Source organism: Gilliamella mensalis (assembly GCF_900103085.1).
In the GTDB taxonomy this organism is placed as follows: domain Bacteria; phylum Pseudomonadota; class Gammaproteobacteria; order Enterobacterales; family Orbaceae; genus Gilliamella; species Gilliamella mensalis.
Window position 1 is genome coordinate 1 of the sequence record NZ_FMWR01000001.1, and the last position, 57671, is coordinate 57671.

The 57671-nt window shown below is 34.5% G+C and carries 54 protein-coding genes and 2 pseudogenes (1 of these 56 running past the window's edge); 20 read left to right on the forward strand and 36 right to left on the reverse strand.

Features of this window, described 5'->3' with window-relative positions:
• From BQ5209_RS10670 to BQ5209_RS00020, 4 genes and pseudogenes are all read left to right on the forward strand, one after another.
• Nucleotides 1–239: pseudogene (locus BQ5209_RS10670) on the forward strand (DMT family transporter); the annotation flags it as partial.
• Nucleotides 240–369: 130 nt separating this feature from the next.
• The gene (locus tag BQ5209_RS00010; RefSeq protein WP_085246535.1) at nucleotides 370–654 is read left to right on the forward strand and encodes a hypothetical protein; all 285 of its coding nucleotides are present in this window, start codon (nucleotides 370–372) and stop codon (nucleotides 652–654) included.
• 116 nt (nucleotides 655–770) lie between these two features.
• The gene (locus tag BQ5209_RS10945) at nucleotides 771–977 is read left to right on the forward strand and encodes a tautomerase family protein (RefSeq protein ID WP_370737814.1); all 207 of its coding nucleotides are present in this window, start codon (nucleotides 771–773) and stop codon (nucleotides 975–977) included.
• Between the two features lie 124 nt (nucleotides 978–1101).
• Nucleotides 1102–2022, forward strand: a complete 921-nt coding sequence (locus tag BQ5209_RS00020) for a LysR family transcriptional regulator (protein ID WP_085246537.1) — start codon at nucleotides 1102–1104, stop codon at nucleotides 2020–2022.
• 224 nt (nucleotides 2023–2246) lie between these two features.
• On the opposite strand, the gene BQ5209_RS00025 is transcribed toward BQ5209_RS00020, so the two are convergent.
• The 3 genes from BQ5209_RS00025 to BQ5209_RS00035 form a co-directional block, all read right to left on the reverse strand.
• Complete coding sequence (locus BQ5209_RS00025) at nucleotides 2247–2540, reverse strand: type II toxin-antitoxin system RelE/ParE family toxin (protein WP_167370280.1); 294 nt, start codon at nucleotides 2538–2540, stop codon at nucleotides 2247–2249.
• Between the two features lie 2 nt (nucleotides 2541–2542).
• On the reverse strand, nucleotides 2543–2770 hold the full coding sequence (locus BQ5209_RS00030) for a type II toxin-antitoxin system prevent-host-death family antitoxin (protein ID WP_167370281.1): 228 nt from the start codon (nucleotides 2768–2770) through the stop codon (nucleotides 2543–2545).
• A 1983-nt stretch (nucleotides 2771–4753) separates the two neighbouring features.
• Nucleotides 4754–5047, reverse strand: a complete 294-nt coding sequence (locus tag BQ5209_RS00035) for an ArsR/SmtB family transcription factor (RefSeq protein ID WP_085246540.1) — start codon at nucleotides 5045–5047, stop codon at nucleotides 4754–4756.
• A 194-nt stretch (nucleotides 5048–5241) separates the two neighbouring features.
• Here BQ5209_RS00035 and BQ5209_RS00040 point away from each other — a divergent pair, with 194 nt between their 5' ends.
• Both BQ5209_RS00040 and BQ5209_RS00045 read left to right on the forward strand, forming a co-directional pair.
• Nucleotides 5242–5586: an AfsA-related hotdog domain-containing protein gene (locus BQ5209_RS00040; RefSeq protein WP_085246541.1), complete on the forward strand. Its 345-nt coding sequence runs from the start codon at nucleotides 5242–5244 to the stop codon at nucleotides 5584–5586.
• Between the two features lie 160 nt (nucleotides 5587–5746).
• Nucleotides 5747–7276: an MFS transporter gene (locus tag BQ5209_RS00045; protein ID WP_085246542.1), complete on the forward strand. Its 1530-nt coding sequence runs from the start codon at nucleotides 5747–5749 to the stop codon at nucleotides 7274–7276.
• 128 nt (nucleotides 7277–7404) lie between these two features.
• On the opposite strand, the gene BQ5209_RS00050 is transcribed toward BQ5209_RS00045, so the two are convergent.
• The 5 genes from BQ5209_RS00050 to BQ5209_RS10955 all read right to left on the reverse strand — a co-directional run bounded on the left by BQ5209_RS00050 (nucleotide 7405) and on the right by BQ5209_RS10955 (nucleotide 9864).
• Nucleotides 7405–7593 (reverse strand): hypothetical protein, encoded by a 189-nt coding sequence (locus BQ5209_RS00050; protein WP_143421810.1) that lies wholly within the window; start codon nucleotides 7591–7593, stop codon nucleotides 7405–7407.
• A gap of 362 nt (nucleotides 7594–7955) precedes the next feature.
• Nucleotides 7956–8501 (reverse strand): RNA polymerase sigma factor, encoded by a 546-nt coding sequence (locus BQ5209_RS00055; protein ID WP_085246544.1) that lies wholly within the window; start codon nucleotides 8499–8501, stop codon nucleotides 7956–7958.
• Between the two features lie 232 nt (nucleotides 8502–8733).
• A complete protein-coding gene (locus BQ5209_RS00060) occupies nucleotides 8734–8946 on the reverse strand; it encodes a hypothetical protein (RefSeq protein WP_085246545.1) in 213 nt (70 codons plus the stop codon).
• Nucleotides 8947–9170: 224 nt separating this feature from the next.
• Nucleotides 9171–9413, reverse strand: coding sequence for a hypothetical protein (locus BQ5209_RS00065; protein WP_085246546.1), 243 nt, complete (start codon nucleotides 9411–9413; stop codon nucleotides 9171–9173).
• 247 nt (nucleotides 9414–9660) lie between these two features.
• Nucleotides 9661–9864 (reverse strand): YgaP family membrane protein, encoded by a 204-nt coding sequence (locus BQ5209_RS10955; RefSeq protein ID WP_085246547.1) that lies wholly within the window; start codon nucleotides 9862–9864, stop codon nucleotides 9661–9663.
• 587 nt (nucleotides 9865–10451) lie between these two features.
• Between BQ5209_RS10955 and BQ5209_RS10860 the strand changes: the two are divergent.
• Nucleotides 10452–10679 (forward strand): annotated as a pseudogene (locus BQ5209_RS10860) (integrase core domain-containing protein).
• Between the two features lie 78 nt (nucleotides 10680–10757).
• Here the strand turns inward: BQ5209_RS10860 and BQ5209_RS00085 are convergent.
• Entirely contained in the window at nucleotides 10758–11138 is a 381-nt protein-coding gene (locus tag BQ5209_RS00085) for a VOC family protein (RefSeq protein ID WP_085246549.1), read from the reverse strand.
• Between the two features lie 127 nt (nucleotides 11139–11265).
• Between BQ5209_RS00085 and BQ5209_RS00090 the strand changes: the two genes are divergently transcribed.
• Complete coding sequence (locus tag BQ5209_RS00090; protein ID WP_085246550.1) at nucleotides 11266–12237, forward strand: helix-turn-helix transcriptional regulator; 972 nt, start codon at nucleotides 11266–11268, stop codon at nucleotides 12235–12237.
• Between the two features lie 311 nt (nucleotides 12238–12548).
• Here the strand turns inward: BQ5209_RS00090 and BQ5209_RS00095 are convergent, their stop codons facing one another.
• From BQ5209_RS00095 to guaA, 10 genes are all read right to left on the reverse strand, one after another.
• Nucleotides 12549–13532, reverse strand: coding sequence for an AEC family transporter (locus BQ5209_RS00095; protein WP_085246551.1), 984 nt, complete (start codon nucleotides 13530–13532; stop codon nucleotides 12549–12551).
• A 909-nt stretch (nucleotides 13533–14441) separates the two neighbouring features.
• Nucleotides 14442–15572, reverse strand: a complete 1131-nt coding sequence (locus tag BQ5209_RS00100; RefSeq protein WP_085246552.1) for an ABC transporter permease — start codon at nucleotides 15570–15572, stop codon at nucleotides 14442–14444.
• A 5-nt stretch (nucleotides 15573–15577) separates the two neighbouring features.
• Nucleotides 15578–18376 (reverse strand): ribosome-associated ATPase/putative transporter RbbA, encoded by a 2799-nt coding sequence (rbbA, locus tag BQ5209_RS00105; protein WP_085246553.1) that lies wholly within the window; start codon nucleotides 18374–18376, stop codon nucleotides 15578–15580.
• A 13-nt stretch (nucleotides 18377–18389) separates the two neighbouring features.
• Complete coding sequence (locus BQ5209_RS00110; protein WP_085246554.1) at nucleotides 18390–19463, reverse strand: HlyD family secretion protein; 1074 nt, start codon at nucleotides 19461–19463, stop codon at nucleotides 18390–18392.
• 115 nt (nucleotides 19464–19578) lie between these two features.
• On the reverse strand, nucleotides 19579–19812 hold the full coding sequence (locus BQ5209_RS00115) for a hypothetical protein (protein WP_085246555.1): 234 nt from the start codon (nucleotides 19810–19812) through the stop codon (nucleotides 19579–19581).
• Between the two features lie 115 nt (nucleotides 19813–19927).
• Entirely contained in the window at nucleotides 19928–20194 is a 267-nt protein-coding gene (locus BQ5209_RS10960; RefSeq protein WP_085246596.1) for a YkgJ family cysteine cluster protein, read from the reverse strand.
• Nucleotides 20191–21762: a cobalamin adenosyltransferase gene (locus BQ5209_RS00125; RefSeq protein ID WP_085246556.1), complete on the reverse strand. Its 1572-nt coding sequence runs from the start codon at nucleotides 21760–21762 to the stop codon at nucleotides 20191–20193. The genes BQ5209_RS10960 and BQ5209_RS00125 overlap by 4 nt, the downstream gene beginning before the upstream one ends.
• A gap of 62 nt (nucleotides 21763–21824) precedes the next feature.
• Nucleotides 21825–22895 carry a chemotaxis protein gene (locus BQ5209_RS00130; RefSeq protein WP_085246557.1) on the reverse strand — a complete coding sequence of 357 codons (1071 nt, stop codon included), beginning with the start codon at nucleotides 22893–22895 and terminating at the stop codon, nucleotides 21825–21827.
• A gap of 61 nt (nucleotides 22896–22956) precedes the next feature.
• Complete coding sequence (locus BQ5209_RS00135) at nucleotides 22957–23328, reverse strand: WCX domain-containing protein (RefSeq protein WP_442345839.1); 372 nt, start codon at nucleotides 23326–23328, stop codon at nucleotides 22957–22959.
• Nucleotides 23329–24178: 850 nt separating this feature from the next.
• Nucleotides 24179–25762 carry a glutamine-hydrolyzing GMP synthase gene (gene guaA / locus BQ5209_RS00140; protein WP_085246559.1) on the reverse strand — a complete coding sequence of 528 codons (1584 nt, stop codon included), beginning with the start codon at nucleotides 25760–25762 and terminating at the stop codon, nucleotides 24179–24181.
• 256 nt (nucleotides 25763–26018) lie between these two features.
• Here guaA and BQ5209_RS00145 point away from each other — a divergent pair, with 256 nt between their 5' ends.
• On the forward strand, nucleotides 26019–26450 hold the full coding sequence (locus BQ5209_RS00145) for an SRPBCC family protein (RefSeq protein WP_085246560.1): 432 nt from the start codon (nucleotides 26019–26021) through the stop codon (nucleotides 26448–26450).
• A gap of 3 nt (nucleotides 26451–26453) precedes the next feature.
• Nucleotides 26454–26921 carry a MarR family winged helix-turn-helix transcriptional regulator gene (locus BQ5209_RS00150; RefSeq protein ID WP_085246561.1) on the forward strand — a complete coding sequence of 156 codons (468 nt, stop codon included), beginning with the start codon at nucleotides 26454–26456 and terminating at the stop codon, nucleotides 26919–26921.
• 223 nt (nucleotides 26922–27144) lie between these two features.
• On the opposite strand, the gene pta is transcribed toward BQ5209_RS00150, so the two are convergent.
• Together pta and BQ5209_RS00160 are read right to left on the reverse strand one after the other, a co-directional pair.
• Entirely contained in the window at nucleotides 27145–29295 is a 2151-nt protein-coding gene (gene pta / locus BQ5209_RS00155; protein ID WP_085246562.1) for a phosphate acetyltransferase, read from the reverse strand.
• Nucleotides 29296–29361: 66 nt separating this feature from the next.
• Nucleotides 29362–30567, reverse strand: a complete 1206-nt coding sequence (locus BQ5209_RS00160; protein WP_085246563.1) for an acetate kinase — start codon at nucleotides 30565–30567, stop codon at nucleotides 29362–29364.
• A 194-nt stretch (nucleotides 30568–30761) separates the two neighbouring features.
• On the opposite strand from BQ5209_RS00160, the gene yfbV reads away from it, so the two are divergent.
• The 3 genes from yfbV to cysK all read left to right on the forward strand — a co-directional run bounded on the left by yfbV (nucleotide 30762) and on the right by cysK (nucleotide 33018).
• Nucleotides 30762–31223 (forward strand): terminus macrodomain insulation protein YfbV, encoded by a 462-nt coding sequence (gene yfbV / locus BQ5209_RS00165; RefSeq protein ID WP_167370282.1) that lies wholly within the window; start codon nucleotides 30762–30764, stop codon nucleotides 31221–31223.
• A gap of 5 nt (nucleotides 31224–31228) precedes the next feature.
• Nucleotides 31229–31738 carry a primosomal replication protein PriC gene (gene priC, locus BQ5209_RS00170; RefSeq protein WP_085246565.1) on the forward strand — a complete coding sequence of 170 codons (510 nt, stop codon included), beginning with the start codon at nucleotides 31229–31231 and terminating at the stop codon, nucleotides 31736–31738.
• Nucleotides 31739–32052: 314 nt separating this feature from the next.
• A complete protein-coding gene (cysK, locus tag BQ5209_RS00175; RefSeq protein WP_085246566.1) occupies nucleotides 32053–33018 on the forward strand; it encodes a cysteine synthase A in 966 nt (321 codons plus the stop codon).
• Nucleotides 33019–33139: 121 nt separating this feature from the next.
• On the opposite strand, the gene ruvB is transcribed toward cysK, so the two are convergent.
• From ruvB to BQ5209_RS00205, 6 genes are all read right to left on the reverse strand, one after another.
• Complete coding sequence (ruvB, locus tag BQ5209_RS00180; RefSeq protein ID WP_085246567.1) at nucleotides 33140–34144, reverse strand: Holliday junction branch migration DNA helicase RuvB; 1005 nt, start codon at nucleotides 34142–34144, stop codon at nucleotides 33140–33142.
• Nucleotides 34145–34157: 13 nt separating this feature from the next.
• The gene (ruvA, locus tag BQ5209_RS00185) at nucleotides 34158–34766 is read right to left on the reverse strand and encodes a Holliday junction branch migration protein RuvA (protein ID WP_085246568.1); all 609 of its coding nucleotides are present in this window, start codon (nucleotides 34764–34766) and stop codon (nucleotides 34158–34160) included.
• Nucleotides 34767–34947: 181 nt separating this feature from the next.
• Nucleotides 34948–35286: a YbaB/EbfC family nucleoid-associated protein gene (locus tag BQ5209_RS00190; protein WP_085246569.1), complete on the reverse strand. Its 339-nt coding sequence runs from the start codon at nucleotides 35284–35286 to the stop codon at nucleotides 34948–34950.
• Between the two features lie 31 nt (nucleotides 35287–35317).
• A complete protein-coding gene (gene dnaX / locus BQ5209_RS00195; RefSeq protein WP_085246597.1) occupies nucleotides 35318–37483 on the reverse strand; it encodes a DNA polymerase III subunit gamma/tau in 2166 nt (721 codons plus the stop codon).
• A gap of 422 nt (nucleotides 37484–37905) precedes the next feature.
• Entirely contained in the window at nucleotides 37906–38361 is a 456-nt protein-coding gene (locus BQ5209_RS00200) for a DNA polymerase III subunit chi (RefSeq protein WP_085246570.1), read from the reverse strand.
• Between the two features lie 16 nt (nucleotides 38362–38377).
• Complete coding sequence (locus tag BQ5209_RS00205) at nucleotides 38378–39859, reverse strand: leucyl aminopeptidase (RefSeq protein ID WP_085246571.1); 1482 nt, start codon at nucleotides 39857–39859, stop codon at nucleotides 38378–38380.
• A 137-nt stretch (nucleotides 39860–39996) separates the two neighbouring features.
• On the opposite strand from BQ5209_RS00205, the gene lptF reads away from it, so the two are divergent.
• Entirely contained in the window at nucleotides 39997–41100 is a 1104-nt protein-coding gene (gene lptF, locus BQ5209_RS00210) for an LPS export ABC transporter permease LptF (protein WP_085246572.1), read from the forward strand.
• 10 nt (nucleotides 41101–41110) lie between these two features.
• Nucleotides 41111–42175 (forward strand): LPS export ABC transporter permease LptG, encoded by a 1065-nt coding sequence (lptG, locus tag BQ5209_RS00215; protein WP_085246573.1) that lies wholly within the window; start codon nucleotides 41111–41113, stop codon nucleotides 42173–42175.
• Between the two features lie 88 nt (nucleotides 42176–42263).
• Here the strand turns inward: lptG and msrB are convergent, their stop codons facing one another.
• Genes msrB through msrA form a run of 3 tightly spaced genes read right to left on the reverse strand, consistent with a single transcriptional unit; the run spans nucleotide 42264 to nucleotide 43824 of the window.
• Nucleotides 42264–42704 (reverse strand): peptide-methionine (R)-S-oxide reductase MsrB, encoded by a 441-nt coding sequence (gene msrB / locus BQ5209_RS00220; RefSeq protein ID WP_208609895.1) that lies wholly within the window; start codon nucleotides 42702–42704, stop codon nucleotides 42264–42266.
• Nucleotides 42705–42747: 43 nt separating this feature from the next.
• A complete protein-coding gene (locus tag BQ5209_RS00225) occupies nucleotides 42748–43275 on the reverse strand; it encodes a cytochrome b (protein ID WP_085246574.1) in 528 nt (175 codons plus the stop codon).
• 15 nt (nucleotides 43276–43290) lie between these two features.
• Entirely contained in the window at nucleotides 43291–43824 is a 534-nt protein-coding gene (msrA, locus tag BQ5209_RS00230; protein ID WP_085246575.1) for a peptide-methionine (S)-S-oxide reductase MsrA, read from the reverse strand.
• 125 nt (nucleotides 43825–43949) lie between these two features.
• On the opposite strand from msrA, the gene BQ5209_RS00235 reads away from it, so the two are divergent.
• On the forward strand, nucleotides 43950–44222 hold the full coding sequence (locus tag BQ5209_RS00235) for a DksA/TraR family C4-type zinc finger protein (RefSeq protein WP_085246576.1): 273 nt from the start codon (nucleotides 43950–43952) through the stop codon (nucleotides 44220–44222).
• Nucleotides 44223–44284: 62 nt separating this feature from the next.
• Here the strand turns inward: BQ5209_RS00235 and BQ5209_RS00240 are convergent, their stop codons facing one another.
• The 3 genes from BQ5209_RS00240 to hcp form a co-directional block, all read right to left on the reverse strand.
• Nucleotides 44285–44935: a DUF421 domain-containing protein gene (locus BQ5209_RS00240; RefSeq protein ID WP_085246577.1), complete on the reverse strand. Its 651-nt coding sequence runs from the start codon at nucleotides 44933–44935 to the stop codon at nucleotides 44285–44287.
• Nucleotides 44936–45820: 885 nt separating this feature from the next.
• Nucleotides 45821–46237 carry a nitric oxide-sensing transcriptional repressor NsrR gene (gene nsrR / locus BQ5209_RS00245; RefSeq protein WP_085246578.1) on the reverse strand — a complete coding sequence of 139 codons (417 nt, stop codon included), beginning with the start codon at nucleotides 46235–46237 and terminating at the stop codon, nucleotides 45821–45823.
• Between the two features lie 169 nt (nucleotides 46238–46406).
• Entirely contained in the window at nucleotides 46407–48077 is a 1671-nt protein-coding gene (hcp, locus tag BQ5209_RS00250) for a hydroxylamine reductase (RefSeq protein ID WP_085246579.1), read from the reverse strand.
• Between the two features lie 684 nt (nucleotides 48078–48761).
• Between hcp and BQ5209_RS00255 the strand changes: the two genes are divergently transcribed.
• Both BQ5209_RS00255 and BQ5209_RS00260 read left to right on the forward strand, forming a co-directional pair.
• Nucleotides 48762–49256, forward strand: coding sequence for a GNAT family N-acetyltransferase (locus BQ5209_RS00255; RefSeq protein ID WP_085246580.1), 495 nt, complete (start codon nucleotides 48762–48764; stop codon nucleotides 49254–49256).
• Between the two features lie 44 nt (nucleotides 49257–49300).
• Nucleotides 49301–50032 carry a rhomboid family intramembrane serine protease gene (locus BQ5209_RS00260; RefSeq protein ID WP_085246581.1) on the forward strand — a complete coding sequence of 244 codons (732 nt, stop codon included), beginning with the start codon at nucleotides 49301–49303 and terminating at the stop codon, nucleotides 50030–50032.
• A gap of 58 nt (nucleotides 50033–50090) precedes the next feature.
• Here the strand turns inward: BQ5209_RS00260 and lolE are convergent, their stop codons facing one another.
• Genes lolE through lolC form a run of 3 tightly spaced genes read right to left on the reverse strand, consistent with a single transcriptional unit; the run spans nucleotide 50091 to nucleotide 53242 of the window.
• Complete coding sequence (gene lolE, locus BQ5209_RS00265) at nucleotides 50091–51329, reverse strand: lipoprotein-releasing ABC transporter permease subunit LolE (RefSeq protein WP_085246582.1); 1239 nt, start codon at nucleotides 51327–51329, stop codon at nucleotides 50091–50093.
• Nucleotide 51330: 1 nt separating this feature from the next.
• On the reverse strand, nucleotides 51331–52047 hold the full coding sequence (gene lolD, locus BQ5209_RS00270; RefSeq protein ID WP_085246583.1) for a lipoprotein-releasing ABC transporter ATP-binding protein LolD: 717 nt from the start codon (nucleotides 52045–52047) through the stop codon (nucleotides 51331–51333).
• Nucleotides 52040–53242, reverse strand: a complete 1203-nt coding sequence (lolC, locus tag BQ5209_RS00275; protein WP_085246599.1) for a lipoprotein-releasing ABC transporter permease subunit LolC — start codon at nucleotides 53240–53242, stop codon at nucleotides 52040–52042. The genes lolD and lolC overlap by 8 nt, the downstream gene beginning before the upstream one ends.
• A gap of 158 nt (nucleotides 53243–53400) precedes the next feature.
• Here lolC and mfd point away from each other — a divergent pair, with 158 nt between their 5' ends.
• Nucleotides 53401–56859, forward strand: a complete 3459-nt coding sequence (gene mfd / locus BQ5209_RS00280) for a transcription-repair coupling factor (protein WP_085246584.1) — start codon at nucleotides 53401–53403, stop codon at nucleotides 56857–56859.
• Nucleotides 56860–56895: 36 nt separating this feature from the next.
• On the forward strand, nucleotides 56896–57671 hold the 5' portion of the coding sequence (locus BQ5209_RS00285; protein WP_085246585.1) for a YdgA family protein. It continues 493 nt past the right edge of the window; 776 of the gene's 1269 nt are visible here — the first part of the coding sequence; its start codon is at nucleotides 56896–56898; the stop codon falls past the right edge of the window.

Genomic DNA, 57671 nt, shown 5'->3' on the forward strand with positions numbered 1-57671 from the left:
TTGATATTTTTGTGCTTGTTACCACAACATTAGTAATCATTACTTGGAATGCTGGTATCAATGGTCTTGGTGCTATCAATGGTATTCTTTTTGTAAATTTAGTACCTGTCATTTCTTTTATTATTTGCATCTATCAAGGCCATACCATTTCATATACCGAAATTATAGGAGCGATAATCACTATTATTGCACTAATTCTTAATAATATTTTCATGAGATCAATTAAAAATAAGAAATAAAAAACCCACTTAATAAAATTAATAAATTCATTAACTTTAAAACAAGGAACACTTCGATGAAAAATATATTATTTGTTGTTACTTCTATTCATCATATTGCTGAGATAGATCGTAATACAGGGTTAGAGAGATGCAAAAATATGAAACATTTACATCTGACGAGATATGTATAGCTGATTTAGTACTATACAAGAATTATATGCTTAGAAACACAGATGCCATGAATGAGTTTTCATTTATTGTAGGTCAATTTCAAGATATTGAAAGACAACTTAAAGAACAATATAAATTGATGTTTACGGTGGCTTTGAGCTTAAAACACCATCTGGTAGATCATATACACCTCATAGAAAAGCATCAAATTAATAACCCAGTTTATCAAGAGCAACAATTATTTTTTATTTTAAAAAAATAGTATAAGGAATTACATATGCCATTAATCGATATTTATTATACAAATAACAATTTTGAATCTAAAAGAAAAATCATCGCCGATACTGTATATAGCTCACTCCCGAGCAACTTTGGGATATTAGTTATAGCAATAACTTTATTTTTATCAAAATTACAATGAATAAGGGGCGAACACAGCAAAGTAAATTACAATTGTATTACAAAATAGCGGAACAAATATCTCAGCAACTAGATATATCTATAGATGATGTCGCTATTTGCTTAATAGAGAATGAGCCTGTAAATTGGTCTTTTGGTGGCGGAAAGATGCAATTTGTAGCATAAGCTATTGTATTTACATTCTTTGTAATTCATTATGTTGGTTACAAGGAAGTTTTTCTTGTGATCAATTAATCCAAATTATAAAATATTCCGATAGTAGCTATTTTTCGTAAATCAAGGCAATTCGATGAAAAAACAGTTTAAAACTATGCATATCGCTAGCCTTGAGTTATTTTTAGTAGCAGCAGAAAATGAGAATTTTTCAGTTACTGCTGAATACTTAAATATTACTCCCGCTGCTGTTAGTCGTTCTATTAAGAGACTTGAAGAAAGAATCGGATTTGATTTGTTTTCACGTAGTACACGCCAAGTCAAACTGACTCAGGAAGGGCGTATCTATTATAAAAAATGCTCTGAAATACTAGATATGCTAATTAATGCTGGACACTCTATCAAAACTGAAAAAAATACAATAGAGGGTAAATTAAAAATAAGCGTACCAGAGACCTTTTTTAACTATAAAATATCTCCTTATCTAGCTAATTTTTCCGAAGAATATCCTAATTTAAAACTTGATTTTCATGTAACTAATAGAAATATTGACTTCGTTGCTGAAGAATATGATCTCTCAGTTAGGCTAATACAAGAAAATACAAGACTAGAAGCATTTCTAATTAAAAAAAATTTGTTTGTCGCTACAACTGGATTATATGCTAGCCCAAATTATCTTACAAAAAATGGCATGATTGTTTGTCCAGATGAGCTAATAAATCATAAATGTATCAATTTTAGCTCTAGTCAAAATAATAAACGATTTCAATGGGCATTTTTGAATAAAAATATATGTAAAGACAATATTGAAAATAGCCAAATACAAATCTTTGATAGTATTCAAGCGACTAAATTTTTAGCCTTAAACGATGGTGGTATAGTTCAACTTTTTAGTTTCTCTGTACAAGAAGAGTTAAAGAGAAAAGAATTAGTTGAAATTTTGTCTGAGTATAATAAAGGAAATACTTGGGAGTTTTGTTTTCTTTATCCTTCAACATATAAAAATTCAATGAAACTTAAAGTATTTATCGATTATTTTACTAAAAAAATTAGTTGATAATACAGGCTTTTTATATAATCGCATATATTCTACTATTTGCAAAAAAGGCGAATTAACCTATCAAAATTTTTTCTTACCTATTGCGCTTATTGTGATTGTATACATATTTTACTGGATTTAATCGAAGTACCTCAGCGTTTTAAAAAACGGTAATAAAGATAACAGATAAATTGAGTTTAACAAAATATTTTAAAATAGCGGACGCTGCTTAACTGTATTGATTATTTTTGTAATATCGGATCATTACTAGGTAAACAAGATTTATGTAACACGGTCAAAACGATCATTTTCTTGTTGTCTTGAATAAAATAAATAATATGACTTTGACTGGGAAAATAGCAAATATCCTTTTCATATTGCATGGCAATACTTGGCGACTGAACAAGCAAAGAGATAGCTTTATGCAAATTGGAAATATACTCTTTTGCTTTCTCTTGGCTCCAATTTTTTATGGAATACTCATAAATATGTTTTAGCTGTTTGGCTGCATGTTGAGTAATTTTGATTGGTAGCACGATTAGTCCTTTAACAGATTCTTAAAGAAGGTATCGGCATCAATTGCTCTACCCTCTTCAATATCTTTTAAGCCTAGCTTGATTTGTGCATCAACATGGTTCTTTTTCATCGTTTCAAATAGCTGATATTCATCCATCGATATCATCACTAACACGGGCTTACCGTTTTTAGTGACAGTCACAGGTGAAGCTTGTGCACTAAGCACAGCTTCACCAAATCGGCTTTTCACCCCATAGGCGGTTAGAACTTTAGTGGGTATTTTATTTCTCCTTTCTAGCTAAAATAGCTATTTTGTCTAAATTTTACCTGTTTTAAAAATTATAACAATAGTTACTTTATGGTATTAATTCGAAAATCTTAAAAAGATAGACTTATCTGAGATATTGTTTTTTACTCTGTATCTGTTATTATTTCACAGCGTTATAAATTTAGTACACTTTTTAGTACACCAAATTATATAGCGTAAATAATATGCATTAATAACAGCAGGTTACATATAAAGTTCGAGTCTCGTTTCCCGCTCCAATATAAAATCGGTCTTAGTCCATTAGAATTTATAAAACAAGTTATATCAATGTTTAAATGTGATTTTACTTTCCAAGATAGAACAGAGTAATTCAGTGATACTCAAAAAATTAGCCCACAATTCATACTAAACAATTTCTAAGTTTTTGGGGATGTAATAATTTAGCAATAAGAAAACGCCGAGTTGTTTACACTTCATGATTCAAATAATCCTTTAAAAACGCATAAGGCGTTTTTCCTGCAATCGCTTTATGCGGTTTAACGGTATTATAATAGTTAATAGATCGCTTAAGTTTTGTTGCCTATCTTTTGAATTGCTAAATATTGGCTGATGATGCCACATCGCAATTCAAAGTTCGTATCACTCTTTCCGCTTTGCCAGTCGTTTGTGAGCAGGCTGGTTTGGTAACTTTTTGATTGATATTATAGTTTATTACCTGTTTTAACAAATAGGTGTTTACTTATGCCTTGACATTCACGTCCATTATCGGAATAAATACATTAAATAGTATATTATTCTTCATCAATAAAATTTATTAACTCATTAAATTTAAAATAATTTCACGTTGAAACGGTATAGACTCCTGAATATTTTTAACAAAAATTGTGCTTTTTTTAATAAAGAAATACCTTGTTTTATTGCTAACTATGTTATAACTATAAGAAATTTAAAGATTAATTGGTAGAATAAAAAAAGCGCCATATTCTCTATTTTATTTTTAATATTAATTTAATAAAAACAATGTTTTATAAAATAATTGTTATGTTAAGAATAATTAAAAAAGTTGGTAGAAATTTAAACTAAAATATTTTAATTATAAAACAAAATGTTATAATTGGTCTGTTCCCTATGCACATAGGGATAAACCGCACCTGTGACGATTTCCTTAGCTTTATCAGGACTGTTCCCTATGCACATAGGGATAAACCGCACGAATGATGTTGAAGCAACTTCTTTGGAATTAATATTTAGAGTATAAATAATGGAATGGCAACACATTTTCAAACAAAAAATGAAGGGGGTAAATGTTTTTTTAATTCGACGGGAGGCAAGTAGCCTAACGAAGAATGTAATCGTTTCTGATTATACCAATAGGCATAAGTCGAAAAAGCGCGTTATAACTCAGCTGTTGAGTTGAAACGTTGGCCTTTTACAAACTCGGTTTTAATTGTTTTAAATGTCGCTTCCGCTACTGCATTGTCATAAGGACACCCTTTCTTGCTTAATGAATGCGTGATATTAAATGTCTTAAAACACGCCTCTAACAACCGATTATCAAACTCTTACCCTCGGTCTGAATGAAATAAATTCAATCTCGATAATGGTTGTTTAATTTGACTTAATGCCGACATGACAAGCTCTGCCGTTTTATGTTTACCAACATGATAACCGACAATCTGCCTATCGGATCAATTCACTAAAACACATAAATAATTCCAACGTTGGTTAACTCGAATATAGGTTAAATCCGCGACAACAATTTGCTTTTTATCACCCACATCAAATTGCCGTTGTAAGTGATTTTCTGCGGCTGTTTCATTAACTCCGGTATATTGACCGATAACTGACTAAACTCAGTAATCACCCCATACAAGGTGCGCTTATCAGTCACGGTGGGTAAGTCACTTAATGAGCGGATAGCGGAAGTGAATTTAATCTTTTTTTAAATATTAGAGAAAATACTTCCTACAATTTTTCAGAGGGTTTCCATTTAGTAGAAATCAGCTCAAGTAAGCCTGGAAAATCTTTTTCAATTTCTTTTCTTCTTAAAGTTGCCAGAGAGCAATTCCCCCGATCTACCTGAGATATGAGTCCAGCCTCTCTTAAAATTTTGAAATGATGTGAACGAGTAGCTTTTGTTAATTGCAACCCAAATGATGTGCAATGCCTCTCAGCTCCAGGGGCATCTTGTATTAAACTTTGAATAATCCATAAACGAGCTGGATCACTTAATGCTTTAAATATTTTAATTAAATTCATTTTTTCTCATAAGTTCTTTTTCTTATTTAAATGCTTAAAAAATTGACATTTAGATAAAAATGTAATATTAATAGAAGGTTCGATAAATTTCAAACCTTGTGTGTAAGTAAAATACAACCCGCTGAGCATACTACAAGATTATCAATAAAACATAAACTATTTAGTTTATTACTTACAATAATAAGGGAATAAATATGAATCTCGCCTCTGTTGACAAAAAAAACTCTATCCTCTTAGAAAATTGTCAAACAATTAAAAAACAACTAGTTCATAGAATAGCTATCAATGAAGTATTTCTCACTGACATGAAGCAATTGTCTAACAATAGCTACGTTATTGCTGCTCAACTACCAAGAACTCACATGTACTTTAATGATGTAGAAAATGGATATTATGATGCAACTCTATTGTTAGAAGTATTCCGTCAAGTATCAATTTGTATTACTCATCATTTTTATAACATACCTTACTCAACTAAATTTATTTTTAGCTTGGATACGGGATGCAAAACTGTATGGGACAAGAGTTCGCTAGATTAGAAATTTGTACCGTTATTAAAATACTACTCACATTGTAGCCCGATTTGAGCTTAGACCAAAAATTTATTAAAGATATATCATGGGATGAGGGAATTGTTTTAAGACGCCCTAACACATTACCTGTCGCGAGTTGTAAAATATTTAACTAGAGAACTTACAAATGAATAAAAAAATTGACAATCCCAAAACAGCCATTGTATTAATATCCATATTGCTTGCTGTATTTGTAGTACCAACATCTATCTCAGGAACCGCGATTGCACTACCATTTATAGGTGCTGATCTCTCTGCTAATTTAACTGCACTACAATGGGTTGTTAATAGTTTTAATTTAACCTTTGCTTGTTTTACTTTGTTATGGGGATCATTCGCAGATAATTTTGGTCATAAAAAATCATTTATAGTAGGTGCAACTATCTATACGGTTGCTTCCTTATTATCCGCTATGTCCATTACTCCTTTAATGCTTGATATAGCTCGAGGTTTGGCCGGTGTGGGTGGTGCTGCTATATTCTCATGTGGAAGTGCCATACTAATCAAAACTTTTGATGGAGAGAAGAGAACTAAAGCATTCGCATTTTTTGGAACAACAGCGGGCATAGGTATTACATTTGGCCCAACAATATCAGGTTTTTTGTTAGACTTATTCAACTGGCGAGCTATTTTTATATTACATACCGCTGTCTTGGCTGTAGTAATACTAATGACACCAACTATAACAAAAGATAATCTTACTAGACTTCAACATCCATTTGATAAAATTGGGTCAATAATTTTCACCATAGCTTTGTTTCTATTAATGTTTTCAATTAGTGAAAGTGCCCAATGGGGATGGTTAAATATAAAAACATTAATATTGTTGGGTGTAAGCTTTCTTTCGGGTGTTATATTTGTAATGTATGAAAAATCGATCACTAATCCAGTGTTAAATCTAACGCTATTAAAAAATAAAAAATATGTAGGTTTGATTCTCGTTCCTGTTGTTGCTAGTTTCAGCTTTGTTACTTTACTTACCTATTATCCAAGTTATTTAATTGGCGTTATGCAGTTCAGCCCTTCTTATGCTGGCATTATCATGATCACATTAACTGTTCCCGTATTATTCTGCCCTTTACTGGCAGGAAAAATTGTTTCATCTGGAGTCTCCGCAATATCTATTATATTTGTTAGCCTTATTTTAATGATTTTTGGCGGAATTTTATTATTTTTAGTTGGTGGTGTTGATGGACCGCTATACCTAATCGGTTTTGCATTATTTATGATCGGTGCTGGAATGGGACTAACAGCAGGACTTGTTGATGGACTAGCGTTAAGCTGTGTTGAACCTCATCATACAGGTATGGCAGCTGGCTTATTGAATACATTACGTTTAGGTAGTGAAGCCATAGCAGTTGTATTATATGGTTCATTATTAACAGCTAATCTTAATGGTATTTTACCAGATTTATTAATAAAATATAATTCATCAATCGATGTAATAGAAGACTGGATAAATTCAGTAGCTAGTGGAAATCTCACCGCGCCACTATCTAATGTTGCTACAAATATTCAGCCAATTATGCTTAATGATATCATTACGAGTTATCATAGTGCCTTCAATTTTACATTAGCTATATTAACTATTATTAGTACAATAATCTGCTTGTTTAGCATATTGTTGTTGAAGAGGAAGAATGTTCCCATTAATTAAGGAATCTTCTTTAGAATTAGTATCAATGATGATAATGACAGTGTAAATACCCCAAACTTAGTACAAGATTCAAGTAGAAAATAATACTACTTGTTTTAGTGTTTTATATTCAATCGGCGTCATATTATTTAATGCTTCATAAGGTCTTTCGGTGTTATAACTGGATAACCATGATATTCAGCCAGTTTATCTAAGTAACGAGTAATTCTCCCTGCCGGTAAGCTTACTGCAATATCAATGCCTAGCGCCTCACGATTAAAGTCATCGAGGACATTGAATGTCCTAAAGCGACGTTGATTACCACTACTGTCACTCATAAAATCCATTGACCAACATTCACCTTGTTTATTGGGTACTAATAACCTTTCCGGGCATCGTGGAGGAATGCGCTGTTTACGCTTTACCCTTACTTTTGAAGTTTGTATATCAACGAGAAAACAATAGGGTTGACCATTTAACCCAGACCCAGGAATAAAAATTTTGTGCGAAATGTTATCTGGTACAAAACTAATACTAGGAGCTATATAAGTTTCTTTAGTAACTTTGACTAACCTACTGATTTAGTCGCCTATATTTTTATTCCTCGATAAGTAGTATTATCTAGTTTAATATTCATAGTGTTCATTAGTAATCCTATAAAATTATAAAAACTATAAATCCTGACACTTAAATATTATATTCAGGAAAAATGGCCACTAAGTTCCAATTTTTTCCGTACAATATTTCTAGCTCTATGAAGTCTACTTTTCACTGCTTCAATGCTTAGTCCAAGAATATCGGCCACCTCTGGAGCTGTTAATTCATTAATATCTCTTAGAATTAAGACAGTTCGATAAGTGCCCGGAAGAGAAATTATTGCTCTACTCAAGTCAATTTTTAAGACTGATTGTTCTGAGCTACTAATATAATTAGCTTCATATAATTGTTCTACCTCATTTGGAGCCATATGAAAATTTTTTTTATTTGACCTAAAAATTCGATAACATTCTCGTTCGATGATACGAAACAACCATGATGACAATGCAGAGATTGTACGTAAGACCTCTATTTTTTTATATAAAATCCAAAGAGCAACCTGCACTGCATCTTCAGCATCCTCAGCATTAGAACAAACTTTTCTTGAAAAACGATTTAGATCTGGTTGACATATTTCAAGTAATTTTAGTAAAGCTACTTGGTCACCAGAACGAGCCAATACGATAAGATTTTCATCAATTTTATTCATAAACACTCCTTATTTATCTACATAGAAGAGATTTAATTCTATAAAAAGGATTCAAATATTTTATATTTTTTTAAATAGAATATAAAAATCTGTAATATTTAAGTGTTAAAAATATGATAACTATAAGATATATATCAATAACTAGTAATTATATCTATTATATAATGCCATCAATTTTTTACTATCGAAAGTAGGTAATAACATCATAATTCTTTATGAAGAATAACCTCTCTCATAAAATATGACAACGATTGTAACTATCCCCTAAAATAGCTAATAAATCGCCTTTTCTTACTTTATGATTATCAAGTACTAGAACATCAGTTATAATTTCAGGTACTCTAGTGGGCACAATACTTACATTCCCATGAACATAAGCATTATTTGTCTCTTCGAAAAAATAACCATGCCAAACCATTCGAACTAGTACAATACAACCAATCATAAATCCCACACCCAAAATATATTTCTTCAAATTTTTACGAATATTATTTGAAGATAATTTTTTTCATCTTCTTGCGACATCTTATCTAACCTCTATCACCATGTTATGGCTTTCATTCTTCTAGATAAACATAGGGTGCATAGTTCTGTTTTAAGAGCTATTAGAACTAGTAAATTTCGGGTCAAAACTATGCAATCTACGACCACCTCACATATGCATATAAACTATTTATCTTTTTTTGCGCATGGTTCACAAGTTTTACCTGAACTATAAATAGTAAGAATGAGACCTATAACCCAGCAAGCAGGGCATCCTCGCAATACCACAAATCCGCAAATAGCAGAAACCCCCCCTAACACTACAGTTAACAGAGTACCTTGAATAAACAAATAGATGGCTAGACCTAAAAAAACAAATCCTAGACACCCTCGTAACAAATGAACTACAACAGAAGAACTTTTAAACATATTTTCGCCTCCAAAGTTATTATGTTTAGTATGCAATTTAATCGAAGAAAATGGTTTTCCATTCACATTTAAATGTAAGTTGCAAACCTGCTTACATAAAGTGCATATAAAACTAAAAAAGAATTCAAAAAAAATTCATTTAATTTTAATGAATTTAAGTGCAATAAATCTGAGTACAGTCTTTAGCTTCCTTGAAGTAAATAGTTTTTATGAGTACCGAACTTCAAGGAAAACTACAATTAATGATTTAATCTATTTTTCTTTTCGCGATAAAACACATAAGGCAAAAACCCGTAACGCCAGTACAAGCTAAAACACATCCTACTGCTATGGCTATCCACATAACTAAATTAGTTGGTGCAAAAAGAAAACCCAAGCAAGCAATACACGTGCCAATAAAAACTCTACATACACGTTCAAAACTAGGGACATTTTTTTTAAAATTCATCATCTACCTCTCTTTTTTATGGTTAAAGATTAATCTCACTAATAAAGAGCTAGCCAAATTAAAAAAGGATTCAAAAAATTTTCATTTAAATTTAGTATCAATGATTTTAGATTTAATAAATTTGAGTGCAGCCCTTAATTACGGTTTGCTGATATTTAAAGTGCATAGTGGATTAGACAAAAAGATGAGTATATGTTGTTACAAATAAAACATTAAACAAAATTATTATTAGCTTAGCATTAACATACTGATTAACTAGACAGTTCTTAGATGTTTTATAAATTAACGAATAGGTATTTTCTCCAAGAAAGTTATACAAATTAACAATTAATCCCCCTTATTTCCCCTAATTGGATATTATTTAATTTAATATATTACATATAATAAAATAAACTGTGTTTGAGTATATACAATATGATATATAACAATAAGAAACGAAGAACTTTAATGTAAATACCCCAAACTTAGTACAAGATTCAAGTAAAAAATAATCCTGCTTGTCTTAGGGTTTTATACTCAACAAAATACGAGTAGATAATGGACAGGAATTTACTGGAAGAGTCTTTTCCAACGGGGCAAAATCACACGGTATCACTCTTGATTATATTGAGCCCAGTAGCCCATATCAAAATGATTACATTGAACGATTTAACCGGACTTATTGAACTGAAGTGTTAGATTTGTATCTTTTTAACAACCTAGAGCAAGCAAGGTGAATGACCGAAGAATGGCTAACCAGTTATAACACCGAAAGACCTCATGAAGCACTAAATAATATGACACCGATTGAGTATAAAACACTAAAACAAGCAGCATGATTTTCTACGTCTATTTTGTACTAACTATGGGGTATTTACAAATAAAAGCCCATTGTTTTAATTTCTTCATATAATGTTTTATTCAAACTTTGAAGTGTCGGTAGCACAAACCCGAAGACGATGACCATCGGGATCATTTCCTACAAATGTGTATCCGAAATCGAGCATTTGGGGTTCAAGTTCAATTTTGACGTTTAGTTTCTTCCATGTCGAATAAATCTCATCTACATCATTTTTTGTTACATCACTAAATGACAACTCAAAACCACCATAATGATTGGGTGCCTTTGGAGTTATTTCATCAGCCCCTTGTAGCCCCAAAATAAAATTATCATTCAATAAAAATACAGCGAAACCAGGATAAGTTTCAACAGGTGGGCGTCCTAGTATTTTTGTGTAAAATTCTGTACTAGTATCGACATCTTTGACATAAACAATAACGCTATTAGGTTTAAACATTTTTTGTTTCCTTTTGGTGATAAAATTTAATTTACTTAATTTTGGTTATCTATATTATGATGTAGCATTGCTGACAACTGTATGTCATATTTAAAATTTAATATAAATTATTTTGTAAACATAAAGCATGAAAATTAATCGTATAATTACTATCATCATGGTATTGCTTCAAAGAGAAAAAATAAGCGGTAAAGAATTAGCAGAAAAATTAAATGTATCATTGCGGACTATTTATCGAGATATACAAGTTATTGAGGGAGCTGGTATACCCATTATTACGTATCAAGGAAGTGCTGGTGGAATAAGTATTTTAAAAAATTATAAAATTAGTAAAGGTTTATTCACTAAAGAAGATGTCATTGTATTATTAAAAGGCCTGAACTTATTATCCTCACCAATTTTAAATGAAGATGAAAATGTGAGAACGCTAGAAAAGATCAAAAGTCTTTTATCAAAACACGATCTCGATCAAGTAAGAAATGATCTAAGCCAACTAACTGTTGATTTATCGCCTTGGCTTTCTAAACAGAATATTAATAATAAAATATCGATCATCAAGGAGGCAATAAATAAACAATTGCGTTTATCTTGTGAGTATATAAAACTGAAAAATAAACAAGATTCTCGTCTAATTGAATCATATAAACTCGTTTTCAAAGAAAAAGAGTGGTACTTGCAGGCTTTTTGTTTAAGTAGAAATGATTTTCGGCTATTTAAACTGTCTAAAATGTCTAACATAAAAATAACGAATACCAAATTTATAAAACAAACCACGCCTGATGCACTTTCTTCATTCGAAAAAGACATGGAAAAAAGAGTCTTTAAAATAAAATTATTAATAGATAATTCCATTTTAGAACGTATTTTAGATTACTGCGATGAACAAGATCTTCATAAATTAAACGATAAACAATATATTGTGGATTTTAACTTTATTGACGATGATTATAGTTATGGTATTTTGATGAGTTTTGGGCATCAATGTATTTGTTTAGAGCCTGAATATGTTCGTAAAGAAATGATTGAAAGAACGAAAAAGCTAATTAACTCTTATAAAAAAAACGACAATTTATTTCTTTCAAATTATTATCTTAAATAATTTGCTATGTTCTTAGTGCTATCAATAGTACTTAAAGTGTTCATTTATGATTTTACTAATAAAATCAGTTGATAACATTGGTGTTTTATACAATCATCCCCCACCATTACAAAAAAAACCAATAAAATCAATGCCTTTTTCTGACCGATTTTTTATAAGAAATAAGGCTGTATTTTGTTATAACAATAGGATAGGTTTATTCTGAGGTTGTATTGCAATTAAGGGAAAGTCGCTTACAAGAAATGTGTAATAAGTAATAAAATGCCCTCATTTAAAACTAAACGAGGGCATCAATACCTAGTTTTTATTTATTAAGCAACACCAGGAATGGTGAAATCCATAATAAGTAATAAAGTTGGTAAAATAAAGATAGATAGGACCGTTGATGCAAAGAAAATGCTTGATGCTTGTTCTTGCTCAACATTCCAATTATAAGCCAAAATAACTGCTGTTGATGCCGTTGGCATTGCCAATAGGAATACTAGCTCTTCAGCCTCCATCCCTGTGATACCAAATAAATATACGGCAATAAGTGCAACAATTGGCGTAATAAAACTTTTCAATACAATATTGACCATTAATGGTTTAGATAATTTCAATTTAACCCCATGAATACCAACACCGACCGCAATAAGCGAAATAAAGTTACAGGCATTTGACATAATATCAAAAGTGTTAAATACAAAATGAGGTAACCATTGAGTTCCATCGGTGACACTAACAATTAGCCCTAAAATCACAGCTAAAAACATCGGTTTCATGAGCGAGTTTTTTACTGCACTAAAGATCATATCGCCGGTGACTTTACCGCCAGATAATTTAGTATCACAGAGTTCTAATAAGAAGATTGTCATTGGAATCAATGATAATGCGACAACAAAATTAGCAATCGCGACCGAAATGGTAGATGCTGCCCCAAGCATCAACGTTAAAAAAGGCACCCCCATTCCGCCCATATTGGGAAAGCAGCAAAGCATTGCATTCATTGCTGTTGATTTTAACTCTTTATGCAAAATGTATTTATTGGTTAAAAAGCAAATTATCCATAAAAATGACATAGTGCAGAAAAAGGCAATCATCCAAATACCATTAAATATTTGCGACGGTTTAGCATGAGAAGTATGCACAAAAAGCAATGCAGGAAAGACAAAGTTTGATACCAGTCCAGATAATAATTTTTTAGAATCCTTCGAAAAAATTCCTTGTTGTACACAGAACCAACCAAGAAAAATTAACAAAAAAACCGGAAGACAAGAACTAACAACTTGTCCAACTGCTGACCAGATTAGATTCATTTTTTTAAAACTCCTAAAATAATATTACTTAAAAGACAAATTCGGTAATGGCCGGTAACTTCAGATTAGAGATTATATTTATATACCTAGCTAAAATAAGTGATTACAAAATCGCATATATTTTATTACATGCAAAACAGCGTTCTTTTTGTTGTAAATTGTTATTATTAAATGCTATTTCACATTTAGTATGCTTAATAAAAGACATTATTAATGTAGGAACCTTTTGTTATATTTCAATGAAAATATAGTAACTTGAAAGCATTATACTGATTCTTATAGACCTTGTGTCAACCAAGATCTTTCGACTGTCTTAAAAAAACAAAAAAACACGAAAATTTGGCTCGATATTTACTAAAAATAGCAATTTATTTCTTTAAAAAACAACAAATAAGTAAAAAAAAATAACAAATGTTAAAGTATGGTAAAAATTAATATTGCACTAAAATTCTTTAAATAACAGTTTTCGTCATATTTTATTTGCTATAAAAACTACTAAAATCAAATTTAATTAATTGATTTAATTTTTTTATATCAAATTACTGCTATAAAGATATTTTGCTGATATTTATATAATGAAGATAAAAAGAGAAAACAATATATAAAAATTTGCTTATTAATAGTCAATTAATAATTAACATAATGTAAATCATTTATGCCACATTGTAAAATGTGTAATCCCATTTAAACTAATTTTAGCTTAAAAAGCTTATTTAGCTTTTTATTTTTATCGATAAACACCATTTTGCCCAAATAGTAATTAAGCGCTATTATTCAATAGCTAGAATAGAGTTTCTTTTTTCATTATAAATGGGTAAGCGGTGTTGTGCCAATATTTACAAGAACAATTAATAGTTGTTGTTGGCTAAAAAATCGCATCATACACTGATGTACCAAATTATATAAATGCTATGATCCCATATTCACAATTGAACTACGAAAACGCCTTAAAGCAATTAAAAAGAAAACGGTACCAATTGCCAATAACCATGCAAACGAAGTCCAGACCACACTTAAGCCAGCACCTCGATACAATATTGCCTGTCCTAATTCAACAAAATGCGTTGTTGGGGCAAACATCATAATATTCTGCACAATTTCAGGCATACTTTCGCGCGGAGTACTCCCCCCTGATAGCATTTGTAATGGTAACAAAATTAAAATAAGTAACATTGCGAATTGCGCAGTAGATTTTGCTACGGTTGCCATAAAGATACCAAGTGACGTTGTCACAAAAAGATGTAGCGCTGCACCAATCAAAAATAAAGCTACCGAACCTGCAATTGGTACATTTAGCCAACTATGAACAACAAGTAACAACGCTACCCAAGTTGATATTAATACCACAAGTCCCATTGACCATACTTTGGATATCATAATTTCAAAAGGGGTAACAGGCATGGCAAGAAGATGGTCAATCGTACCATGTTCACGCTCTTTCATTAAAGCAGCACCAGTTAAGATAATAGATAATGTTGTCACAATATTGATAATTTCCATGACCGAACCAAACCAAGATCGCGTTAAATTAGGGTTAAAAGCAGTATGCACTTGTATATTAACTGGCAAATTTGTTACCTTACTGTAACGGTTGACATATTCAGTCACTTCACCAGTAATAATTTGTGTTATATAACCATTTCCGACAAACGCTTGCCCCATCCTTGTTGCATCAATATTGAGTTGAATTTCTGGATTTTGATTATTTAGCACATCACGCTGAAAATTAGGCGGAATATTTAAAGCAAACGTATAATTATCTGTATCCATGCCACGATCGACATCATCCATTGAATATAATTTAACAGGAGTATTAAACATTGGCGGATAAAAGGCTGTAATAATTTGTCTTGATAAGGGTGAGTTATCTTCGTCAACAACGGCAATCGAGGCATGATGTAACGAGTCAGAAGTTGCCGTTGCAGCAATATAAATATCAAAGGTAAAGCAATAGGCAATTAATAGCAACATGATAGGATCACGCAATAACCCCCATAACTCTTTAATCCCTAAGCGATAAATATTAATTAAACTTTGCATAATATCTATCCCTCTTGCTTTTTAAGGAGAAAAATACTGGCACCCAATACAATAGGGATTGTGATCAATAAAGCAAATATTGAATTATGCAGATCGATAAAACCAAGCGCTTTATTAAACACACCACGAGCAATAATTAGCATATGCGTTGTTGGATAAACCTCGCCAATATAACGGCCACCGCCTTCTAGAGATGCGACAGGGTTGAGCAATCCTGAAAATTGAATTGCTGGTAACATTGTCCCTACGCAAGTTAAAAAGATAACGGCAATTTGGCTACGGGTGACAGTCGAAGCCAACAAGCCAAAACCCGTTGAAATAATGCAGTAAGCAAATGCTGCTAGGCACAAAGTAAACAAGCTTCCTTTTACAGGCACAGCAAAAATGGTGATTGCCATAAATAACAATAATAAAAAGCTAAACATAGAAATAATGATATAAGGTACTTGTTTGCCTAGCAAAAATTCAGCTTTAGTTACTGGTGTTACATATAAATTAATAATCGAACCCATCTCTTTTTCACGCACGACCGATAAAGCTGCCAGCATTGATGGAATCATTAATAATAAAATAGGTATTACCGCCGGTACCATGGAAGGTAAGCTTTTAATATCAGGATTATAACGATATCTTGTTTCTATATTTGCCAAGCTAGTTGAGGATTTTCCTGTTACTTCTTTTACTTTTTCACTTAACCAAGCAAGATGCATGCCTTGCACATAGCCTTTGATTGTTTCGGCACGTAACGGCATTGCCCCATCAATCCAAATAGCAATATCAACAGGATCGCCTCGTTGTATGTCACGACCAAAATTTGGTGGAATTTCAATCGCTAAAGCAATGTCATTACTGCGCAACCGCGCATCCATATCGTTATAATCAGTGATAGGTGCCCTTTCAATAAAATAACGTTTAGAGCCCGACAAATTTAGAGTATAATTTTGGCTGATTACACTTTGATCGCGATCAAGCACAGCAAAACGCAGATCTTCAACATCCATCGTAATGCCATATCCCATAACCAACATTAAAATTGCTGAGCCTAATAATGCTAATAATGCTCGCAAAGGATCACGAGATAATTCAAGAGTCTCACGCCATAGACAACCTATCATACGGGTAAAATTAAATCCTTGAAGGTGATGATTTGGTAGTGTTTTTGTTGCTTGATTGAGTATTTCTTTTGGCGGTTCAACAGAGCGTTCTTCTGCATTACTATCATCAGCCCCTGCATCAACAAGATAACGAATAAAGGCCACCTCTAATGTTTTAGCATTTTTGGAGCTGATAATGTTATCTGGCGTATCACTTGCTAATACTTTACCCGCATGCATTAATGAAATTCGATCGCATCTTGCGGCCTCATTCATAAAGTGAGTTGTGATAAATACCGTTACTTTATCTTTTCTAGAAAGTTCGATAATTAAACGCCAAAAATCATCGCGAGCAATGGGGTCAACGCCTGATGTTGGTTCATCAAGGATAAGAATTTGCGGATTATGCACAACGGCAACTGACAATGAAAGCCGTTGCTTTACCCCTAAAGGTAAACTATCGGGCAGATTTTGTGCGTCTTGTTCTAAACCAAAACGTTTCAGTAATTCTTCAACGCGAGCGGAAATTTTACTTTCTTCAATACCAAACAGACGCGCATGTAGAACTAAATTTTGTTTGACTGTTAACTCACTATATAAAGAAAATGCTTGAGACATATATCCTAAATGACGCCTAACATTAATATCACTGGCATCAACCGGTTTACCAAATAACCATGCCTCACCTGATGAAATCGGTAATAAACCCGTTAACATTTTCATGGTGGTTGATTTACCACAGCCATTTGAGCCTAAAAAACCAAATATTTCACCTTGTTTAATTGAAAAATTAACATGATCAACTGCAATAAAATTACCAAACTGTTTAGTTAAATCTTTTGCTTCTATGGCTGTTTGCAAATCTTTATTAAGATCTAAAGGTGGAATTTCGACAGTTTGATAACCTTGTCTAGCGCTTTCTGGCATGAGCTGAATAAATGCATCATCTAAATTATTTTTTCCTGTTTTAGCTAGTAATGATTTTGGTGTGCCAGTTTCAAGAATTTTACCGCCATACATCGCAACCAACCAATCAAAGTTTTGGGCTTCATCCATGTAGGCAGTTGCCACAACCACACTCATTTGTGGTCGTTGTATACGAATTTTATTAATTAACTGCCAAAATTGGGCTCTTGAGAGCGGATCGACCCCCGTTGTGGGTTCATCAAGAATTAACAAATCAGGATCGTGGATTAACGCCGAACATAAGCTAACTTTTTGTTTCATACCACCGGACAGTCGCCCTGCTGGTCTAGATAAAAATGGATATAATCCAGTACTACGCGTTAATTCATCAATACGGCAACGACGCTCAGCCGCATCATTACCAAACAAACGAGCAAAAAATTGCAAATTTTCTTCAACAGATAAAGTAGGATAAAGATTTTTGCCTAATCCTTGCGGCATATAGGCAATACGTGTACAGACGTTTTTGCGGTGTGATTTGTCTTTCATATCACCATCTAAAACATACACTAAGCCTTCTTGAATAACATGTGCACCAGCAATCAGCGATAATAAACTCGATTTTCCCACACCATCAGGCCCAATAAAACCCACCATGCATCGCGGTGGAATGGCTAAACTAATATTATTGAGCGCACAGTTTTTTTTGTAATACAGTGTGACATTACTTACTTTTGCCACTGCATCATCAATGGATTTAGCTTGGTTTAATAAAACTAAATTCTTATTGTCTGAATCTGACATCTGCTATCTCCAATTATTCGGTTGGACATTTTGCAATATCAGATAAGCCAGCTGGCCATGGCGTTTTAGGATCAAGTTTAACCCAAGCCACGCCAGGTAAACCTGTTTTAACTTGAGTAATATAACATTTTAATAATTCAGGGCTTAATTGTGCTTTAACTCTAAACATCAATTTTTGACGTTCATCTTTTGTTTCAACGGTTTTTGGCGTAAATTGGGCAACGCTTGAAACAAACGAAATTTTAGCTGAAATCGCTTTATCTGGTAACGCATCTAAAATAAGTCTGACTTCATCACCAATAGCCACCTTACCCGCGACAGTTTCAGGTAAAAAGAAAGTTAAATAAACATCATACAAATTAACTAAATTTAGTACTTTACCGCCCGACGGCAAAACTTCACCTAACTGAGCAATGCGATATTGAATACGACCATCAACAGGCGCTATTAAAGTACTATCATCGATATCAGCTTGAATTTGCCTTATATTAGCGCTGGCAACATTAATAGCAGCTTTAGCACTATCAACACCAGCCTGAGCAACAGCAATGGCAGCATCTGCCGCTGTAACTTGAGATTTTGCTGAATCTAACGCTGCTTTAGCACTATTAAATTTAGCGGTATCATCATCAAATTGTTGGATGGACAATGCACCTTTCTGATAAAGCGCAGTAGTTCTCTGTAAATGTTTAGATGCAATATCTAAGTCACTTTCACGTTGACTTACGTCGGCTTGAGCGGCGACTTTATCGCTCATTTTTAATTCAACTTGTGATTGAGCACTAGCCTCATTACTGATTGCTTGCCCATATTGCGCTTGTGCTTCGTTTAATTGTGCCTGTAAGGTGTCAGTCTGCATAACCACAAGTGGTTGGCCAGCTTTAACAAAATCGCCTTCATCAACATTAATTTTTTCAATTCTACCAGCTAATTTAGCTGAAATATTAATTTCGGTTGCTTCAATGCGTCCATTACCACTAGCAAAATTCGAACCATATCCATCTGTCTTCAATTGTTGCCATAAAATAAAAATAATAGCAATAATAACAACTGCAATAACAATCCATTTCCTGCTTATATTTTTCATATAACACCTTATTTTTTAAAATTCATAAGTAATCTCAACGAAATGACAAATCGTGATAGGCTATTAGATAGCATTGATTAAATAGTATCAGATGTTTATGGCAAATAAAATCTGTTCACAAAATAAACGCAATAAAAGCTAAAATAGCAAATTTAGGCAAGGTGGATTTATGTTTAAAGTGTAAGAAATGATTACTTTCTTTATAATAACTAGAAAAAATACTGTAAACAACTCGAGTAATTCCTACAGCTAAACAAATAAAAAGAATATAATAATTCCAGAGTGTGCCTAGGATGTTACTGCATTGTTTTAAAAATACTAGATCTGAATCATCTCTATAAATAGCCATTAATACTCTCCTTATTAATTATTGATAATCACAACACTATAACAATAAGAGTTTCCTTAATACGGAATTAGAAAAAATATTTTCAGATCTAATTTTGTTATCACTAATTCATTTGTTATTTCGAATTTAATATTTTGCATGCAATAGTATTTATCTCGATAAACTCTGCCCAACTATATTTATCTTTATAATTGAGCTGATATTGTTTATCTACACAACAAATATCTGGCCTTGTCTCATAAATGGTGCATAATTTTGTTTGATGGTCATAATAACGACATACCCCATTACCACTATCAAGAAATTGCGTTTCTTGCGAGCGATTAACATTGCAACAACAAGCTCCACATTGATAGCAAGGAAATGGGGAGGTATGACTCATAATGATTTTACCCATGAATGCACTGATTCTAAATTGCCAGCTTCAAATGGTAATTTAATTCCTCGGCGAGTGACTTCTTCTTTTAACAGAAAGCTGCGTTCTAGTTCATTATTGGTCGAGGTAAGATGCAATGTAAACGACGCTAATTGTTGTGTATCCATATTGAACTCTAGCCTTGCCAATTCTTTTAAATAATTATCTAACTCAATATTTAAAGCTCTAAAAAAATCGAGTGTTCTTTCGTATTTATCCTTAAATTTATCCAAAAATGCCCAAATTTTTTGAGGAAGAGCTCCTTTATCTAGATAGTGATTAAATGCTAATGTTAAAATACCAGTCGCTAGTGCGCTACAAAATGCAGATAACTCAGTGCCAAATGGAAAAGCAAATAATTGTGAACATATGCTATAAATAGCAGTACCACAAACAACGGAAATTCCTGCACTAATAATTTTGCTCACTTCTTTAGCTAATTCACTTAAAGTCAATGCATTAGGGTTGCAAAAGATTAATTTTATAGCTGTAGTAATATGCCCCCACATTTCCCGAATCATTTTTCCAAGCATTTTTTGCGTAGTGAAAAATATATTGGTAACAGTAGTGGTTACACTCGATAGCGCACCACTAACAGCGCCATCTTTGAAAGAATTAAAAAAATCTTTAAATTTTAATTTTATTCGTTCCCATATAGCATTAAATACATCGCTAATATCATTTAAAAAATTTTTTATAGAAAAGTTATATTTATTATTTACATAAATAGAAGGGAATTGATCTCGTAGTTCAAACCATGCTTCGGCAAGGATAAGCCCTAGCATCTGTCTTGTTCCCATTTTAAAACCAGAAAGTGTTGATTGATAAGCGACATCTTTAGCAAACTTACTGCTAGTATAATAGGCTATATTGACAGTTCTCTCGTATTTAGCCCGTGCTTTTTTGTCTATTTCAAGCATCTTATTGAAGTTTGCTTTTTCTTTATTTTCTAACTTTTCTAATGACTTTTTTTCTTGATCTGTTAACAATTTTTTCTGTTTTAATATAGCTATTTCTTGACGGGTTTGAGTAAGTTCATTTTGAAGTTTACTGACAAAGTCAGACATTGAACTTGCTTTTTTAGATTTATTTAATGTTTCATTGGTGAAATATAAATTACTACTGTCATTAGCAAGGTCAGTTCCTGATAATTCTGCTAATATTCGGCCTTGATCGTGATGTATTTCATTTGCAGCAATAACATGATCTAAATTTTTTTTATCATGTTGAGCAAATATTTCCCCTGTGTAAGCATCTTTTAAAGTATTTGCTTGATGAGCGATTTTTCCTTGTCGATTTGTCTCAATATAATTGGCATAAGAATGATATTCATGTGAATCATATTTTGGTTGTTGCTCTTTTCTTATTCTTTCACTATCAGTTGCGTAAATGTTTTGTCGTGCATTATGAACAGTATCAACATCTCCACCTACATTATCCTTAAATAATAAAAAATCTAACCCAAATGAAGTCACCAAAGATTTGACAACAGTATTATGTAACTCTTCGCTCCAATTAATTTCCTGTTTCATCATTATTTTTATTCCTCGTTAATATAATCAATAAAACAAAAGCCAGGTATTCTTGGCTTTTATCATTACATTTCCTGAGTAAAATCTTTATATTCTTTTTCTTTGTTAATTAATACATTATCTAATTCTTCTTGATTAAGAACATTAAATCCATCACTATCTTTTTCGACTTCAATAATACCATTTTCAGATACTTTTTTAATTTTAAAAAGTGGAGTTGTAATAATATCGGTCATAATAGCAGCCAATAAATAACCGTTATTAATAATTCTTAGACTCTTTTCCGTCATATCACTAATTGCTTGCCAGCCGCCTAGCACTACTATCTTTTCATGTATCTCTTTTAATGCAGAAAAGTATTCATTAAAGGTCCGATTAATTTTTTCTAACGACATATAAATTTTATCTACATAATTATTTGTATTAGATAAATATTTATCAATTAAATTCATTTTTGTTATTGCTTTATCAACTTCAAGTCTTGATTTTTCTGCATTTTTTAATAATTTTTCAGCGTGATTTGCATACGCAAAACCAGCAATAGCAATCATTGGTGCAATTGCAGCAGCACCTAAAACCATCGCACCACCTGCCATTCCCCAACCACCCGCCGCAAGTGATCCTCCACCGATAGCAGCCATAGTGGCATTATATGCAGCTACGCCTGATAAAGCGGCAATAGGTGTTCCTGTTGAAGCAGCTGCAAAAGCCATCACTCCGCTATATACAGCAAAACTTGCAGCTGCTCCCGCTGCACCAGACGCTGCAACCGTACCTAAAAACTCCACTGTAGAAAAAGAATATTCTTCAATTTTATCTATCTTAACTTTAGGAATAGATAACTTAAGATCTTTATTGTCTTTTCGTTTTAATTGTTTTAATAATTCGTCAGAAATTTTTTTAAATTCACCAAATGATTTACCAATATTAAGTTCTAATGTACCTAATCGCTCTAATTTCTGTTCTGAAACTTTGTTTAATACATCCAGTTCATCTTTTCGCTTGTTATATCGGCTTTTGGTTCTTTCTAAGATTTCATCAGCTTCTGATTTTAGTTGATAACCATCGTATGCTTTTTTGCCACCAACTGCTGCAGCGACTGCAGCTGCACCTGCAATAATAAAAGGTAATGCCATTGTTATTTCCTCGTTAAATTTATGTTAATTAAAAATATATTATGTTTGTGTTACAACAAACTTAAGATGTGATCATTTTTGCTTGCTCTCCAAACCCCCTAACCCATGCGTTTAACTCACGTTCACTAGATGTGGTGATAGTAAGAATAATTTCGCCATTTTCGATTTCTTCAATTTTCTGTTCATCGCACCAAATTCTTTCTTTGACATAACCAGCCGCTGATTTGGTAAATTGAATTGAAAAAGTACGAGGTTCATGTTCCGGTAAACCAAACGTAGTTTTATTTTGAATGTGATCTGGTACTGATATAGCAACTTTTTGGTTAATAAAATCTAATTTTTTTATTCGGTGGATTGCCAAACAAGTACTGTGTTTTAATTCTGTCGCAACGTTATTTGAAATTGCGCCATAAACATATAAGGCATGATTCATTGCAATTACTTTTTGCGGAATAAAATAGTGGTTTTTTCCTTGTTGATTACCACTAGCAATATAATGAATGTGGCAAAAAGTCTTATTTTCGATACACCTTAATAAGTTCTCAATAATGCTAACTTTATCTGAATAAAAATCCGATAGCTTTTATACCAACGCATTACATTTTAATTATACGTTAAATTATCAAATTGCTTTTCCAATCTATGGAACATAGAATTGGAAAATAATTATTAATGAATAGGGAAAATATGTCATATCGATCTTTTCTATCAATTAATCGTTTATTTAGATAAATTTAAGCATATTGTAACTATCTCCTAAAATAGTACAGCCAAAAAGTAGACATTCTAGTTAAAAAGCTTTGCCGTAAATATGACATGGATAATTCAACTTTTTATAAATGGCGGAGAAATATGGCTGTATGGAAAGCCCAGATATCAAACGTTTAAAATAATTTGAAGTAAAAAATAGCAAGTTTAAAAAAATGGTTGCCAAGTTAAGTTTGAAATCACAGCTTCTGGAAGAAATTATAAAAAAGCGCTAATGCTCATGCAAGCAAGTAAAATGTGGGTGGTTACACATGCTATTACAATTGCTATGAGCTGTGCTATGGTAGGATTAAGTCACAGTACTTACTATTATTAAGCTAAGTTACCAGATGATTCAATAATTAAGTTGCTTTTATTGATGCTATTTGTATGCTTTCTGATTTATTTATATTTAATTTTTTTTTAACGACTCTATTTTATAGAGTGAGACCTACTCAAATAGCTGCTAATATCGGTATTTATAAAATAAAAAAACAGCCTGTTCTTTAGCTATTTTTTTATTTTAAACTTGTTAGTTATTCCCACTCTATAGTCGCAGGTGGTTTTCCGCTTATATCATATACGACACGAGAAATACCATTGACTTCGTTGATGATTCGATTAGATACGCGCCCTAAGAAGTCATAAGGTAAATGAGCCCAGTGAGCGGTCATAAAATCGACAGTTTCAACCGCTCGCAGTGAAACGACCCAGTCGTATTTGCGACCGTCACCCATTACACCAACCGAGCGTACAGGTAAAAATACGGTAAAGGCTTGGCTGACTTTGTGGTATAGGTCTGCTTTATATAGCTCTTCAATAAAGATGGCATCGGCTTTGCGTAATAAGTCACAATATTCTTTTTTAACTTCACCAAGTACTCGTACGCCTAAGCCTGGACCTGGGAATGGATGACGATAAAGCATATCGTAAGGTAAGCCAAGTTCTAAGCCCACTTTGCGAACTTCGTCTTTAAATAGTTCTCGCAAAGGTTCGACTAAGCCCATTTTCATATCTTCGGGTAAGCCACCAACATTATGGTGTGATTTAATTACATGAGCTTTGCCGGTATCAGCAGCTGCCGATTCAATAACATCGGGATAGATAGTGCCTTGAGCTAGCCATTTTACATCTTTTAATTTTGCTGCTTCTTCATCAAATACAGCAACAAATTCACGTCCAATAATTTTACGTTTTGCTTCAGGATCGGCTTCACCTTTTAGTGCAGCTAAAAAGCGCTCTTCGGCATTTACTGCAATAATATTTAAGCCAAATTTATTACCAAACATATCCATAACTTGTTGTGCTTCGTTCAAGCGTAACAGACCATGATCAACAAATACGCAAGTTAACTGATCGCCAATGGCTTGATGCAATAGCAGTGCTGTAACTGAAGAGTCCACCCCACCTGATAAACCGAGTAATACTTTGTCATTACCAACTTGTTCTTTAATGCGCGCAATAGCATCAGTAATGATTGAAGATGGTGTCCAAAGTTTTTCGCAGTGACAGATATCAATCACAAAACGTTGCAACAACTCGAAACCTTTAACAGTGTGAGTTACTTCTGGGTGGAATTGAACACCATAAAATTGTTTTTCGTCATTAGCCATAATAGCAAATGGGCAAGTTTCAGTGCGACCAATCAGGGTAAAACAGTCAGGCAAGGCTGTTACTTTGTCACCGTGGCTCATCCAGACATCAAGTTGATCAATGCCTTGTTCACTTGTACTATCCAATATACCATCAGTTAATTTTGACGATCCCACAAGATCCACTTTAGCATAACCAAATTCACGTTGGTTAGAGCCAGTAACTTGACCACCCTTACCAACTTGAATTGCCATAGTTTGCATACCATAACAAATACCCAAAACAGGTACGCCGGCATTAAAGACATACTCGGGAGCTCGAGGGCTATTAGCTTCTGTGGTACTTTCAGGACCACCTGATAAAATAATACCTTTAGGATTAAATTGTTTAATTTTTTCTTCTGATACATCCCACGGCCAAAGTTCACAGTACACACCAATTTCACGAATTCTACGAGCAATTAATTGAGTAACTTGTGAACCAAAATCGAGGATTAATATGCGCTGTTGGTGGATGTCTTTTTTCATCAATTTTATTCCTAAACTATCAACTAATACAAAATTAGGCTGATATTGTACCATTTACCAAATAAATTGAGAGCATTAATTAAAAACAATTATAAATATTTTATATTATTAATAATGTTCAAATCATCTTATTACAAAATTCAATAACAGGGTCATCAAATTCACCTTGTAATAAGTCAACAAATCAAAAATTGAATTGTCTTTACTTAATTAGTAAGTATACTTACAATAAGTTAACTTATTAAAAGGAGGCGCTATGAATACCATTTCAATTTCTTTTATATTACCAACCAAAGCTAAACCAACTCAAATTTGGCAATACTATACTGATCTTAATTTAAGAAAATTATGGGAAACTGATCTTGAAGACTTTCGTATATTTGGTGACTTAAAAACAGGGTCTAAAGGTATTTTCAAATTACAAAATATACCGGAAATGGAAGTGACTTTATCAAAGATTATTGATGAGCAAGAATTTACAGAACAATTTGATATGCCTGAAATAGGTTTACTGTTTTTCTCACATCAAATTATTGAAATATCGCATAATCAATATGCTTTAAAATCAGAAATTTCTCTAAAACCGGATTCAAAAATGGATACTAAAGTATCCTATGATTTTATAAAACAGATTTCAGATGATATTATTGATAAAACTTACAAATTAAATGGCTTAGTTGAAGGGTAAATTATGACAAAGGACAATAAGTTTTTAACTCAATTCCAAACTGATTCTGAATCTATTGGTTTTGTTTTTATGAAAACTTATTCGTCCTGGCATACGAATATCAAAAATTGCTTGAAAAAACAGTCTATCACTCATCCTCAATTTATAGTGCTTGCAACGCTTGCTTATCTATCACAGCAACCAGACGAAATAACACAAGTTATTTTATCAAATAAAACAAATATCGATGTGATGACAATTTCCCAAATATTAGAGAATTTAGAAAAAAAGGATTATATAAAGCGCTCTTGCTCAATTAAAGATAGTCGAGCAAAATCCATTCAATTAACCCAAAAAGGATTGAATAAAGCAAATGAAACTGTACCTTTGGTTGAACAAATAGATAAAGATTTTTTTTCAACATTACAAGGTGATAAAGAACAATTTATGAAAATGTTATTAACTCTATTAAAAACCAACATGGAGGGATAAAATCATTTATTAATTTTTATTATTTATTGTTTTTATCAACTTTGAATGCTTGGACTTGACTTAAAATAAGTTTTTGAAGAACTCCTCACAAATTTCTAGCACAAAATACGTTAAAACTCAATCGCTATAACTCAAGCTTTTAAAACTCATCATTTGGCTAAATTTAATTAAAAAAGGTGATATTGCATCACCTTTTATCTATAGTTAAAACGTTTTGCTAAACTTATTTTGCAGCGTTTTGTTCTTGTGCTGATTGAATTGCGGTTAATGCAATAGTGTAGACAATATCATCAACTAATGCACCACGAGACAAATCATTCACAGGTTTACGCATACCTTGTAGCATTGGACCAATCGAAACAAGATCAGCTGAACGTTGTACAGCTTTATAAGTAGTATTACCCGTATTAAGATCAGGGAAGATAAATACTGTTGCTTTACCTGCTACTTGTGAATTTGGTGCTTTCGATTTTGCTACATCAGGCATTACCGCAGCATCATATTGCAATGGACCGTCGATCATAAGATCTGGACGTTTTTCTTGAGCAATGCGAGTTGCTTCTTTCACTTTTTCAACATCAGCACCTTGACCTGAACTACCTGTTGAATAAGAAATCATTGCAACGCGTGGTTCAATACCAAAGGCGATTGCTGTATCAGCTGATTGAATCGCAATTTCTGCCAATTCTTGCGCATTTGGATCTGGATTAATTGCACAGTCACCATAAATATACACTTGATCAGGCATTAACATAAAAAATACTGATGAAACAAGTGAACTACCCGGTGCAGTTTTAATTAATTGTAATGGTGGACGGATAGTATTAGCAGTTGTATGCACAGCACCTGAAACTAAACCATCAACTTCATTTGCTTCAAGCATCATTGTACCAAGTACTACGTTATCAGCTAATTGCTCACGAGCAATCACTTCTGTCATACCTTTATTTTTACGTAATTCAACTAAACGAGGTACATATTTTTCACGAATTAATTCAGGATCAACAATTTCAACACCTTGACCTAAACTCACGCCTTGAGAAGCGGCAACTTTACGCACTTCGTCCGGATTACCAATCAATACGCATTTAGCGATATTTCGCTCAGCACAAATTGCAGCTGCTTTAACTGTTCTTGGTTCATCACCTTCTGGTAATACCACTACTTTTTTCGCATTACGTGCAAGTTCAGTTAATTGGTAACGGAATGCAGGCGGCGACAAGCGACGTGCAGAATTCACCACTTCATTTAACGATTTAACCCATTTAGCATCGATATGGTCAGCCACATAATTTTGGGTGTTTTCCATACGTTCTTTATCATCAACAGGGATTTCTAAATTGAATTGTTGTAAATTGATCGACGTTTGGAAAGTGTTAGTTTTAACTGTAAATACAGGTAACCCTGTATCAAAAGCAGGTTGGCATAATTTTGCGATTTTTTCGTCGATTTCGTAACCACCCGTTAAAAGCACACCACCAATAGCCACACCATTCATAGCTGCTAAACTAATTGTTACTAATACATCAGCACGATCAGCAGAGGTCACTAAAAGTGCATTTGGTTGTAGATGACTGATAATGTTAGGCACACTACGTGAGCAGAAAGAGATATGTTTAATGCGGCGATTTTTGATATCACCTTCATTAATAATTTTTGCGTCAAAATGTTTTGCAATATCAATAGAACGACAAGCACTTAAATCCATATTCCAAGGAATACATCCAAGTACTGGCAATGGGCTATGTGCATTTAAATCATCGATAGTGATTTTTTTATCATCAAATTTAGGGGTGTGATAAATTTCAGCAACATCAGGACGAGCAAGGCTTTGTTCTTCAACTGGCGCATTGACTTTATTAACAATCACACCAACGATTTTTTCGTTTTTAATGCCACCAAAATTAGAACGAGCAATCTCAATACGATCTCTAAGTTGTTCAGGCGTATCTTTACCCATGTTGACCACAAAAATAATTTCGGCACCAAGGGTTTTAGCGATATTATTATTAAGCTCATTGGCAAAAGGATAATCTGATGTTGGTACAATGCCTTCAACCAAAACAACATCAGCACCTTTCGTGTTTTCAGCATAAAGGGCTACGATTTCTTCCATTAACACATCTTGTTGATTTAAACCTAATAGGTTTTCAACATGGCTCATTTTAAGCGGTTTTAGTGTTGGAATTGAAGTGTTATGACTAACTAAAGTTGTCGTATTGTCTGGCGCATCACCACCCGCTCTAGGTTGTGCAACTGGTTTGAACACGTTTAAGTTAATACCTTGACGCTCCATTGCTCGAATAACACCAAGACTCACACCAGTTAACCCGACATTGGTACCTGTTGGAATGAGCATAATAGTACGAGACATAATTGTTACCTCTTAATTCTTTATTGTATAAAAACAAACCGCCATTTAGGCGGTTTTAAATATTTATTACGCAGTCAGGCGCGCAGCATCTTGAGCAATGACTAGTTCTTCATTGGTTGGAATTACCATCGCAATAGCTGAACCGTCTTTAGTGATTGTGCCACCTTTACCAAAACGAGCAGCTAAGTTACGCTCTTGGTCAAGTTCGAAACCAAGAATAGTTAATTTTTGTAGTGCCATACGACGAACTTCTTCAGCATTTTCACCAATACCGCCAGTAAATACGATAGCGTCTAAACGGCCGTCTAAAAGCATTGCATAACCACCAATATATTTTACTAAACGATGAACAAACACATCTAAAGCATTTTTAGCGTTTTCGTCTTGCTCGTAATTATCAGTAACATAACGACAGTCGCTACTTACTCCTGTTAAACCTAATAAACCTGATTTTTTGTTTAAAAGATTATTAATATCAGCAACAGACATTTTTAAATTGTCATGTAAGAAGAACATAATCGCTGGATCGATATCACCACTACGGGTACCCATCACTAAACCTTCAAGTGGCGTTAATCCCATTGAAGTTTCAACACATTCACCATTTTTAATTGCAGTAATTGAAGCACCATTACCTAAATGACAAGTGATGACGTTAGTTTCTTCAACTGGTTTATTTAATAATTTTGCAGCTTCGCGACTAACATAATAATGGCTAGTACCATGAGCACCATAACGACGAATACCGTGTTTAGTATACAGTTCGTTAGGAAGCGCATATAAATAAGCTTCTTTTGGCATTGTGGTATGAAAAGCAGTATCAAATACAGCCACATTTTTATTTTTTAAGTGAGGGAATGCAGCAAAAGCTTCACTAATACCAATTAAGTGCGCAGGATTGTGTAATGGTGCAAAAGCTGCCGCATCTTCAATACCTTTTAATACTGAATCGTCAATTACAACGGACTTTGTATATTTTTCACCACCGTGAACAATTCGATGGCCAATAGATTTAATACTATCTAATAATTCTGGTTTTTGTGGGAAGATGCTATTAACAATAAAACGAATTGCTTCACTATGTGCAGCGCCAGCGCCTAAAGAAGCCTCGTTCTTAACACCATCAAGCTTCCACTTAATACGTGCATCAGGAAGATGAAAACATTCAGCTAACCCAGATAAAAACTCATCACCAGTTTCAGGGTTTATAATGGCAAATTTTAATGATGAACTTCCGCAATTAAGAACAAGAGCGTTATTACTTGATGACATAGTAATTCCTATAAATTGAATAAAAAGACATATACCAATCAAAATTGGTACATTAACACATGATTTAAAATCAATGCGACTACGCTAAGGTGACTTCTGATATCTTGCTTTTTGAGATAAAATAAAAAGAGTCCCTAATCTGAATAATACTATTTTAAGACAATCAGAAGTGAATGTCGAGGCATCGCAAAAACATGAATTTAATAAATACATTTAAAGCTGGGCAAAGATATATGAAGCTTTGCCCAATAGATAAACAGCTAGCACATTCATTTCCGGAATTAAAAATCATTAACCACATAAAAACCGCCACTAAATACTTACCTCCTATTGTTATAGGTTTAGTAGTTTGGCAATATTACATGCCAGCATCAATTGCGGTAACAGTAATAACTATACTATTTACCTTAAGCATGCCCCTGCAAGGAATATTTTGGTTAGGTAAACGCGCCCTATCGCCCTTACCACTTAACTTAATTGACTGGTATAACCAATTAAAATCAAAGTTAATTGCTAAAAAAATCATCGCCGAAAATAGTGAAGAAGATAACAATTTAACCTTTGAAGCATTTATGAAAATGATCAACCTGGCTAAATTACATTTAGGGAATTATTTTGGTCAAGACGATGATATTTCACCTTATGACAAAGACTAACAACAATGGCAAATTTACTCGCTACACTACAAAAGCAAATAGACCAATTAGAACAACAAGTTCATTTGGCAAACGAACAGAAATTTAAAGAGCCTTATTTTGACGAACAACTTTTTCATACCAATAAAATTGTAACGGATAAAACGTTTTACCTTGAAAAAATCAAACAAACGTATCACGCATTAGTTGCTAATATTGAATTAGAAAAAATTGAGCAAATTACTTTTTTATCAGAAACATTAATCAACCAAATGGCAGCGCTAACGCGCGAACTGGCGACCCACAACTTGCGTCAAAAAGAGCCCAAAGCCATTATTGAAGAAACCCTAGCCCAAAAACACATGCGCCATTTAGATTATTTACGCCGATTGCAAGAGATGAAATACGAGCTAGAACTATCGCAAGACGTCATCAACCAAAGCAAAATAGCCGCACTTGATAACCGAATTTACCGCTGTGAACAGGCGATTAAAAAAATTGAATTTGAGATGGAAAGTGACATTAATGATTTTTAATAAACAATTTTTTTATGCTCGATAGCTAATCATGCTACTTTAGCTATGACGAAAATTAAGTAATTGTGCATTAACTCAGTTTAAAACAAATATCGAAAAGTGATTGCATGTGTTTATTAAAATTTTATGTAAAAATAGTCATAGAAAATATTATATGTTTAATAAAACTAACTCCTTCTCAATATCATTGTTATATCCAAAATGAATATTGTTATAATTATTAATTAGTATCATCTTTTCAAGTTATCTTTATAATAATATTATTAAAAATAACTTAAGCTATCTGTTTACAAGTCATTTATAAGGATTCATTCATGAGTAACATATTTGATGACAACTCACAAACGATTGGTCATACGCCTCTTGTTCGTTTAAAACACTTTGGTCATGGTAATATTTTAGCCAAAGTTGAGTCTCGCAACCCAAGTTTTAGCGTCAAATGCCGCATTGCTTCGAATATGATTTGGGATGCAGAAAAGCGTGGTTTATTAACTTCAGATGTTGAATTAATTGAACCTACCAGTGGTAATACAGGCATTGCACTTGCAGCTGTTGCCGCTGCTCGTGGCTATAAACTAACATTAACCATGCCAGAAAGCATGAGTATTGAACGCCGTAAACTATTAAAAGCCTTAGGTGCCAATTTAATTTTAACTCCAGCAACCAAAGGGATGAAAGGCGCAATTGAGAAAGCAGAAGAGATGGTGGCAAGTGATCCTAAAAAAAACCTCATGCTACAACAATTTAGTAATCCTGCTAACCCAGAAATCCATGAAAAAACAACGGGACCAGAAATATGGCAAGATACTGATGGTCAAATCGATATTTTTATTGCAGGAGTAGGAACCGGTGGCACATTCACAGGCGTAACGCGTTATATCAAAAAAATCCAAGGTAAAAATATTACCGCTGTGGCTGTTGAACCAACCAACTCCCCCGTAATTAGCCAAGCATTGGCTGACAAACCTATTCAGCCAGGACCGCACAAAATACAAGGTATTGGGGCTGGTTTTATTCCTGAAAATCTTGATTTGAGTTTGATTGATCTGGTCGAACAAGTGACAAATGAAGAAGCTATCGAAACAGCGCGCAAATTAATGGAAAAAGAAGGCATATTAGCAGGAATCTCATCTGGTGCTGCTGTTTTTGCCGCCGATCGCTTAGCAAAATTACCAGAAAACGCCAACAAAACAATTGTCGTCATTTTGCCATCTTCTGGTGAACGCTATCTTAGCACAGATCTCTTTAGTGGTATTTTTACAGAAAAAGAGCTCGGTTAAGTTAAAATTAGCACTAAAACACTATTAGGACTACAAGCATTAATACTAAAAATAGTAATAAAAATATAGTTTATCAGAAGACCACGTTTTCTTGTCAACGTGCGCTGACATGCAAATTTGATTAATTGTCTTGCATAATCCCAAAATGACGGTACGCATGTGGCGTTGCAATTCTCCCACGTGGTGTTCTTTGGATATAGCCTTGCTGAATTAAAAATGGCTCAAGTACATCTTCAATTGTTTCGCGCTCTTCACCAATTGCGGCGGCAATATTATCCAATCCAACTGGACCACCCATGAATTTTTCGATAATGGTTAATAGTAATTTGCGATCCATATAATCAAAACCTTCGTTATCAACATCAAGCATATCCAGTGCTTGGCTTGCGATTTTTTTGTCGATAATGCCCTTTGATTTTACATCGGCATAATCACGCACCCGGCGCAAAAGACGATTTGCAATTCGCGGTGTACCACGGGAACGTTTAGCGATTAAATGTGCACCTTCCCCGGACAGAACCATGCCCAAAAATTTGGCACTACGGCTAACAATATATTCCAAATCTTCAACCCGATAAAACTCAAGACGTTGTACAATACCAAAACGATCTCGTAGTGGTGAAGTTAATGAGCCTGCTCGAGTTGTCGCGCCAATTAACGTAAAAGGAGGCAGATCGATTTTGATTGAACGCGCTGCTGGTCCTTCGCCAATCATAATATCTAATTGGTAATCTTCCATCGCGGGGTATAAAATTTCTTCAACCACAGGTGAGAGCCGGTGAATTTCATCAATAAACAGCACATCATTAGGCTCTAAATTAGTTAACATGGCAGCTAAATCACCGGCTTTTTCTAATACAGGACCTGATGTAGTGCGTAAATTAACACCCATTTCGTTCGCCACAATATTGGCTAATGTGGTTTTACCAAGTCCAGGCGGACCAAATATCAGCACATGGTCGAGCGCATCATGTCGCTGTTTAGCTGCTTGAATAAAGATTTTCATCTGTTCGCGAACTTGCGGTTGACCGATGTATTCGTCCAAAGATTTAGGACGAATTGCACGATCTAATGATTCTTCTTCTTTTTGTACTTGTGGAGCAATTAAACGATCCGCTTCAATCATGATAAATTCCTATTTACAATGCTGATTTTAAAGCTTCGCGAATCAGCATTTCGCAATCCATATCAGGTTTAATTACTTTATTAATAATACGACTAGCTTCTTGTGGTTTATACCCTAATGAAACTAAAGCCGAAACCGCCTCACTTTCAATTTGATTAGCTGATTTTTGAATACTACCTGTATCAACAACCGAGCTAGCACTTGAGGATTGTTCGCCAAAACTTTTAATACGATCTTTCATTTCAACAATTAGCCGTTGGGCAGTTTTATTGCCCACTCCCGGCAGTTTAACTAGGGTTTTAATTTCACTTTGTTCAACAGCACTAATAAATTGCGATGCTGACATGCCTGATAAAATGGCTAACGCCAATTTAGGCCCCACCCCATTAACTTTAATGAGTTCACGAAACAATTCACGCTCTTGTTCTTGATTAAAGCCATACAGCACTTGGGCATCTTCGCGCACAGCAAAATGTGTTAACACAATAACTTCTTGCCCGTTTTCAGGTAATTCATAAAAACAGGTCATCGGCATAAAAACATCGTAACCGACGCCAGCGACTTCAATCAACACTTTAGGGGGTTGCTTTTCAATAATAGTGCCACGTAAACGACCAATCACAATATATCCTTAATAATAAAGCGTAATAAACAAGCAAATAAGAAGGTGTAGTTTACCGGATAACAAAAAAATAATAAAGAAAAACTGTATAAATAGACAGGGATAATGAAATAACATTGCCGACTTGATTTACAAAGTCAGCAATGTAAAAAGGATTGAATAACTGAATTAACTCGTTAAATTAAAAAGGCATTTTAAAACCTGGCGGTAATTGCATGCCACCGGTTACTTGTGCCATTCTCTCTTTTTGTGCTTCATCTAAGCGACGAGCTGCATCATTATAAGCAGCCGCAATAAGATCTTCTAACATCTCTTTGTCATCTTCGGTCATTAGTGACGGATCGATTTCAACACGCTTACAGTTATGTGTACCATTAACCGTTACCTTAACTAAACCTGCACCTGATTCGCCTGTGACTTCTAATTTAGCGATCTCTTCTTGTGCTTGTTGCATTTTTGCTTGCATTTGTTGGGCTTGTTTCATTAAATTACCCAAACCACCTTTTCCACCTGAAAACATAATAATTCCTCGTTAAAAAAATATCTCTATATTATACAGGACGAACACTTGATTCATCAATCTTAGCGTCAAAATATCGGCAAATTGTTGCCACTTTTGGATCTTCAACAATCGTTTTTTTAGCTTGTGCTAGTTTTTGTTGATACAACTCTTCACGCATTTCAATTGGCGTTTTATAGTCTTGATTATCATCAACAATGATCTTTATATCAAGCTCTTGTTTACGATGTTCGCAAATTGCTCTTTGTACTTTTGCCACATTATTTGCTGAATTAAGCAAATGTTTAACTGTCGAACGCATATGCAGCAAAATAGATTTCTTATCCATTTGTTCAAAGGCGGAATTAACCACTATTTGTTTAATCAATGGCGACAAATCTAATTGCTCAATTTCAGCACACCAGGCATCTTTTTGTGCCATTTCTGTGATCAGCTTTTGGGTCATTTCCGGCGTTTTATCACCATTGAGTGAATCACGAAAGGCCTTGGTATCAACCACTGGATCTTCCTTCATGGCAATTAAACCACTGGCTTGCCATTGATAATTTTCGGCGGTGATTTCTTCTTTGTTATCATCGCTCGCGCTATCATGACTATTAGTATTAATATTGGTATTGATATCGCCTACTAGATTGGCATTCTGTTTAGTTGTCACCAACGATTTATTAATCACTGAATTTTTTGGCTGAATTGTATCAACCGACTCAGACTTTTTTGGATTTTGTTCCCCTTTTATTAACTGCATACGCATTTCTAAAATGCTCTTAGTTATCGATGAAGCATCATCGGGAATAGCTAATTCAGCAGTAGAATTGACAGTGGCGGTTTGCTCAATTTTTGACGCAACTATAGGTGGCAGATCGCTCTCGGCTTGGTGCTTATTTTTCACCGGTGATGCTAAAGACGAACTTGTAGTGCGTAGGGACTCAAATTGTTGCGTTTGAACTTGATTTTCAACCTGATGATTAACTTCAACTTGGTTTGGAGCTTTGGTATATACAGTTACTTGTGATTGTGCTTTAGTTTTGGTTTTATTTTGTACTTGTGACTGTGAATTGCCTTGAACAGCAGTCATGCGAGCTACTGTTGATGGTGGTGTAACTGGCTCAACTTCCTTTGGCATAAAAGCCAAAGCGCGTAAAAAGCTCATTTCGACGCCAATTTTTTTATCGGGCGAAAAAGCAAGTTCTTTACGCCCCATTAACAAAATTTGATAAAACAACTGCACATCGTTAGGTGCCATGTATTGCGCCAAAAAACGAATTCTATCTTCGTTATCGGTATAATCACCTAGTGCGGTTGGTACCACTTGCAATAACGCAATTTGGTGCAACAAGGTCATGGTTTGTGCTAACAAATTATCCCAATCAGCGCCTTGTACGGCGGCGGCTTCAATTTGTTGCATTAGGGCATTACCCTCACCATTATGCAATGCTTCAACAATAGCAAACGGAATCGACTTATCAAGCGTGCCAAGCATAACCGCCACCGATTCGACATCGACCTTACCATTACCAAGAGCAATGGCTTGATCGGTTAAACTTAGCGCGTCACGCATACTGCCATTGGCAGCTTTAGCTAATAACGCAATAGCTTTAGCATCGCTGTTGATTTGTTCTAATTGCAAAATATGTTCAAGTTGTTGCCCAATTAATGCGGTATCAAGCACATTTAAATGCAAATGCAAACAGCGTGATAATATCGTTATAGGTAATTTTTGCGGATCGGTAGTTGCTAATAAAAACTTAACATGCTCAGGTGGCTCTTCTAAGGTTTTAAGCAGTGCATTAAAACTACTGCGCGATAGCATATGTACTTCGTCAATCAAATAGACCTTAAAACGCCCTTTAGTGGGTAAATATTGAATGTTATCAAGAATTTCACGTGTGTCTTCAACCTTGGTACGCGATGCTGCATCAATTTCGAGCAAATCGACAAATCGACCTTGCTCAATATCACGGCAATTATCACAAACCCCACATGGCGTTGCGGTAATACCTATTTCGCAATTGAGTCCTTTTGCTAACAAGCGCGCAATCGACGTTTTACCCACACCACGAGTACCAGAAAACAGATAAGCATGATGAACCCTGCCTAGTGAAAGCGCATTAGACAAAATTTTAAGAACATGCTGCTGCCCCACAACTTCAGAAAATGATTTAGGTCGCCATTTGCGTGCCAGAACTTGATAACTCATAATAACCATAACTCACTGCCATAATTTAGTGCTAATCATATCATAAACTGGCTAAATAGTCTTTATACGGTCAATAATCGATGCAATCGTAAACAACGGAATTTAGCTTGCCACAAGCCAAAATTTTCTATTGGCAAATAAGAGCAATAAAGCGAACACAAACAGCCAGAGGTAAATAGCAAAGGGAAATACACCAAAATACAGAGCCAAAAGAGAATAAATTAGAGTACAACATTGTAATTTAATTCAGACAGACACAACCTTGTCAAGCCCAGTGGTCAGCACATGCTAGCACCAATAAACATTAATAACAGCCTTCGATAGGTATAACTGATTAGTGATTCCCTATAAAAAATTCAGATAGGCAATTGATTTAATGTAACCCTTAAAAACAGCAAAGCAATAAACAAAATATCCCTAATTTATTCGCAAGTGATTGGAATAGTTTTAAGATTAAATCCAGACTCTTTATATAACTTATATCTTGCCCTTGCAAGTGACTTTAACTGTTCATCAACGGGTACAAAATCAATAATATTACGATAGACACCAGCGAATTCGGGAAATTGCTCTTGTAAATTAATCAGCAACTGGCGAGTACCACTGCTACGTTTTTGTGGCCAACAAATTTCAACGGGAGCCCCCCCTTTCATGCCTTCACCGGCTAAATTGTGTGGCACAAAATTGTCGGTTTCGAGTTGCCAAAGGTATTCATCTATTCGCTCGGCTTGAGCCTGATTTTGGCAAGCAACTAGCACGCGCTGTTTGGCGTGCCAAGCTTCAACTATCTTTTGGCATGCTAACTTTTCATAAAATAGCATGCCCGATTCGTTGGCTTCCATTTGGTTTTCAAGTAAATAGAAGATCACTTTTTTCATAAATTTTTGGCTCGATTTATTGATCTTGTAAATATTGAATCAACATGGCAACCGGGCGACCTGTTGCACCTTTTGGCCCACCAGACGTCCATGCTGTGCCGGCAATATCTAAATGTGCCCATTGGTACTTTTCAGTAAATCGTGATAGGAAGCAAGCAGCAGTAATCGTGCCACCATCACGCCCACCGGCATTAACAATGTCAGCGCATGTAGATTTGATCTGTTCTTGGAATTCATTGTCGATTGGCAAAGCCCAAGCTTTGTCGCCAGCTTTTTGCGATGCGCTAACCAATTGTGCAACTAATTTGTCGTTGTTGCCCATAACACCTGTATAGTGGTGACCAAGTGCAACAATACAAGCGCCTGTTAAGGTGGCAATGTCAATGACGGTTTTTGGATTGTAACGTTCAACATAAGTTAATGCATCACACAATACTAAGCGTCCTTCGGCATCGGTGTTAATCACTTCAACTGTTGTGCCTGACATGGTGGTGAGTATGTCACCGGGGCGATAGCTGTTGCCATCAGGCATGTTTTCACAACCGGCCATGATACCAACCACGTTAATAGGTAATTTAAGTTCAGCGACAGCTTGCATAACACCATAAACAGTTGCTGCACCACACATGTCGTATTTCATTTCGTCCATACCGGCAGATGGTTTAATAGATATGCCCCCTGAATCAAACGTTAGCCCTTTGCCGACTAAAACATATGGCTGAGCTTTTTTATCTTTAGCGCCTTGATATTCCATCACGGTCATAATTGATTCGTTTTGCGATCCGCGTCCGACGGCTAAATAAGCGTTCATGTTTAATTTTGCCAGTTCGTTTTCGCCAAGGCAGGTCACTTTTAATGATGAGTGTAATTTGCCAAGCTGTTTACCTTGTTCGGCTAAGTATTTTGCATTACAAACATTTGATGGCATATTGGCAATCGTTTTTGTTGTTGCAATAGCATTTGCAATAATTTGACCTTGTAACAAATTATCAGTTAATCCTGATAATGCTTTTTTGTCGTGAGTTAATAATGTGATTTTAGTTAGACTTGGTGCAGGAATTTTCGTGGTTTTAAATTCATCAAATCGATAAGTTATGTCGCTCACAATTTTCGGTAGTTGTTTAGCAAATTCAAGGCTATTTGCTTCATTAAATACACATAAATCCCATACGATATTTTTAATTTTTTTAGCAAGCAGTTCTTTAATTACCGCTTGAATGACTTTTCTGGCTTGAGTTAAGTTAAACGCTTTGGCTTTGCCACATCCAACAAATAAGATCTTTTGTTTTAAGCTGTTACTGTTTGGATATAATAAGGTGGTTTGGCCTAGTTCACCACTTATGTCGCCTGATTTGATAAGCTCACTAACTAAGCCATTAGTTAATTTATCGATATCTTTAACAAGATCAGACTGGTTTTTTCCTGAATCAATTGAAATAACTAAACACTCTGTTTTTTGTTTGGTTATAATAGCGCTGTTTTTTATTTGAAATTCCATAATGCTTCTCGTTTGTGAATGGGTAGAGATTGTTAATATTCTATCGGTTCATTGTTGGATAGCAACAAAAAGATAACTAAAAGCAAACAAATCAGATTATAATAGCCAGATTTTGTGCCAACATGTATAGGTAAAATGTGATAATTCGTCGATATTTAGTTAAAGAGACATTGAAAACCCAAGGGGCAATTTTGTTTATTTTGTTACTGATTTTCTTTTCTCAAAAATTAATTAGAATTTTGTCGAGCGCCATTGATGGTTCGATTCCCCGTGATTTGATTATGCCGTTATTAGTCTTGGGTGTATCGAATATGGCTGATCTGATTTTGCCATTGAGCCTTTTTCTTGGTGTGTTAGTTACCTTTGGGCGCCTTTATTCTGACAGCGAAATGGTAGCAATGTATGCTTGCGGGATTAAGAAGAATTTGACTTATCAAGTAGTGCTTTTTCTTTGTATTTTAACCTGCATATTAACGGCACTCAATTCGCTTTGGTTTGGTCCTTGGTCTAGCATTAAGCAAGATCAGCTACTTGCCAATGCTAAAATAAATCCTAGTTTAGCAGGGTTGTTAGCTGGGCAATTTCAACAAACACCTGATGGTAATTCGGTAATTTATATTGGTAATGTACATAATAATAATTTAGAAAATGTGTTTATTGCTCAAATCAATCCTAAAACCAATCAGCGCCCTTCAATTATTATTGCCAACAAGGGCAAGACTGGACATGATGATGAAGGTAATCAAATTATTACCCTTGAAAAGGCCAATCGTTATGAAGGCACAGCGCAATTAAAAGATTTTCGGATTTCAAACTTTCATAATTATTTAGGTATTATTAAACCCAAAGTGTTATCGACCAATGAAGATAAAGATAAAAGTGATGTTCAGCAATTAGGATTATTCGAGCTAGCAAACTCCAATATACCTAAAGCCAATGCAGAATTTTATTGGCGAGTAACGCTGATTATTTCAGTGCCATTAATGGCATTTTTAGTAATTCCACTGAGTGTATCTAACCCACGCCAAGGGCGACTTGCACAAGTTTTACCGGCTTTACTGCTGTATTTGGTTTACTTTTTGTCGGCCAGTTCGATTAAAGCCAATGCAGGAAAAAGCCGTTTAGATCCCGAATTATGGTTTTATATTTTGAATTTAGGATATTTTGTGTTGGCGCTTATCTTAAATTGTTGGGATAACCTATTTATGCGTAAACTTCGCTTAAAATATGCGGCATCGTAAGGAGAAAAGCGTGTTTTCGATTTTAGATCGTTATATCGGTAAAACTATTTTAAGCACCATTGGTGTTAGTCTTTTTTTACTTATTAGTTTGTCGGGTATTATCCGTTTTATTGATCAACTGCGAAAAATTAAAGTTGATTATGATGCATTTTCTGTGGGTATTTATACCCTGTTGATGGTACCGAAAGATTTAGAAGTGTTTTTTCCTATGGCGGCGTTGTTAGGAGCTTTAATAGGTTTAGGCTTGCTCGCATCACGCAGTGAGCTAATTGTAATGGAAACTTCGGGCTTTAGCCGTTTTAAAATTGCTTTTGCGGTTATGAAAACAGCCTTACCACTGGTATTAATTACCATGGCAATTGGTGAATGGGTTGCCCCTGTTAGTGAACAAACTGCACGCAATATGCGTTCTGAAAAGATTTATGGTAATTCATTAATGGCCGAACAAGGCAGTCTTTGGGCAAAAGATGGTAATGATTATGTGTTTATTGAGCATGTGAATAACGATAATTCGATTTCAAATGTTTATATCTATTCAGTCGATCAAAATAAGTTACAGTCTATTACCCACGCCGCCTATGGTGTTTATGAAAATGATAGTTGGACGTTGTCGCAAGTCGAAAAAAATGATCTAACAGTACCCAATCAAGTCGTCGGCATCAATATGGTCTCCCTCCCTTGGAAAACGAATATTACTCCCGATAAATTAAGTATTGTAGCGTTTGATCCTGATTCATTGTCAGCCGCTGGGCTTTATCAATATTCACAATACCTTAAAAGCTCAGGGCAAGATACCAAGTATTACGATTTACTATTTTGGAAAAAGATTATCAAGCCAGTTTCGGTGGCAGTGATGATGTTGTTGGCTTTGTCATTTATTTTTGGTCCGTTACGTAGCGTGTCGATGGGGATTCGCGTGGTGATTGGCATTAGCTTTGGTTTCTTGTTTTATATTGCCGATAATTTGTTTGCTCAAGTCAGTATTGTTATGGGTATTTATCCTATTATTGGGTCACTTATAACCAGTTTTGTGTTTTTATTAATTAGTTATATCTTATTTAAACGAAAGAACTAAAACAAAGCGAGTTAGCAAATTATTGATCCTATCATCTGATTTAGAGATGATAGGATTTTTAGTTTGTAACGTTTCATATTTTCATTTACTATCGTTCAAAGAGTTTTAAATACTGCCCATAGCCTGCATCTTCTAGCTCATCTTTCGGTATAAACCGCAAAGAAGCCGAATTGATGCAATAACGCAATCCGCCTAAGGCTTTTGGTCCATCATTAAAGACATGACCAAGATGAGAATCGGCATCTGCAGATCGCACTTCGGTGCGTCGCATACCAAAACTGGTATCCTTTTTTTCAACGATGCTGCTCTTTTCTATGGGTTTGGCAAAACTAGGCCAACCACATCCTGAATCAAATTTATCTAACGAAGTAAATAGCGGTTCACCAGATACGATATCAACATATAGCCCTTCTTGATGATTGGTGTTAAATTCGTTTTCAAACGGAGGTTCTGTCCCATTTTTTTGAGTTACATGATATTGCATAGGTGTTAATATGGACAGCGCTTTTTCTTTCATTGTTTTATTCATAAGTCACCTTCGTCATTTAATGTTGTTTGTCTTAATTTATGAATTAATTACGGCTTAACATCGATTGCAACACTTTATCTCTAATCCAAAAATAATGATATAAGGCACCAGCTATATGTAAAATAAGTAAAATAACTAATAAATATGAGCTAACTTTGTGGGTGATATGAAAAAAACTATAATATATATTAGGCATATCAATAGCAGGAATAGTGATGACACCAAGAAAATTCAGTGGCCTACTACTCATTAAGTAGCCAGAAAGTGGCATAATAATTAAGAAAATGTAGATAAGTCCCTGCGTGGATTTTGATAAGATGCGCTGTAGTTTTTGGTTTTTAGGCAAGACTTCGGGAACACCATTACTTTTAATGACAACAAAGCGACACAATGTTATTACAAAGATCAACACGCCAAAAGATTTGTGTAATATATAAATGGTAGACATTCCTCCCAAATATTGTGACAACGTCACTTTTAATATCATCAATAAAAATGCTGATACAATCAGTAGTAATGTTGACCAATGGATCCATTTTTGTTTACTACTGTATTGTGGATAGTTTTGCATGATTAAATCATCCTTTTATTTATTTTTTTGCCAATGCTGAGCTAAAAACTGTGATCGCCCTGATAATTGGTAATATTGGTTATAATGCTGTGACTGTTTAGTATAATAACTTTGGTGATAGTCTTCTGCAGGGTAAAATGCAACCGCAGGCTCTATAGTAACACCAATTGGTTTATCAAACTTACCACTGTCTTGTAATGCCTGTTTAGACGTTAATGCTTGTTGCTGTTGATCTTCATTATGATAAAAAATAACAGGACGATAAGAATCCCCCCGATCAGCAAATTGCCCCTGTGAATCAGTTGGATCAATTTGTTGCCAAAAGATTTCAAGCAATTTTGTATAGCTAATGAGTTTTGGATCAAACGTAATTTGCACCGCTTCAGTATGCCCTGTTGTACCTGAACAGACTTGTTGATAGGTTGGGTTTATTGCATTTCCACCAGTATACCCCGCTATGACATGAATAACCCCTTCATATTGATCAAATGGTTTTACCATACACCAAAAACAACCACCTGCAAATGTTGCTTGTTCATATTGCTGCATTATAACCTCCAATTTAATAATGCTAACTATTGAAATAATCTATCTTTAGTTAACATATTACTTGAAAAAGTCTAAAAAAACACCATATCATTATACAACTATTTCAGTTCTAGAAGGATTCGCTTATGGCGAGTGGATGGGCATCTGACGATGCTGTTAATCAACAAATCGAAGGCACGATTGCCGATGCTATCGAAAACGCAAGACGACAACTTAATCACGGTACCACTAGCGCTGATTTTTGTATTGAGTGTGGTGAACCTATTGCCAGAGCTAGAAAAGCAGCATTACCCGGAGTGCAGTATTGTTTATCTTGCCAACAAGAAATCGATAAACAATTAGCTAAAGTATCAAGCCTATATAACCGCCGTGGTAGTAAAGATAGCCAACTGCGTTAGTTAGACGTTAATGATAGCTTAACCAAGCTGAAAGGTGGATTGAGATCCACCCTAAAAAATAACTATTTTTTACCTTCACGCACTGAATCATAAGGGTAAATAATCAACTTATTATCAAACCATTCAGCACAAAAAACATCTTCTATTTTTTCATAGCCTTGCTTTGAAATTTCATGTTTAACCCACTCTTCATCTTTTTGAAGCTGTTCAAGATTATCATGGCTAATGCCACCATTTTCAATGATAAGTACAGCGATGTCTTTATCGCCTTTTTTGATAATGGTTAAAGAGCCATTGAGTTCATACCAAACTTCTTTTAATTCATCAAATGAAGCTATACCTTGTATATTCACTAAAGTTTCAAAATCTCTTACCGGTAAGTTGGCTTTAATAAAATTATCCGTTATTAAATTTCCATTTTTAACTAATTGAATTGGTTCGCCATCTATGGCATCGCGTAGGCGTGAGTTTTTAGATTTGATAAAACGAATTAAAACAAGTAGACCTGCCCAAATAGCCACTAACCCAGCAGCTTCCCAAGGCGATACTGTCGGGCTAAGTAATGCCCCCCCAACTAGCGCACCAATGACCATACTACCCACCTGATCGAGCTGCGACATTGGCGCAATTTGGCTTTTTCCTGACAACTTCACATAAACAAGTAAAATAATTAAAGCTAACAAAAATTTTGGTGCCATTTCTAATAAATACATTTCCTTTCTCCAAGCTTAACATTATATGTTGAACTACAATTCCAAATGCAGAATTAAATAGAAACTTCTGTATCGAAACGGGTAATAATTTATGTAAAAATCGGTGTAACTTTTGTTTAATAGACAATTAACTCATGTTTATTTTTTGTATATCAATCCAAAATAAGACATGATAATTAAGATAAATGCCATTACATTGTACTCTAAAAATTGAACAATTTATAAGATTATTACTTTGATTGTGATAATTAATTTCTATTATGTAATGTGATTTTAGCATGATTGGATATTAAGCGATTGTAATGGATAATATATGATTACTTAAAAAGTTGCTCAGCATTATGTGGGTCACTATTTGCATAATTATCCAAAACAACAATAGTTTATGTTTTGTCTTCCCTCTAGAATACTAACCGTTAAATTAGCAGGACCATTAATGATAGACTTTGTTTGCATCAAATTGTGATCTAGCTCGATAAAATTAACTATTTATTTAAATTAAAATAATATGTTAGTTATTCTTATTTATAAACTTTTACTGTTAAAAAACCTAAACCAATAGAGTTATCACTTGCTGTTTCCAATAAGATTATTAACTAATGTAATGTTAGTGTGCAATACAAAAATATGAGCAGAAAAACATAAGAAAGTGTATATGACACTTTCACCAGTACGTTGTTGTTAAATATTAAGATAACCAAAAGCGGTTATCTGGCTTTTTAGTATGTTATAAAGCAGTTGAGCAATTAGCATATAACGCTCAGTTTTCTTTATGATATCATTGCTATAACTTTTGCCTATAACCTAGCTTTAATTGTTTTTTTATGTACATCTATTACCTTAACTTTGCAAACTACTGTAAATAATATAGGTATCTTCTACAGATCACAGTAGATTAATTAATTTTTGATTATCACGAACAAGATCATCGATTGTGTATTGATCTAGCTCTTTTAAAAAAGCTTCTTTCGCATCAAGAAGGTATTTTTTCAAACGGCAAGCTGGACTAATATAACAAGATGATACACTACAATTAAATAACTCAAGTGGCTCTACTTGCCTTATAACTTTACCAATATTGATATGTTTACTGTGTATTTTTAATTTAATTCCCCCTCTTTTTCCTTGTTTTGTTTCGACATAACCTAATTTGCCTAACTTATAGACAACCTTAACTAGATGGTTTTTGGAAATTTTATAATATTGACTAACTGCAGTAATACTTGTCAATTCATCTTCAGCTAAGGTAGATAAATAGATAAGCACACGAATACTATAATCAGTAAAACTTGATAATTGCACTTAATCTCCTGCTTATTGAAAGATCATTTTAAATGAAGCATTATATTTGATTCATTTTAAATATTAGTTATCTTTTTTAAGCTTTTTGTATAAAACATGAAAAAGAAAAATTTGTTATACATGATTATTACCCCCATTAATTTGAGGATAATAATAGATTTTCTTGTAGTTAAGCTAAACTGGCGGTTAATATTTGATTAAGATCGTTATTCGCATCGGTTGTAATGTGTAAATCAAATTTTTCTTGCAAAAGACTCAGCAGATTTTCAGTTAAAAATTCTGGTATAGACGGACCGACATAAATTCCTTTTATGCCAAGCGATAATAATGTAAGTAAAATAACAATGGCTTTTTGTTCAAACCAAGACAACACCAATGTTAACGGTAACTCATTCATTCCCAGCCCAAAAGCTTCAGCTAAGGCAATTGCAAGTTCAATTGCAGAATATGCATCATTGCATTGCCCGATATCCAATAAACGAGGAATACCATTAATATCACCAAAATCATGCATATTAAAACGATACTTACCACATCCTAACGTTAAAATAACACTATCTTTTGGCACTTGCTTTGCCATTTCTGTATAGTAATGACGTTCACTTTTATTACCGTCACATCCTCCTATTAAAAAGAAGTGTTTAATATGACCTGCATTAACCTGTTCAACAACAGTTGGAGCAACATTCATTAACGTATTTCGAGCAAAACCAATAGTAATATAGTGTTCAAGTTCTGTATAACTAAATCCTGGTTGCTCTAAAGCACAATTAATAACAGCCGCAAAATCATTCGTTTTAATATGTGTTACACCCGGCCAACCAACCATACTTCGAGTAAAAATACGATCGTTGTAGCCATTGGTAAAAGGGTTAATTATACAATTAGATGTCATTACAATTGCACCCGGAAAGTTAGCAAATTCTATTTGTTGATTTTGCCACGCACTACCGTAATTACCAACCAAGTGTGGATATTTATGCAACTCAGGATAAGCGTGAGCAGGTAACATTTCACCATGAGTATAGACATTAATACCTTTGCCTTGAGTTTGTTCTAAGATCAAATGCAGATCATGAAGATCATGCCCTGAAACTAAGATACATTTTCCTGCAATTGGCTTTGTATTGACCTTTGTAGGCGTAGGATGACCAAATAAATTCGTTTCACCCATATCAAGCATCGCCATAACTTTATAATTTAAATGCCCTATTTGCATGGATAATTTAACTAATTGATTAATATCAGTTGGATTATTTCCTAATAAGCTCATAAACTGATGATACTCAGAATATATCTCATCGTTAAATTGACCTAATACTGCTGCATGTTCTATATAAGCTGCTGCACCTTTTAAGCCATATAACGCTAATAAACGTAGTCCAATAATATCTTCCCCGACTTGCTCTTGCTCACGGTTCAGCAAGACAGAAGACGCAACTTCTAAAAGTGCCTTTTTCGTATTGGGATAGTTAAGCTTTGCGACAAACGTTAAAGGAGGTATAACTTCATTAACTTTATTCGCAGCTTCTTTCGCTTTTTGTTGCAATTGTTGGCTAATTTTTTGTGCTTGATCAAGATAAGCTAGCATTCTATCTGCATCAAAATTGACATTAGTTAATGTTGAAAAAAAAGTTTGACATGACCATCTATCTATTTCACGGTTTACAATTTGATATTTTCTGCAAACAGAAGCCCAAAATGAAATTTTTTGTAAACTTGCAACTAAAACATCTTGCAGATCAGAAACTTCAGCTGTTTTACCACACATCCCTTTTACATAACTACAGCCTTTTTTATTTGATTTTGTTATTGTTTGCTCACATTGAATACAAAACATAATACCTCCTAATTTTATCTTCTTAATTAAAGATATATATAAAATACATGTTTAAGAAGAAAAACAAAATGAAAACGTTAAATTTTGTTTAGTGTTAGAGAGAAATTAAAAGACAGTAATCGGTAAAATTTATATTAATTAATCGATTAAGCTTGCCGTACGGCGGTGAATCTATGTTTAATGAATTGTCTAGGTTAGGGGAGTTTCTAAACCGCCTATACGGCGGTGAACCGGGGGATTATGTCGGTGCGTGTCATATAATTTTTCTAAACCGCCTATACGGCGGTGAACCTGCCAGCGAATAAATCTGCAAATATGTTTGTTTTCTAAACCGCCTATACGGCGGTGAACAGAAGCCAATATACTATCAAGCTTGTTTGACAAAAGGCAAATAGGATTTTTGTTTTAAAAAACCCTTTTTTACAAGGCTATTTTAATTTGTTGTTTTTATTTATTTTTATTTATTGATAAAAAAAAGGGTTAGCTAAATTTTTGATTTTTTGATAATGAGTAAATTTTATTGTAAAAAAAACACCCAAGTAGATTATTGATTTTATTGAATTTTTTATTTAACCGTAAACCATTGCTACGCCGTATTTTCCTGATGATAAAAATATCCCTTATTGCCTACAATCAATAATAAAACTACAATAATTTTTCTTTAAACCACTTACAGCAAAAAACATGATCACTTACCACGATGCTACATTAGAAGATTTACCCTTTATTGTCGATGTTTATAATTCAACAATTGCTGGTCGCCAAGTGACTGCTGATACGGAGCCTGTTTCTGTTGAAAGTCGATTAGAATGGTTTTACCAACATAACCCTCAAAATCGTCCCCTTTGGTTAATAAAATATCAAGATCAGCCTTGTGGTTGGATTAGCTTGTCTTCTTTTTATGGTCGCCCTGCTTTTTATAAAACGGTTGAGATTAGCTTATATCTTCATCAAGATTTTCGAGGCAAAAAAATTGGTCAATTTGTGGTGGATAAAATTGAACAATTTGCTAAACAAGTAGGAATTGAGGCAATTTTTAGCTATGTGTTTCGACATAATTTACCTAGTGTTAATTTATTTAAAAAAATGCAATATCAACAATGGGGACTTCTTCCAAAAATTGCTGAATTGGATAATATTCAGCGTGATTTAATGATATGGGGTAAACGGTTAGATTAACTCATCTACTATCAATAAAATTCAACTATTCAAAAGGATTTTTAATGAGTACCTTAAATGATATTAAGTATTACGCTAGTCAATCTAAAATCACCTCGACTTTAGTGGTGATAAATATCCTTTGCTTTTTTGTCTTCCGGTTACTTGATAGTCGTGGTTTTTCGACACTTTATGAAAATCACTTTCTGATTGATTGGGGTGCTGATGTTGCAGTATTGACCTTTTCTGGTCAATATTGGCGCATATTTACCAATTTATTTATGCATGTCGGTTTTACCCATTTAGCTATGAATATGCTGGCATTATGGAGTATTGGACCGATTTTAGAACAGCGCATACCTCGCATGGCTTTTGTTGGCATTTATCTTTTTTCAGGTCTAGTGGGAAGCTTATCAAGTGATATTGCCACCATTAATCAAAATGTGATCAGTTGTGGTGCTTCGGGTGCTATTTTAGGTATTATTACCGCCTTACTAGCTTATTGCTTGGTATTTAGATCCAATATACAAGAAATGCCGATAAAAGCGATGCTGGTCAGTTTAGTTTTAACTGCTGGATTGGGATTATTGCCTTCGATAAATAATATGGCACATGTTGGTGGAGCTTGCACTGGTTTTGTGCTTGGTGGGCTAATTTCTCTGAGCCTTAAAACTTTCAAATATCCAAGCAAGTTAACCTTGCTTAGTATTAGCTTACTATTCATTATTACTGCATTGGGATTATATACGGGATATATGCATTACGCCCTACCCAATGGTTATTACTTTTACAATTGACAATAAAAAGCGCTGATAATAAACAATCAAACAGCGCCTTTTTTTATGCAACTCAATCCTAGAAACTATTTAAGATTCGAGCGGGTTCGATTTTACAAGCACGTTTAGCTGGATAATAGCTTGCAATTAAACTAAGTAACATAGAGGTGATAAACACCACCACCACATCAAACAGATGTATTTCGGAGGGTAAAAAATCGATAAAATAGATATTACTATTTAAGATCTTATACCCCATTATTGACTCAATAAAGCCCATGATATTAGAAAGCTGCCATGACAGTAACACGCCTAAAAAAACGCCAATTAAACTACCAATTAATCCAGAAATCACCCCATACCAAATAAAAATATTTTTTATGAGTTGATTGGTTGCACCTAAGGTTTTTAATATAGCAATATCACGCCGTTTGTCTTTTACGGCAATAACTAAAGTTGACACAATATTAAAACAAGCAACGCCAATAACCACAATCATGGCCAGATACATAATTTGTCTGATCATTTGAATATCGCGATACATAAAGCCAAATGAGTTTTCCCAGCTATTAAATGATAGGTTTTCTTCTAGATTTAATGCGGCTTGTCCAATAATCTGATTAGCTTGGTAAACATTATTCACATTAATCATGATACCTGTGACACTGTCACCCATGTTAAGTAACTTTTGTGCATCTGTTAAGGGCAGTAAAGCGATATTATTACTTAAGCTACCGCTTAATTCTAAAATACCCACCACTTGCAAACGAACCCTTTTCGGCGGTTTAAGTTGGTTAGGACCACTCGAAGCAGGAATTAATAAAGAAACCCATCCTCCTTCACTCACTGACAAGCTTTTAGCTAGCCCTGCACCAATAATGACCTGTTGGCTATCGGGTTTAAAATCTTGCCATTTATTATTCAGCACATAATTAGGGAGTGCGCTGATTTTATTTTCTTCTTCAATATCAATACTTTGAACTTCAACTATGCCAAGTTTACTGCCATTTTCAATAAGCCCAGTAAAACTTACGAAGGGTACCGCCGATACAATATTATTATCGTTTTTAAGCTCTTGTTGCACATGGCGCCAATTATCTAAATTGCCATATTCTCGATACAGTTGTCCATGTGGTACGACCGATAAAACTCGATTATGTAGCTCCCGCTCAAAGCCATTCATAGCACTTAAGCCAATAATTAATGCAGCAATACCAATAGCAATACTGAGTGTTGAAATAATCGAAATTAACGACACCATACCACTTTTGCGACGTCCTTTTCGAAATTTGAGAGCAGTAATTAAAGATAAATTCATATTAATTATCCGTTAATTGATTATCTGATAATGCGCTATCAGAAAGTTGCCCGTCTCTCATTACCCATTGTTTATCAAGTTTATTGGCTAATTCAAGATCATGGGTAACAACCAAAAACGCAGTACCGTGTTCACGGTTTAATTTAATCAACAGTTCAAAAATAGAATCTGCAGTTGACTTATCAAGGTTACCCGTTGGCTCATCAGCCATTACTAAAGCAGGGTTATTAATTAATGCCCGCCCAATTGCCACACGTTGACGTTCTCCCCCTGAAAGTTCAGAAGGACGATGATGAGCTCGTTTAACTAAGTTAACTGACTCTAGCATTGCCATAGCTCGTTTTTTAGCTTCATTTGGCAAAACGCCACCAATTAACAGTGGCATGGCCACATTTTCAAGTGCCGTAAAATCAGGCAATAGATGATGAAATTGATAAACAAAACCGATTTCTTGATTGCGTAAACGAGCCTTTTCTTGTTCAGATAGTTGATTTAACTGCTGTGATTTAAAAATAATTTCACCTGATGTTGGCTTATCTAAACCGCCAAGCAGATGAAGTAAGGTACTTTTACCTGATCCTGAACTCCCAATAATGGCGAGTAATGATTTTGGATAAATATCAAACGAGACATTTTTTAACACCTTAGTCACCATTTTGCCTTCTTTATAAGTTTTATAAAGATTTTTAGCTGAAAGTAGTTTTTCTGTGTTATTCATAACGTAGTGCCTCGGCAGGTTGGATATTGGCGGCGCGATATGCAGGATAAAGAGTTGAAATTAACGATAACATAAGCAATCCGATAATAATGAAACTAATTTGCGTTGGTTCAACCAATGACGGTAACAAAATACCGGCTAAAGATAAACCTAACACTTGCATGATTTCGTTTAAGTTAATGGCAAGTAGCAATCCTATAGCACTACCTAAGAACGTACCGATTATCCCTGAGCTTGCGCCTTGAATAATAAAAATTAACATAATTTTAAATCGCGATAGCCCTTGGGTTTTTAAAATAGCCACTTCACCCTGCTTTTCCATCACCAGCAAGCTTAACGAGGTAATAATATTAAAAGCAGCTACAATTACAATTAGGCTAATGAGTAATCCCATGACGTTTTTTTCCATTTTAATGGCTTGAAACAATTCACCACGTTTGGTTCGCCAATCGTTAAACACTAATCCTGTAGGTAATGGGGTACTGGTTACTGATGCAATATCAAGCGGTTTATCTAAAAATAAACGCCAACTGCTAAGCATATTAGCAGGATAACGTAATAGATTTCTCGCATCAGATTGATTGACATATATAAGCGCTTGATTGATATCATGGTTAACAGTAAACAGCCCTACAATATTAAATAAACGCTGTGACGGAATACGTCCAACAGGGGTGATTTGACTGGCATCGGTTACCATTAAGCGAATTTTGTCGCCAACAGTTACGCCTAATTGGTTGGCTAATGTTTGCCCTATAATGACATTATACTGCCCTGCTTGTAGATCAAAAATCGATCCGCTATAGATATAATCATTGATAGGGTCATTATCTTCAGGTGTAATTCCCATCAACGTACTTAATGTAATACTGTGTTCACTTTGCAATACCACATCGCTAGTGACTAAAGGCGTGATACGATTAACGCCTTTAATCTTTTCAAATGATGAACTAGGGTTAGCACTTGGATCAAGTCTACCTTTAATAGAAGTAATTTGTGCCTGGGGAAAGAATCTTAAAATACTGTTTTGCATTTGGTCTTCTAATCCATTCATCACAGATAACACAACAATTAGACCAATAGAACCCAGCATAATGCCAATCATCGACAACCATGACACAAAGCGACCAAAGCCATCCGTTTTTTGCCCATACACATAGCGCAAACCAATAAAAAAGACTAATGGACGAAATATTTTTGACATAAACGTATATATTACCTGAAACTTTTTGACAAAGTTTTGCTAGTTAAATGCAAGGTGCTTATCATACAGGATTAAACAGTTATAGAAAACAACCACGTACTTACGTTATAATCTGGCGATAATATTTTAACAATATCAACGAATCCATCATGCCTAAAACAGTTAATATTTCAAATATAATTCCCCAAAAACCAGGTGAAGTAAAGCATATTGGGCAGCTTGTTGGCTCATCCTTATCACAATTTTGTGCCCAAGCAATAGACGCACATGAGGGTTTAGTTGTCATTGTAACTGACGATATGCAACAATCCTCACGTATTGATGAGGAACTTAAACAATTTTCGCCATTCCCATCTATTATCTTTCCTGATTGGGAAACCTTGCCCTATGATAGTTTTTCGCCCCATCAAGATATTATATCAGAACGTCTGTCTTGCCTTTATCGTCTTGGACATTTAACCAAAGGGGCATTAATTTTGCCCATTAATACCTTAATGCAAAAAGTCTGCCCACAAAGCTATCTGGGTGGACACGTGTTTATGATGAAAAAAGGCTTACAAATTAGCCGTGAACATTTACGACTTCAACTGGAAAATGCTGGCTATCGCTCAGTGAGCCAAGTTATGGAACATGGTGAATATGCCACTCGTGGCGCTTTGTTTGACATCTATCCTATGGGCAGTGATAAGCCATATCGTATCGATTTTTTTGATGATGAGATCGACAGCATCCGCACTTTTGATGTCGAAACACAGCGCACCTTTGATGAAATTGTCGAAATACAATTGCTACCAGCGCACGAGTTTCCTTTTGATAAAACGGCTATCGAACTGTTTCGTAGTCAATGGCGAGAACAATTTGAAGTAAGATTAGATGCAGAGAGCATCTATCAACAAGTTAGCAAAAATATTTTGCCAACTGGCATTGAATATTGGCAAGCCCTCTTTTTTAACGAACCATTAACACCACTATTTTCTTATTTTTTAGCAAATACCTTAATTATCAATACCGCTAGTATTGAGCAATATGCTAACAAATATTGGCAAGATATTACCCAACGTTATGAAAGCCGCAAAGTCGATCCTATGCGTCCACTGCTTGCACCCAGTATTATTTGGTCTAAAGCGGACGAAATTTTTGCCAAGTTTAAAAACTATCCAAGAATGGTTGTATCGAATGAGGCAACAACTGAATCAAGTAAAAACATTAATTTACCTTATATACAATTACCCAACATTGCTATTGAGATCCAACAAAAAGATCCTTATTTGCAATTTCAAAAATTTGTTGATAATTTTTCGGGAAAAATTATTTTTTCAGTTGAATCAGAAGGACGAAAAGAGGCTTTACAAGAAATCCTTGGCAGAATTCGTATTCATCCAACCACCATCAATCAGTTTGATGAACTCTACAATGCTGATAGCCGATTTTATCTAATCGTTGGTGCTAGCGAGCAAGGTTTTATTAATCAGCAAGATAATTTTGCATTTATAACCGAAAATGAGTTACTAGGTCGACGCGTTATTCGTCGCAAAAAAGAAAGTAAACAAGCTATCAATACTGATTCACTTATTCGCAGTTTAGCTGAACTCACTCCAGGTAAACCTGTTGTTCATTTAGAACATGGTGTCGGTCGCTATGCAGGGCTCACCACATTAGAAACAGGTGGCATTACGGCAGAATATCTTATTTTGTTATATGCTAATGAGACCAAACTTTATGTGCCGGTTTCGTCATTAAACTTAATAAGTCGTTACTCGGGTGGCGATGAAGAAAACGCCCCACTGAATAAATTAGGCACTGATGCTTGGAGTAAGGCTCGGCAAAAAGCGGCCGAAAAAGTGCGCGATGTCGCAGCTGAATTACTCGATATCTATGCCGAACGTGAAAGCAAACCCGGATTTCAATTTCAACAAGACCATGAGCAATATGAACTATTTTGCCAAGGATTCCCTTATCAAGAAACTGACGATCAACAAAATGCCATTGGCGCTGTAATTGGCGACATGTGCTCGCCTTATGCCATGGACCGATTAGTCTGCGGTGATGTGGGTTTTGGTAAAACCGAAGTTGCCATTCGTGCTGCCTTTTTAGCTGTTATTAATCATAAACAAACAGCCGTTTTAGTGCCAACAACTCTACTTGCTGAACAACACTACGAAAGCTTTTGTGATCGTTTCGCCAATTGGCCTATTCGTATAGAGAGCCTGTCTCGCTTCAAAACAGCTAAACAACAAAAAGCCATTATAGAAGCTCTTGGCGAAGGCAAAATTGATATTGTAATTGGTACGCATAAATTGCTACAAGAAGATATCAAATGGAAAGATTTAGGTTTACTAATTGTTGATGAAGAACACCGCTTTGGCGTTCGTCAAAAAGAACGCATTAAAGCAATGCGAGCAAATATCGATATTTTAACGCTAACAGCAACCCCAATTCCACGAACGCTAAACATGGCAATGAGTGGTATGCGAGATCTTTCAATTATCGCAACGCCACCTGCTCGGCGACTGGCAGTAAAAACCTTTGTTCGAGAATATGATGAGCTTGTGATTAGAGAAGCCATTTTGCGTGAAATTTTACGTGGTGGTCAGATTTATTATCTACACAATGATATCTCTGATATCGAAAAAGTCAGCGAAAAACTGGCAGAATTGGTGCCCGAAGCACGCATTACCATTGGTCATGGACAAATGCATGAACGCGACTTAGAGCGAGTGATGAATGACTTTCATCATCAACGCTTTAACATACTTGTTTGTACCACCATTGTTGAAACTGGTATCGACATTCCTAACGCTAATACCATTATTATTGATCGTGCCGATAAATTTGGTTTAGCTCAGTTACATCAACTCAGGGGGCGAGTTGGGCGTTCTTACCATCAAGCCTATGCTTATTTATTAACGCCACATCCTAAATTACTCACAAAAGATGCTAAAAAGCGCTTAGATGCGATCGCATCACTAGAAGATTTAGGTGCAGGTTTTGCCTTAGCTACGCACGATCTTGAAATTCGGGGTGCTGGCGAGCTATTAGGTAGTGATCAAAGTGGGCAAATTGAAACTATTGGCTTTAACCTTTATATTGAACTGCTTGATGAGGCCGTTACATCACTTAAAGAAGGCAAAGAACCAACCCTTGAATCATTACTCAATAATCAGCAAACTGAAATTGAGTTACGTTTACCAACACTTATTCCTGATGATTTTATTCCCGATGTCAATACACGCTTGTCACTATATAAACGCATCGCCAGTATCACCGATCTCGCAGAACTCACCGACATTCAAGTTGAAATGCGGGATCGCTTTGGTCAATTGCCCGATGCGGTGCTATTTTTATTAGAAACGACCAAAATCCGTTATCAGGCAAGCCAATTAGGCATTACTAAAATCGAGTTTGGCGAAAAAGGCGGTTATATAGAATTCGGCAGTAATAATAAGGTATCTGTCGATTATTTGATTGAAATAATTCAAAAAGAGCCAAAAAATTATCGATTAGAAAGCTCAAATCGATTAAAATTACAAAAATCGGAATTACAACGAATTGATCGTATTGAATATATTAAAAATTTGTTGTCTGATTTTGAAAATAATCAAGAATGATAATTTAAATTATAACTAATAACTAAGAGAACTATAATGAAAAAAACGACACTTGCCATAGGGGTAGCTGCTGTATTGGGAATTGCTTATGTAGGTACATCATGGTACACAGGCAACATAATTGAAAATCATATCGACAACCAATTAGCACAAATCGCAAATAAAGTTAACCAGAGTCAAGACGATTTTAAATTTTCTATTACCAAAAGTAATTATGAAAAGCATATCTTTTCAACTAAGTTACATTTAACTGTAACAGCGTCACTTCAAGATTCAACAGATGAAGATGCTCAACCAAAAACTCTATTTGATGATGATGTCACCATTCATCATGGTCCTTTCCCTATTGCTGCACTTGCCAAAGGAACCTTTGCTCCACAAATGGCTTGGTTAGAATACGAAATGACGGAACAAGCCAATTCAACACTTTGGAAACTTGCGGGTAATCAACCATTTATTACCGGACATGCAGGTGTAAGTTATGGCGAACATATCACCGTCAAACTAGCAAGCAAAGCGATTAAAGCCACTCAAGAGGAGATCCCAACCATTGATGGTTCACTTGAACTTGGAAAGGGTAATTATACCATTAGTAGTGATACAAATGGCTCTGACATTATTACTAATATGGAAATTGATAAACTTGCATTCACCTATCCTTCATCATTAAGCTCAAATCCTGTTTCGCTGGTTATTAATAAATTCGTTATCAACCAAACAAATATCTTAAATGAAGCTACCGACACAGCCGAAGGTTCGTTTTATAGTCGTGTTGATTCGATTATTTATGGTCAACAAAATCTAGGTAATGG

Excerpts from the sequence above, each read along its gene's own strand:
- msrB (WP_208609895.1), bottom strand. The coding sequence starts at position 42,704 with ATGAATAAAACAATGAAAGAAAAAGCGCTGTCCATATTAACACCTATG.
- BQ5209_RS00190 (WP_085246569.1), bottom strand. The coding sequence starts at position 35,286 with ATGTTTTCAGGTGGAAAAGGTGGTTTGGGTAATTTAATGAAACAAGCC.
- BQ5209_RS00065 (WP_085246546.1), bottom strand. The coding sequence starts at position 9,413 with ATGTTTAAAAGTTCTTCTGTTGTAGTTCATTTGTTACGAGGGTGTCTA.
- dnaX (WP_085246597.1), bottom strand. The coding sequence starts at position 37,483 with ATGAGTTATCAAGTTCTGGCACGCAAATGGCGACCTAAATCATTTTCT.
- BQ5209_RS00045 (WP_085246542.1), top strand. The coding sequence starts at position 5,747 with ATGAATAAAAAAATTGACAATCCCAAAACAGCCATTGTATTAATATCC.
- BQ5209_RS10960 (WP_085246596.1), bottom strand. The coding sequence starts at position 20,194 with ATGAGTCATACCTCCCCATTTCCTTGCTATCAATGTGGAGCTTGTTGT.
- BQ5209_RS10955 (WP_085246547.1), bottom strand. The coding sequence starts at position 9,864 with ATGATGAATTTTAAAAAAAATGTCCCTAGTTTTGAACGTGTATGTAGA.
- BQ5209_RS00060 (WP_085246545.1), bottom strand. The coding sequence starts at position 8,946 with ATGATTGGTTGTATTGTACTAGTTCGAATGGTTTGGCATGGTTATTTT.
- lolD (WP_085246583.1), bottom strand. The coding sequence starts at position 52,047 with ATGAATAACACAGAAAAACTACTTTCAGCTAAAAATCTTTATAAAACT.
- BQ5209_RS00205 (WP_085246571.1), bottom strand. The coding sequence starts at position 39,859 with ATGGAATTTCAAATAAAAAACAGCGCTATTATAACCAAACAAAAAACA.
- hcp (WP_085246579.1), bottom strand. The coding sequence starts at position 48,077 with ATGTTTTGTATTCAATGTGAGCAAACAATAACAAAATCAAATAAAAAA.
- BQ5209_RS00020 (WP_085246537.1), top strand. The coding sequence starts at position 1,102 with ATGAAAAAACAGTTTAAAACTATGCATATCGCTAGCCTTGAGTTATTT.
- BQ5209_RS00135 (WP_442345839.1), bottom strand. The coding sequence starts at position 23,328 with ATGAATCATGCCTTATATGTTTATGGCGCAATTTCAAATAACGTTGCG.
- BQ5209_RS00130 (WP_085246557.1), bottom strand. The coding sequence starts at position 22,895 with ATGGCATTACCTTTTATTATTGCAGGTGCAGCTGCAGTCGCTGCAGCA.
- mfd (WP_085246584.1), top strand. The coding sequence starts at position 53,401 with ATGCCTAAAACAGTTAATATTTCAAATATAATTCCCCAAAAACCAGGT.
- BQ5209_RS00145 (WP_085246560.1), top strand. The coding sequence starts at position 26,019 with ATGAATACCATTTCAATTTCTTTTATATTACCAACCAAAGCTAAACCA.
- BQ5209_RS00160 (WP_085246563.1), bottom strand. The coding sequence starts at position 30,567 with ATGTCATCAAGTAATAACGCTCTTGTTCTTAATTGCGGAAGTTCATCA.
- BQ5209_RS00095 (WP_085246551.1), bottom strand. The coding sequence starts at position 13,532 with ATGAATCTAATCTGGTCAGCAGTTGGACAAGTTGTTAGTTCTTGTCTT.
- ruvB (WP_085246567.1), bottom strand. The coding sequence starts at position 34,144 with ATGATTGAAGCGGATCGTTTAATTGCTCCACAAGTACAAAAAGAAGAA.
- BQ5209_RS00110 (WP_085246554.1), bottom strand. The coding sequence starts at position 19,463 with ATGAAAAATATAAGCAGGAAATGGATTGTTATTGCAGTTGTTATTATT.
- BQ5209_RS00255 (WP_085246580.1), top strand. The coding sequence starts at position 48,762 with ATGATCACTTACCACGATGCTACATTAGAAGATTTACCCTTTATTGTC.
- BQ5209_RS00090 (WP_085246550.1), top strand. The coding sequence starts at position 11,266 with ATGAAAATTAATCGTATAATTACTATCATCATGGTATTGCTTCAAAGA.
- pta (WP_085246562.1), bottom strand. The coding sequence starts at position 29,295 with ATGTCTCGTACTATTATGCTCATTCCAACAGGTACCAATGTCGGGTTA.
- cysK (WP_085246566.1), top strand. The coding sequence starts at position 32,053 with ATGAGTAACATATTTGATGACAACTCACAAACGATTGGTCATACGCCT.
- BQ5209_RS00260 (WP_085246581.1), top strand. The coding sequence starts at position 49,301 with ATGAGTACCTTAAATGATATTAAGTATTACGCTAGTCAATCTAAAATC.
- BQ5209_RS00235 (WP_085246576.1), top strand. The coding sequence starts at position 43,950 with ATGGCGAGTGGATGGGCATCTGACGATGCTGTTAATCAACAAATCGAA.
- BQ5209_RS00100 (WP_085246552.1), bottom strand. The coding sequence starts at position 15,572 with ATGCAAAGTTTAATTAATATTTATCGCTTAGGGATTAAAGAGTTATGG.
- BQ5209_RS00040 (WP_085246541.1), top strand. The coding sequence starts at position 5,242 with ATGAATCTCGCCTCTGTTGACAAAAAAAACTCTATCCTCTTAGAAAAT.
- guaA (WP_085246559.1), bottom strand. The coding sequence starts at position 25,762 with ATGAAAAAAGACATCCACCAACAGCGCATATTAATCCTCGATTTTGGT.
- priC (WP_085246565.1), top strand. The coding sequence starts at position 31,229 with ATGGCAAATTTACTCGCTACACTACAAAAGCAAATAGACCAATTAGAA.
- rbbA (WP_085246553.1), bottom strand. The coding sequence starts at position 18,376 with ATGTCAGATTCAGACAATAAGAATTTAGTTTTATTAAACCAAGCTAAA.
- BQ5209_RS00035 (WP_085246540.1), bottom strand. The coding sequence starts at position 5,047 with ATGAATTTAATTAAAATATTTAAAGCATTAAGTGATCCAGCTCGTTTA.
- BQ5209_RS00050 (WP_143421810.1), bottom strand. The coding sequence starts at position 7,593 with ATGAGTGACAGTAGTGGTAATCAACGTCGCTTTAGGACATTCAATGTC.
- BQ5209_RS00010 (WP_085246535.1), top strand. The coding sequence starts at position 370 with ATGCAAAAATATGAAACATTTACATCTGACGAGATATGTATAGCTGAT.
- BQ5209_RS00115 (WP_085246555.1), bottom strand. The coding sequence starts at position 19,812 with ATGGCTATTTATAGAGATGATTCAGATCTAGTATTTTTAAAACAATGC.
- BQ5209_RS00225 (WP_085246574.1), bottom strand. The coding sequence starts at position 43,275 with ATGCAAAACTATCCACAATACAGTAGTAAACAAAAATGGATCCATTGG.
- BQ5209_RS00200 (WP_085246570.1), bottom strand. The coding sequence starts at position 38,361 with ATGAAAAAAGTGATCTTCTATTTACTTGAAAACCAAATGGAAGCCAAC.
- BQ5209_RS00150 (WP_085246561.1), top strand. The coding sequence starts at position 26,454 with ATGACAAAGGACAATAAGTTTTTAACTCAATTCCAAACTGATTCTGAA.
- msrA (WP_085246575.1), bottom strand. The coding sequence starts at position 43,824 with ATGCAGCAATATGAACAAGCAACATTTGCAGGTGGTTGTTTTTGGTGT.
- lolE (WP_085246582.1), bottom strand. The coding sequence starts at position 51,329 with ATGAATTTATCTTTAATTACTGCTCTCAAATTTCGAAAAGGACGTCGC.
- BQ5209_RS00125 (WP_085246556.1), bottom strand. The coding sequence starts at position 21,762 with ATGATGAAACAGGAAATTAATTGGAGCGAAGAGTTACATAATACTGTT.
- BQ5209_RS00240 (WP_085246577.1), bottom strand. The coding sequence starts at position 44,935 with ATGTATTTATTAGAAATGGCACCAAAATTTTTGTTAGCTTTAATTATT.
- BQ5209_RS00055 (WP_085246544.1), bottom strand. The coding sequence starts at position 8,501 with ATGAATAAAATTGATGAAAATCTTATCGTATTGGCTCGTTCTGGTGAC.
- BQ5209_RS00085 (WP_085246549.1), bottom strand. The coding sequence starts at position 11,138 with ATGTTTAAACCTAATAGCGTTATTGTTTATGTCAAAGATGTCGATACT.
- yfbV (WP_167370282.1), top strand. The coding sequence starts at position 30,762 with ATGAATTTAATAAATACATTTAAAGCTGGGCAAAGATATATGAAGCTT.